Source organism: Microcoleus sp. PH2017_08_TRC_O_A, from assembly GCF_020738665.1.
Classification (GTDB): Bacteria; Cyanobacteriota; Cyanobacteriia; order Cyanobacteriales; family Microcoleaceae; genus Microcoleus.
Genome location: NZ_JAEQCE010000044.1, coordinates 1 through 48,401, shown reverse-complemented (window position 1 = coordinate 48,401; position 48,401 = coordinate 1). Strand labels below are relative to the sequence as shown.

Genomic DNA, 48,401 nt, shown 5'->3' with positions numbered 1-48,401 from the left:
GCAATTTCCGGGAAATGTGATGTTGTAAAATAGATTTTTGGAACGAACCGCGAACTCCGCAAACTTGGAGAACAAAAGCTCGATCAAAAAAACATCCTTAGTCGAGTTTATTGAGTCCGGAATTTGGTACAATGCCAACAATTTCTCTCAAAAACTTCTCTTTTCTTCCTCTGCGTTCTCTGCGCCCTCTGCGGTTAAAAAAAATCTCATTCACAAATCAAATAAAATTGGACTAAAACTCCCTATGCCTAACCCAGAAATTCGCACAGCTAACGTCACAATTCCCAATAGAGATTTGCAAATCGCGGCTTACCTAGCCCAACCCGCCGCCGCAGGGCAATTTCCCGCTGTGATCGTGATTCAAGAAATCTTTGGCGTCAACGCACACATCCGCGAAGTTACAGAAAGAATAGCAAAGGAAGGATATGTGGCGATCGCCCCAGCCATCTACCAGCGCCAAGCCCCCGGCTTTGAAACCGGCTACACGCCCGAAGATATCAAAATCGGCAGACAATACAAAGAACAAACTACCGCATCCCAACTGCTGAGCGACATCCAAGCCGCCATCGATTACCTCAAAACCTTACCATCCGTCAAACAGCAAGGTTTTGGCTGTATCGGTTTCTGCTTTGGCGGACACGTCGCCTACCTCGCGGCGACTTTGCCCGAAATCAAGGCTACAGCGTCGTTCTACGGCGCTGGTATCGCCACTCTCACCCCCGGGGGCGGATCTCCCACGATCGATCGCACAGCGGACATTAAAGGTACTCTCTACGCCTTTTACGGCACTCAAGACGCCAGCATTCCCAAAGAACAAGTTGACCAAATTGTCGCAGAATTGCAAAAACACAGAATTCCTTACCGAATTTTCAGCTACAATGCCGATCATGGCTTCTTCTGCGACCATCGCGGCAGTTTCAACGCTACCGCAGCAGCCGAATCGTGGGTGCAAGTGAAGCAGCTATTTCAACACGAACTTCAACCAGCTTAGAGAGTGGAAGATGAGAGAGAGGGGAGAGGGGGAGAGTGGGAGAGTGGGGGAACATCTTGCTTCTTGCTTCAACAACTGACAACTGTCAACTGACAACTGACAACTGTCAACTGACAACTAATTTACTGATAACTGACAACTAAACTGACATGAATTCCAAATCTACAGGTTCTCAAAGCGCAAAAGCATCTTTTTCAATGGATGATTTTGCTAAAGCCCTCGAACAGCACAATTATGAGTTCCAGAAGGGACAAGTAGTGCGCGGCAAAGTGTTCGAGTATGACTCAAATGGCGCGTATGTTGATATCGGCGGCAAGTCTTCGGCTTTTTTGCCGATCGAAGAGGCTGCTTTGAGAACGGTAACGGATTTGTCGGAAGTCGTTCCGCTAGACGAGGAACGGGAATTTTTAATTATCCGCGAACAAGATGCAGACGGCCAAGTTACTCTGTCTCTGAAACAGTTACAAATTCAGCAAGCTTGGGAAGATTTAGTTGCTTTGCAGGAAACTGGTAAAGTGCTTCAGGTGCGGGTTTCTGGGGCGAATAAGGGCGGCGTGACGGTGGATGTTGAGGGAATGCGCGGTTTTATTCCCCGATCGCACTTAGCCCAACGCGATAACATAGAATCGCTGATTGGTCAATCTTTGACCGTGAATTTCTTGGAAGTCGATCGCGAACGAGAAAAACTCGTACTTTCCCAGCGGATGGCCACTCAATCTTCTGCCTTAAATCAGTTGCAAATCGGTCAATTAGTGGAAGGAACAGTCAGCAGCATCAAGCCTTTTGGCGTGTTTGTGGATTTGGAAGGAGTTAGCGGTTTGCTGCACATCAAGCAAGTCAGCCAAAAATATATTGAGAACCTCGGACAAGTTTTCACCCCCGGCCAACCCCTGAAAGCCGTGGTAGTTGACCTCGATCAAAGTCGCGGTCGAATTTCGCTTTCTACTCGGGTACTCGAAAATTATCCAGGGGAAATGGTGGATAAAATGGCGGATGTCATGGATACCGCAGAAGAGCGATCGGAACGTGCTAGAAAAACTCTTTCTTAGGTTTTGACAATTGTACTCGTTTACTCGTTTTCACGCTAACCCTGAAAACGAGTAAACGAGGGAGGCGAAAATTATGAAAACTTGGGCGAAGGTATGTAGTTGCGCTTCAGCGCTCTTTATATATATATGTTGATCGAGAGCAAGGTATGTAGTTGCGCTTCAGCGCTCTTGATTATATATATTTATCAAGAGCAATGTGCGATCGGACAAGGTATGTAGTTGCGCTTTAGCGCTCTTTATATATTATAATCAAGAGCGCTCAAGCGCAACTACGTACCTTTCGGAGCGCTCAAGCGCAACTACGTACCTTTCGGAGCGCTCAAGCGCAACTACGTACCTATTAAGAGTGCTCAAGCGCAACTACGTACCTATTAAGAGTGCTCAACGACAACTTCCATTAAACAGTTTTAGCCGCAGTCGAACTTGTTTCAGTCTCAGCCTGTGCTTGCACCGTCCAAGCATTTTCCATATCTAGCGCTTGTTTCGCCTGATAAACTGGTAAGTCAAACCAGAAAGTCGTGCCCACATTAACTTCGCTAACTAAATTAATTTTAGTGTGGTGCTTGTCAATAATGTTTCTGACAATCGAAAGACCTAATCCCGTGCCTTCTAGAGTGTGGACTCGGTTTTCTACCCGGAAAAAGCGATCGAAAATTGCCTGCTGATCTTCGGGATCTATGCCAATCCCGGTATCAGAAATTTCGATCCGCACCACCGGAAAATGGCTGGTATTTGGTGGAAATTTGTGGGTTCCGGATGCGCCGTCTTCGCGTGGATGAGCATCCGACTCTAGGAAATAGGCTCGAATTGCCACCTTACCACCGGACTCGGTAAATTTTAAGGCATTTCCTACTAAATTTGCAAATACTTGCAGCAGCAAATCGTAATGACCTAAAGCTGGCGGCAAACAGGGGTCAACTTCTTGCTCTAATTCGATGCCTTTATCCCTGGCATTTAACTGATAAGTTCGCAGAGTTTGTTCGACAGCTTGGGGGAGGTCAACAGCGTCCAATTGATAAATTCGGCAGGATTCTAGGCGCGATAAGTCTAACACGTCGTTGACTAAACGAGTGAGGCGATCGGTTTCTCGATTGGCAATTTCTAGAAATTCCCGGCGTTCGCTTTCTAGAAGGTCTTCTCCGTACTCGTGGAGAGTTTCGATAAAAGATTTGATATTAAATAAAGGGGTTCTCAATTCGTGAGAAACATTGCTGATAAAATTGCTTTTAGCCTCATTTAGTTCGACTTCGCGAGTGATGTCCTGCACTGTCATGGCAATGCCTTTGAGACTGTCTCGGTACTGTCCGGAACCTTGATGCTTCGAGGTTTGCTCGTAGAATGTACACTCGATCGCGTTCGGGCGTTTTGACTCGGTACAGGTATTTTCCTCGTCGCGCACGCAGCTTTTGCACAGCGGTTCGGTGCCCGGGGCTTTGTGGAGAATTACGGTGGTTAGCAGAATCCGAATTGTGCGGTTGACTGGTTCGCTCAGAGTAATCCGAAATTCGCCGCCTTCGCGATCGCCCGCAGCGATTTCGTGCAGGGGTCTTGCTAACTCGCGCTGCACTTCCGCAGGTAAAATATTGACGACGTTAATGCCGATCGCATTTTTACCTTCCCATCCAAAAATCCGCCTCCCCGTCGGGTTGACTAAAATCACCTGCAAATTTGCATCCAGCAACAGCGCCCCATCAGCAATAGTTGAAACCAAAGTTTCTAGTTTCGCTTTTTCCGCTGTCAACTCTTCAATATTTTGTTCTTCATAACTCTCTAATTTCTCGGCCATCTCGTTAAAACTGCCGATCAACTCGCCCAATTCTCCCCCCAAAGGCAGGTCAACTCGCTGCTTAAAATTCCCGCCCGCGATATTTTTGACCCCAAATACTAATTGTTTGATCGGGTGAGTAATTGTCAGCGCATTAAATACAGCGCCCAAAATCACCATCACCCAAATCGTGACAAATACTGCTAAAGTAACATCCCTGGTTAGATTTGAAGAGATAACTGCTGCGGGATTGGGGTTAATGCCGATCGCCAAAACGCCTAAATACTTGTCCTCGTGAATTAGCGGCACAAATACGTCAGTAACTTCTCCGTCTGGCGTCAAGTGCTGCCGCACCAAAGGCAAAGAAGTTAAATTTCTCGCCTCAATGTCGGCGATAAAATTATCCGGGAGTTTAATTTGGCGGCGCAGTGTCAGGGAAGTTTGCACCTCAGATTCCGAGAAAGGTATCCCCAGAAAAATATCTCCTGCTTCGTCGCCGTACAGCATATAGCGGACGCTGGAGGTGCTGCTATAAAATTGGCGGGAAAAACGGGCTACTTCGGAGCGATCGTTTTTTGCAATCAACGGCGCCACATTTGCCGCCAAGAGCAGACCGAGGTCGCGGCCGTAGCGAGTATCGTTAAGTCTGGCGTCTAGTTGGATAGTATTCACGGCCCAAAAAGTCAGGCCGCTCATAATTAACGAAACTACGAGGGTAGCACCGGCCATCAGGCGAGTCTGGAGGGTAAAATCCGACCACCAGCGGGCAATAATTTCTCCGATTTTGTTTAGTATGGCCAGCATTTGAGCAGTTCACCAGTTGAATATTAAAAGGAAGATTAATTGAGTTTGTGGTCGATCGATTTTTCTGTCGCGACTTGTCCGCTACTGCCACCGCAGATGTGCCAAACTTTATTGTGGCACTTCTACCTTGAAATTGCTCTGCTTTTGGGCGGCCAAAACCTCTATCCTCCGGGGTTTTAATTCTATCTTCTGCTTGGGGGAGTTCTAGTATCCCCAGCGTGTCGAGCTTTCGGATAGCAGCGGCCACAGCAGGCCGCAATTCCTAATTTCGATCGACACTGGGCTCGACACTGGGCTCAACACTGGGCTCAACACTTGGCTCGACACTTGGCTCAACACTTGGCTCAACACTTGGCTCGACACTGGGCTCGACATTTTGAGGGGCCAGCGCTCGAAGGCCGATATCCCGGCGGCAGTAAACCCCTTCAAATTGGATGCAATCAACTGCTGCATAAGCTTTAGAGATAGCTTGTTCCAAAGTTTCTGCAACCGCCGTGACGCCCAAAACGCGGCCGCCCTCGGTCACTAACTGCTGCTGCTTCAACTGAGTGCCGGCGTGAAACACTTCTGCACCTTTGGCTTCAGCTTCCTCGATACCTGTAATAACTTTGCCTTTTTGATAATTTCCGGGATAGCCCCCAGAAGCTAAAACCACGCAAACAGAAGCCCCAGACTTCCAGCGAATGTTGGAATATTCACCCAGACGCTGCTGACAACAAGCAAACACCAAATCTTCCAGGGGAGTTTCCAAGAGGGACAAAACCGCTTGAGTTTCGGGATCTCCAAAACGACAGTTGAATTCTAAGACTTGAAGTTCTCTTTTCGGTGTAATCATTAAACCTGCGTAGAGGACGCCCCGGTAATCGATGTTGCGCTTTTGTAGCGCAGCGAGGGTAGGTTCAAGAATTTCTGCTTGAATCCTGTCCATTAGTTTGGGCGAGACAATTGGCGCTGGGGCGTAGGCTCCCATACCGCCGGTATTGGCTCCCTTGTCGCCTTCGCCAATGGCTTTGTGGTCTTGAGCTGCCAGCAGCGGTTCTACTGTGATACCGTCGGTGAGGGCGAGAATAGAGACTTCTTGACCGGTTACATATTCTTCGACGACGACTCGGAGGTTGTCGGTGCCGAATTCGCCTCTAAAAATGGTGTTGATGGCGCTGTGAGCCATTTTGACGGTGGTAGCAACGGTGACTCCTTTGCCTGAGGCGAGTCCGTCTGCTTTGATGACTATGGGTACTCCTTGTTCCACAACATATGCTTTGGCTGCTTCTGCGCCTGTAAATACGGCAGCTTTGGGTGTTGGGATTTGTGCTTCCAGCATCAATTCTTTGGCCCAGGATTTGCTGGATTCAATTTGGGCGCCGGCTTTGTTGGGGCCGAAAATCATCAGTTTTCGCTGTTGGAAGTAGTCAACGATGCCTAGCGATAGGGGCAATTCCGGGCCGACGATGACGAGTCCGATGTTGTTCACCATCACAAAGCGTTCTATGCCTTGGAAGTCGTCGATGTTGAGCGACAGATTTTGACAGCCTTTTGTGGTAGCTGTGCCGCCGTTGCCCGGAACGCAGAATACTTGTTTAATCCGCGTAGATTCTAGCAGTTTTTTTGCGATCGCGTGTTCGCGACCTCCGTTCCCCACAACCAAAACTTTCACAGTATCCTCACCTATAAATTTTGTTCCCTGAATGTCGCATTTTCAGTGTTTGCACCTGTCTATCTGCTTTTTGCAGTGCTGTCAATTATGCCATGCTTGGCGAATCGTGAATTGCTAGATGTGGCACTTTTCTGGAGGAGTGGGGAGCGATCGCTATTTGCCGGCATCCTGGGATCGTGCAATAATTCAAGACTTTCGCCGTCGATTTTTTCTAGGTTCTGCCTCGATTAAATCGTGCAATTAGCCCAAAAAAATTGCTTTTAAATATTCAATATTTCTCATACATTCGGCTACAAATAGCGATAAAATAAACAAGTTGATACCAGGAATTTTACTCACATGAAATCTAATCAAACCGCTGCGAGTTCGCCTGCCAAATTGAAGCGGGTGGGCGTTGTCGGCGGCGGTCAGCTAGCTTGGATGATGGGAGAAGCTGCTAGCGCGCTGGGTATTGAATTGGTAGTCCAAACTCCTAATGGTGATGACCCGGCAGTTTCTGCTGCTGTGGGTGCTGTTTTGGGGGCTGTTGATGATGTTTTGGCTACGGCTTATTTGGCGGATGGCTGCGATGTTATTACTTTTGAAAATGAGTTTGTGGATTTGGATGGTTTGCGAACGCTAGAACAGCAAGGTGTGTTATTTCAGCCGAGTTTGTCGTCGCTTTCTCCTTTGTTGGATAAGTACGTGCAGCGCTGTTATTTACAAAGGTTGGGTTTGCCAACTCCCAGGTTTTGGGCGCCAGATAGTATGGCGGATTTGGATTTAGATTTGTTGCAGGAACCCCAGGGAAGGCAGATTGGAGCAGGGGCTGTGGGGCATGAACCTATGTGCGGGGAAGTTGCGATCGACAATTTAGCAATTTCTGTTTCCGACAGCACACAGATAGAACAAAACTCGGAATCTGGGCCTAGAGATTTTCCCTTTGTCGTCAAAGTTCGCCGCCACGGTTACGACGGCCAAGGTACTTTTATTGTTAAGGATCGCGAGAGTTTTGAGTCAATTAGCGCTACACTTAAAGGTCAGTCTTTGCTGGTAGAAGAGTTTGTGCCGTTCGATCGCGAGTTGGCTGCGATCGCAGCTCGATCGGCAACTGGTGAAATAGCGATTTACCCGATCGTGGAAACTCAACAGCAAAATCAGGTTTGTCGTGTAGTGATTGCCCCCGCCGATATTAGTTTAGAGGTGCAAACCGAAGCTTGTGCGATCGCCCGTACTCTCCTCAATAGCTTAGAAGCCGTCGGCGTATTCGGCATTGAATTATTTTTAACCGCCGACAATAAGCTGTTAGTCAATGAAATTGCTCCCCGCACCCACAACTCGGGACACTTTACAATCGATGCTTGCAAAACTTCACAATTTGAACAGCATTTGCGCGCAGTTTGTCAACTGCCTTTAGGTAATTGCGATCTAAAATGTGCAGGTGCTGTGATGGTAAATTTGCTGGGCTACGAGTCTGCGGAGTCAGATTATTTAGAGAAACGAAAACAACTGGCACAAATTAGCGGCGCTTTTGTACATTGGTATGGTAAGAAAGTATCCCGCCCTGGCAGGAAACTGGGTCACGTTACTGTCCTCTTCGACGGGGACTTGGGGGAGAATGAAGGAAAGTCGGCTAGTGCGATCGCTCAAACCATTGAATCTATCTGGTATGGAAGTTAAATTGCTCGAAGAGTTGCCAAAATCGAGTTAGTTGCTGTATGTTAACTACCAGCCGGGAAGTCTAAGGGTATATTTAGAGGGGATTAATCTCAATTGCTGCGCGAAGTACCCCGTTGGGAATTACTCCTTGGGATGAAAGGCTCGTCGGGTGTAGATACCGAAACCGACAATTATTCTTTTATACCCCTTGATGATCTGGAAATACTCTGATACTATATTAACAAGTGGGGGTGGAACTACCTCACTATAAAAAGCCTTTGAAAAAAAGGAAAAAGAAGCCTGCGGTCTAACTGTACTCAGTTGACAGTCAGGTTTGTTCACATAAAGGTTCTACTGCGACGTTGGTGACTGCCAATAATGTTTTTTTGATCTATAACTCTTAACTCTCGGGAATCAAGATGTTTGGACAGCAGTAAACTGGGCTTGTACCCAGAAACTTTAAGTCCGAGCCAACGGTGCCCACCTGGTAAAATACCAGGTCAAAAGCTGAGGTAAGACGGCGTTGCGGTGAACCCTTAAAATATTGATTGAGATAGGCGCTAATATGGCTGGCCTATTTTTTTTATTGGGAATTGGGAATTGGGAATTGGGAATTGGGAATTGGGAATTGGGAATTGGGAATTGGGAATTGGGAATTGGGAATTGGGAATTGCATAAGTCCTATGATTATTAGTTTCGATCGCAAATAACACATAAATACTGACTACCGACTACTGACTACTGACTACTGACTACTGACTTCTTCTCAACCTTCCCGTACCATCCAGACAAGCATCGACAAAATTGTCTCGACAGGAGGAAACGGATAATCACTGACATCAATAGTCACAACTTGCCCTTCGAGTTTCATAAATCTCCAAGCAGTGCCGGTAGTTACTGAACCGTAAATAATCGGAATTGGGTTATTGTTAATTTCATTAAATCTTTGAGCCGCCACCATTTCAGCAATGCACTGTCCTAAACCGCTGTTAATGTTATCTCGCTTCGCTTCTACTAGCATAACAGCAGGTGCTTCTATCTCAAATTGCTCAGGAGAGCGACTGATTAAAAAATCGCAAACTCCGTTTAATCCCGCTGCGGTATCCACGGTGAAATCAGTGCCAGAAAATACGCTGATTTGGCGGTTCAGCAACCGTTTGACTTCCAAAAGTGCGGGAGCAATAATTAGTTCTGATTTAGCTTTTTCGGTTCCTACTGCGATCGCCCAAGGCACTGTATCTGCCAACAAACCTGCTAAAATAGCACTGGGTGCGATCGGCTCAACTTCCGGCAAAAAACGCCCGCCTTCAACTGCGGTCAATCCGAAGCTTTGCTTAACCTTTCGCAGTGTAAAATCGCTGTATGCCATGATTTTGATTTCAAATTTAATCAGATGCTATATTAACATCAATAAAAATGGTGCTTTCAATGCCCTACAGTGAATTCACACTCAGAAAAGCTAAACGCGATTTCGGCTTAACTACCGTAGAAGCAGGCAGATTTTTGCCACCAACCGAACCCATCGAGCCTAGTGTATATTTAACTGAATCCCTCATTGAAGGATTGCCGCTTGCTACAGCGACGGGTTCTGAAAAAGCGCGATCAGAACTGATTATTAGTCCTATTTTAGTCGAAGTCCGCAAGATTTTACAGCGGCAAGTGAGTCTATTTTCGGGAGAAGATTTTACTGTAGAGCCGGAGTTGGGATTGAGTAGTATCTGCGATTTTTTAATTAGTCGTTCTCCCGAACAAATATTAATCGAAGCACCAGCAATTGTGATTGTTGAAGCGAAAAAAGCCGATTTAAAAATGGGATTGGGACAGTGCGCGGCCGAGATGGTAGCAGCTCAAAAGTTTAATGAAATCAACAATATTGCGATCGGCACAATCTACGGAAGTGTCAGTAGTGGCACTGCTTGGAGATTTTTGAAGTTGGAGGCAAAAACTCTGACAATTGACCTCAATGACTATCCTGTGCCGCCTGTGGAACCTTTGCTGGGGATGTTGGTTTGGATGGTGCGGGATGGTTAGGGCTGCTTTAAGTTGAATTTTAAATTAATTGCGATCGCCCCTTGCCATTCACAGCTCGCTCTGCTATTCTCTAAAAAAGACCGATAAGTCGGTTAGCGCCATAAAAATGTCAAAAGCTCAAGAAACCAGAGAAAAAATTCTCAGGGAAGCCGCAGCACTGTTCAATCAGTACGGCTACTCAGGTTCTTCTATGTCTGACATCATGCGCGTTACAGGCTTGCAAAAAGGAGGAATTTACAACCATTTCAAGAGCAAAGATGAGTTAGCCCTGCAAGCTTTTGACTTTGCGGCTGAATGTATGCGCCGACAATATCTCGGGGCTTTGAAAGGAAAACGTCATGCGGTCGATCGGCTAAAAGCTGTTATATCTTTATTTAGCACGTTTGCCGAAAATCCTCCAATTCCAGGTGGCTGTCCCCTGTTAAATACAGCAGTTGAAAGCGATGATGCTCATCCAGCTTTGCGTCAGCGGGTGCAAATAGCAATGGATGGTTGGCGGGCTTTGATTTGCAAAATTATTAACAAAGGAATTGCTAAAGGCGAAGTTCGAGAAAATGTCGAAGCCGATGTAGTCGCAACTATTGTGATTTCAACCCTGGAAGGAGCCGTGATGATGAGTAAACTTTATGGGGATGCAATTCATGTCAAAAGAGCAATTGAGCATTTGCACGGATATCTCGACAGTCAACTTTAGAACCGAATAATTTTTTTGTTATCAAACAGACCTTTCGGTCTCAAGAGAGCAATTTCTCCTCGTTACTAGGCTCTGCCTCCAATTTTCCTCCCCAATCGAGGCAGTTTTTCAATTATTAAAAATAGACTGAGAGTACCCAAAATGCAAGCATCCAGCGAACAGAAAAGACCTTTGGAAATAGAATTAAGCTTTCCCGTACAAACTTACGATATCGACTTTGCGGGAATCGTTAGCAATATTGTTTATATCCGCTGGTTGGAAGACTTGCGAATCGCACTTGCTGATGCTTATTTTCCAGTACAGAAAATGCTAGAAAATGGTGTAGCTCCGATGTTGGTAAAAACAGCAATTGAATACAAGCAGCCGATTAATATTTTCGATAAACCAACTGGTAAAATTTGGATGAGCAAAATGAAATCGCTCAAATGGATGATGGATGCTGAAATAATTGTAGCTGGGAAAGTCGCTGCTATCGCCCAACAATCTGGTTGTTTTATTGAACTATCAACTCGCAAACCAGTGCCGATTCCATCTGAGTTTTCTCAAGCATATTTTGCTCAACAGTAAATCGATAAATTTTCACACAAAATACTTTTTGTAGTCAGGAGTTTAGTACTTAAATTTTACGCCGATCGTCCGAAATAATACCAATACCAAACTGCAAATATTTACAAATCTCAATTACTTTATGAATCATTCAACAATTGCCAATACCGAAGTTATCCGCCTCATCACCATCCCCATCAGTCACTACTGCGAAAAAGTGCGGTGGGCCCTTGACTTGCTAAAAATTCCCTACATTGAAGAAAGACACGTACCACCTTTTCACCGATCGGCCACCAGCAAAAACGGAGGTAGCAGCGTTCCTGTTTTAGTTACCAAATCTGGCAATTTTACAGATTCAACAGATATTTTGCATTACCTCGATACAATCAGTTCATCAGGTCAGTATTTGTATCCGACAAATGTAGAAATGCGCCAAGAAGTCGAAGCACTTGAAGAGTTATTTGATGCTAGACTGGGAGAATATACTCGCAATTGGGGATATTTTTATCGATCGGGCGATCGCAAAACAATGCGAAGAGCTTGGTGCAACAGTACCCCCGTACTTGAGCGAATAGGGTTTGAAATAGCCTTTCCGTTGATTAGCGCCAAAGTGCGGCAAGTCTACAACATAACAGCAGATTCCGCCGCCAGTTCGCTGCAAGGAATCAAAGAAATTTTTGAGATTGTCGATCGAAGATTAGCAGGTGGCAAAACCTATTTAGTAGGCGATACAATATCCGCAGCCGACATAACTTTTGCAGCGCTGGCGGCTCCGGTTTTGCTGCCGTCGGAACATCCGGTTTCGGTAGCGAAAATTGAAGAATTGCCGATCGAAATGGCAGCAGTAATTAAAGAATTGCAGTCAACTGCCGCCGGAGTTTACGCCCTCCGCTTGTATCGCGATCAGCGCCGAGTTCAGTCATCCCATCCCGATCGTCGCAAATCCAGCTTGCAGAAAGTAGCAGAAACGTGATACAGTTGAAGCTTGTGTCCAAATAACACCACTCCATGCCAAAACTCAAAACTCGCAAAGCAGCCGCAAAGCGCTTTAGAGCGACCGGCAGCGGAAAAATTGTGCGCCGCAAAGCTTACAAAAGCCACTTGCTTTCACACAAAAGTTCAGCTCGCAAAAGCCGTCTCTCTAAGCTGGTCGTCATCGATGAGACCAATGATGGTAACGTGCGGTTAATGCTTCCATACTTGTAAAGTTTAACGGAAATTCAAAGATGACACGGGTAAAACGCGGTAATGTCGCCAGAGCGCGCCGCAAAAAAATTCTCAAATTAGCCAAGGGTTTCCGCGGGGCACAGTCCAAACAGTTCCGCACAGCTAACCAACGGGTGATGCAAGCCCTGCGAAATGGTTATCGCGATCGCAAAAAACGCAAACGCGATTTCCGCCGCCTGTGGATTGCTCGGATCAATGCTGCATCGCGCCAACACGGCACGAGCTACAGCAGACTGATCGGCAACATGAAGAAAGCCAATATCGAAATCAACCGCAAAATGCTGGCACAAATGGCAATCATTGACCCCGCAACATTCGGTAAAGTCGTGGAAATGGCAAATCGAGCCGGATCGTGAAAGCTTGAATAGTTTTCAGACAGAAGAAAGCAGAAGTAGGAAAGATTTAGCTATCTGCCAGAGAAGGAAAACTCCTGATAAATCTAGGAGGTTGAGACTCATTTTCCTTCTTTGTTCTTACTTCTGGATTCTTGATTTTTCAGAAATCGCGATCGGGCTAGTCGATCGCCATTTTCGTGTTTTTATATAGTTGCCAAGGCAAATCTCACAGATTGCTAGCGGATTAAAATAAATAAAACCTTCCACAAACCAACTAACATAAAAAAACATGGATAGTAATTTGCTGATTGTTTACCTGTCAGTTTTGCTGGCTATACTCGGTAGCACTTCCTGGTTTGTTGTGCGCCAGATTTTCAAAACTCGGAAGCTGGAAATGTCCTTGGAACGCTTAGAAAATAAGCTGACCATAGAAAAAGGAACAGCACAGGAATACTACGAGTTAGGCAGTATCTATGTAGATAAGAAACTTTACTCCCAGGCGATCGTACTATTTCAAAAAGCTCTGAAAAGCCAAGAATTAGCAGGCGAAGAAGATCTAGCATTTCTTTACAACGCCCTAGGTTTTGCCCACTTCGGCCAAGAACAGTACGACATCGCGATCCGTCAGTACAAAGAAGCCCTGAAGTTGCAGCCCGACTACGTTACATCTCTCAACAATCTCGGTCACGCCTATGAGCGCAAGAAATTAACAGCTCAAGCCTTGGAAATGTACGAACAAGCTCTCACCTGCGATCCAGAAAATGCCACTGCTAAAAAGCGAGTAGAGTCCCTCAGGAAGCGTTTGGTAATCTATAATTGAGGGCCGGTGTTACGAGCAATACAGATCCCGCAAACCTGGTTTCATTCAGAAACCGGGTTTTTTCTTCCCATAATCAAAGAGACTAGACTATCGAACACCTTAATGCGTTAGTTTTTAAGAACAGGAATTCACCTAATGCGAGCGATCGCAGGCGATCCCAACAGTTTAAACTACTGTCAAGATCGAAGCAGTGCCTGCAACATCGGTCAGTCCTAAACAATTGAAGGAGGAGAACGTAGTGACATCAATTCTCGTTGTCGAAGATTCGTGGTTGACTCGCAGGGTGATCTGCAAAATCCTGCGAGCAGAAGGATACGAGACTTGGGAAGCATCGAGCGGCCCGGAAGCTCTGGAACTTCTGGCCGCTAAGACCCCAAACTGTATGCTCTTAGATTTGCTGATGCCAGAAATGGAAGGTCGCGAAGTCCTGCAAGCCATGCGCGATCGAGGATATAACATTCCAGTCATCGTCATTACCGCAGATATTCAAGCAACCACCAAATCCGAATGCATGGAACTCGGAGCCCTGGCAGTAATTCACAAAATGCCCAACTCAGACGAACTAATCGGGTGGATCAAAAAAGCTCTCAGTGCCAGCGAGGAGAGCGCCCCATGAAATTAAGCGCTCGACAGCTCGATGCTTTGCAGGAACTCGTCAACATCGGGATCGGTCAAGCAGCAGGGATTTTGAACGACATGATCGAATCTCCCATTCGCTTGCAAATTCCCTACCTCCAAATCCTGTCTCCAGCCGACGTGCAAACAGAATTAGAGCAGCACCTCAACGGCGAACAAATTTCCGCCGTCCAGCTCAAATTTACTGGTTCCTTTGGAGGCATTGCCCAGCTAGTCTTTCCCACCAACAGTGCGGCCACGCTCGTGACCATGCTGACTGGGGAAGAAGCTGGAACTCACGACCTGGATTCGGTCAAAATTGGTACGCTGAGTGAAGTAGGAAATATTGTAATCAACGGGGTCATGGGTGCAATCAGCAACGTACTTCAGCAGCGCCTGAACTACTCAATTCCCAATTACACGGAAGGGACGATCGCGACTTTGCTCACATCTGGCGGTTTGGCTGCTGATACAGTGGTTTTATTAGCCCAAACCCGTTTCATTATTGAAAGGCTTCACATTGAAGGAGATATCATCCTCATTTTCAATGTCAGTTCCTTTGACGCCTTGTTGGCTGCGATCAATCAACTTGCCGGGGGTCTATGATCGAGGAGAGCAAAACTATTGAGGAAAAGTTTGGAGTTCTCGACAGTGTACCAGTCGGCGCCTGCCTGCTGCGAGATGATTTTGTGGTGCTGTTTTGGAATGCCTGTCTGGAAGACTGGACGAAAATTGGGCGCGAGCAAATGTTGGGAACCAAGATCACAACTCATTTTCCTCACCTGAGCCAGCTCAAGTACGCAAATCGCTTCCAGCAAATCTTTGCAGGAGGCCCGCCAACAATTTTTTCTTCTCAAATTCACAAGCACCTGATTCCGGCAACTTGGCAAGAGGGCCAGCAGCGCATCCAGCAAACTACTGTGACGGCTGTCCCTGCACTTTCACCGGGCGTTGCAGAACTGAATATTCCCAACTTGATTCGATCGACTGTGGAGTTGGAACCAGATAGTATGGTGCGACAAGGAGATTCTGTTGGTGTCGCATTGCCGTCAAACTTTCGGGATTCAATTTCGCCTTACGGCTTTATCCCACCAAACTGCCAATCGTTTTACGCCCTGTTGGTAATACAAGACGTAACCGACCTCACCCACCGCATCCAAGCTTACCGCACGATGCGAGATCAAGCTTTGGAAGAAGTGGAAGTGCGCCAGCGGGTGGAAGCAGAATTGCGCGAGAGCCAGCATTTCATCCAGCAGATTGCCGATGTGGCGCCTTACTTACTCTACATTTACGACTTGACCGAACAGCGCAACGTCTATGTCAACGGTCAAGCTTCTAAGCTGCTAGGCTACACTCCCCAAGAAATTTTACAGATGCAAACAGCTTTGTATTCCAGTTTGGTGTACCCAGAAGATTTGCCGAGGCTATCCGCCCACCTGCAAAAATTTCCCTCAGTCGCAGACGGGCATATTTTGGAGTTGGACTATCGGCTCCAACACCGATCGGGCGAATGGCGCCACTTTCGCTGCCGCGATCAAGTGTTCGCCCGCACAGCAGAGGGGAAGCCCAAACAAATTTTCGGCACTGCTCAAGATATTACCGAGTACAAGCAGGCAGAAGAGGCGCTGCGACAACAAAACGAACGGGAACTGCTGATGGCGACGATTACTCAGCACATCCGCCAGTCTCTAGATTTGGGCGAAGTGCTCAGCACGACAGTGACAGAAGTGCGCCAGTTCCTTCAGGCCGATCGAGTGATGATCGTCCGCTTTAACCCCTGTACGGGCAGTCACTGCGCCACACCCCCGACGGGGGCGGTGACAGTGGAATCTGTAGCACTCAACTGTCGGCCGATGCTGGGAGAAACCCTGGAAAATTTCTGTTTTGACGAGTTCTATCTTGAAGCCTACCAACATCGGGCGATCCGACCGATCGCGGATGTCTCCGCCGCCGATTTGCCGCACGCTCAAATTGACTTGCTCGCACAATTTGAAGTCAGAGCTTATTTGGTAGTACCGCTAGTGCAAGGGGAGGAATTGTGGGGACTGCTGATGGCTCACCAGTGCAGTCCCCGACAGTGGATGCAGTTGGAAGTCGAGTTATTGTCTTCTCTGGCCACTCAGTTGGCGATCGCGATCAAACAAGCAGAACTCTACCAGCAGTTGCAAGCAGCCAACCTCAAGTTAGAGCGTTTAGCAACTTTAGACGAACTCACGCAGCTAGCAAACCGCCGTCGGTTCGATCAGTATTTAGACAGGGAGTGGCGCCGACAAGCGCGGGAACAAACACCTCTGTCCCTAATTTTGTGCGATATTGATTCTTTTAAAACTTATAACGATACCTACGGACATCCAAAGGGAGACGAGTGTTTGCGGCAAGTCGCCCAGGCGATCGGCAAAGCAATTAATCGCCCTGCCGATTTAGTAGCTCGCTACGGAGGCGAAGAATTTGCCGTTATTTTGCCGAATACGGCGAGTGAAGGGGCCGAGCTGGTAGCCGAACACATACAGCTCAAAATCGCAGCTTTACAGATTCCTCACGCTGGTTCTCAGGTGAGCAACTACGTCACTGTCAGTCTGGGGATAGCGACTATGGTTCCTATCTCTGAATCCGAAGCCTCTATTGCGATCGACGCAGCCGACGCAGCAGCGAGTACGGTTCCTGCATCTAAATCCCCAGCCTCGATATTGATTGACGCAGCCGACGCAGCGCTGTACCAAGCCAAAGATCTCGGGCGCGATCGCATCCAAGTTTACCAACCAGACCCTCCCACAGCCAAAACCAACGGCACAGCCCCTCCCGTGCGCCCGGTTGACTTTTCCCTACCCAATACTAATTTCCCCTCACCCACAAGCGCTTGACTTCTGCCAATATTTGTGAATTCGGAATAGACACTGACCCGAATCCGGCACTAATACCATTAATTTTAGATTAAATATTTTAAATTAAATATTTTAGAATGACTTATCACTATCAGGCTTTCGAGCTTGCCTACAGTTACATTCTTTTTTTTACCGCTATAACTTCAACACCGGAGACATTTTTATTCTAGCATTTTGGAACCAGCTTTGGCAAGAAAAAGTCTCAAATACAATCAGTTTTTTCTGACAATTTTACTGACTTTATCACTTGTTTGACCGAGAATGCTCCCAGTATAGATTAAAGTTTAATATCAAGTCCGCTGCCACCAAACTTGTATGGTAGGCTTCGATCGCAATTAGCAATAGAACAATGCCACCAATTAAAGAAAGTTAAACCAGGAATTAAGTCTTGACAGCGATGAAATAGTACCTTTTTGGCTACCAATCTTATAGCGTTCCAGCCAGATAGTATGGTACCAAGTGAGATCGATCGGGTCGGATTCCTAACCGTAGTTGCCTTCAACTTCTTCTACTGAAAGATGTGGTTCAACAACCAGACGCTTGACCATAATTGTACGATCGCACGCTCTTCACCACACCGCCATTATAGCCAGGACGGTGCGACCGGACTCGATATGAGTAAAATTCAAAAAAGTCAAAAGTAATAAAGCTTTCAGTAAAAACAAGATTTTTTACTTTTGACTTTTGACTTTTGACTTTTTAGCACATCGAGTATCAAACTCAAAACTCAAAACTCTTAAGGTGCTGCCGCCGCCCTGCGGTTGGCAACAATCAGATTTGCCTGGTACTCTGCCGCTTTTTGCTGAGCCTTTGAATGGTTGGGGCTAGTTGACGGCACGGCTCTCATAAGCTGAACCGCTTTCTGCCATTCGCTTGCTACCGCAATCCACTCTGCTTGAGATTGAGCCGTCTGTGCCAAAACTGCCGCCTTCTGAGCGTTGTTAACGCCTTCCCTCCAAGAGTCAGGCTTAGGCGCGGCGGCTTTTGGTGCAGGAGATGCTGCTTTTGGCGCAGGAGATGCTGCCTTGGGCGCAGGAGGTTTGGGAACAGGGCTCGCGGGCGTAGCAGCATTAGTGGGAGCGGCTTTTGGTGCAGGAGGAGATGCTGCCTGTGGGGCCTCGCCAGATGCGCTGGGAGATGGAGATGTGGCTTTAGACGCAGGAGATGTGGCTTTTTTGGGGGAGGGCGAAGCTGCTTCGGGGGCGCTCGGTTCAGGGTTCGAGCCGCCACCGAAGGGGAAATTTCCAGTCAAGTAAAGCGCTGCGATCGCCCCCAAAGGCACTAAGATACCCACAGGTATTGCCCATTTTGGGAATTGTTTTTTCGGAGGGGGGGCTACATCTTCGTCTTCGTCTTCCTCGTCGTCTTCCTCGTCGTCATCTGGATCGAATTGTCCCTCTTGATAATAGTCTTCGCCATCGGGTTCGACATCATCTAAACCTACAGAGTCGTCAGGCATTCCAGTATCCGAGGCATAAAGCATTGGATCTGCTGGCATCAGATCTATTTCATCTTCCCACGCAGGGGAGCCGTCACCTGTGCGACGCCCGTAAACTTTGACAGTGTGAATTGATTCGACTCCCAAATTCGTCATCCCGCTGCGGATGAAATCCACCAATGCCATTTGACTCGGTACTTTGCCTGACTCCAGAGTTATGTGGAGGCAGCCGTTGTCCCGCGTCACATCGGCGTTGATGCCTTTGGGTTTGAGTGTACGGTTGATGCTAGATGCGATCGCTTTTGGATCGCCCTGCTTCAGAAGTTCCCGCAGGTTCTGTTGTGTCATGGGTAGCGCTCTTTTTTTTGGGGGGGGTGGAGAGCCGGCAAATAATATTAATCGATCGGCGTTCGGCGGCGGACAATATTTATTTACCACATTAACTTCTACTGTGGCATTCTGAGATTATTTCTCGTAGCTATTGAGATTTTTGCGCGCGATCGGATATCCAGCATATATCCGATCGCGCAATTTGTTGTAAAAATTTACCAGAAAGAATTGGTTTAAAGCCCGCCCGCCCGATCGGGAGAAATTAAAAGAAGCCTATTCATTACTCCAATCCTTTTCCTTCCAGGTAGAGGTCGCCCTCAAACTGTCAACTGTCAACTGTCAACTGTCAACTGACTGAAAGTCACGGCCCGCTCCTGCTGGGCTGTCTCTCCTCACCGAAACAAGCTAGAAAGTTCTATTACTTTGGTTTGCAGGGTTGAGACTTCTTCCCGGCCCCGCTTTAAAGAAGCTTCTAACTCTAGCAGCAAAGGCAAACTTTTTTGTAGTTTTTCTAAGCTGGCGTTCTTGACTTCTTGGCGAAAATAGTATATTCGTTTCGGATTGCCGAGGTCTAGAGCTTGAGCAATTTTATCATCGCGATCGCCCGCTTGGATCATTGCCTTCACCCACAGCCAAATCCGAAACTTACCAGTCAAGCCCGCCACAATCCTCAAACCAGGTTCGCTCTGAGCCGTTAAGCCCGCCAATAACTCTAAAGCAGCGGAAGTCTTGCCCTCGCGAATCGCATCGGCTAGCTGGAAGGTATTCTGGGCGTTACAGTGCACCAGTGCGGCGACTTCCTCGGGGTTGAGAGGTTGACTGCGATTGCCGGCAAACAGCAGCAATTTTTCGAGTTCGCTGTATAGCCCGCGCGTATCGCTACCGATGGATTCGGCTAAAAGTTCGATCGCCGTGGCGGTCAATTTGACATTCATTTCGCCGGCGACTTGGCGCACCCGCTGGGCTAACTCTTTTTCATTCCAAGGCGGAATCGGTGAAAATTCTCGGAATTCGGCGGACTTGGCGATTAACTTGGTAGATTTGAGCCGGCTGTCGGGTTTTTTGACAGATGTCAGCAGCAATACGGTACTAGGGGAAATTACTGGCAGCGTCCGTTCCAATTGGGCTAAAAGTTCCGCAGAGCACTGCTGCGTTACAGTCGTATTTGCCAGCCAGACAAAACGGCTGCCGGTGCCGAAGGGTGGCGTTAAAGCTCGATCGAGTCCTTCAACCACAGCGTCGGGTCGATCGGCAACAATCTTGTCATAGTTAAAACTAGCCCAATTGGGGTCGAGGACAGAGGAGCGCAAACTTGTGACTGCTTGCGCGATCGCAAAGTCGTCTTCCCCCCAAAACAGGTAAATTGGCATATTTCAAGTTCAGCAGCCCAAAAAATCAGATTTGCACGATCCCGAAGTCCAACATATCCTGAATCAGACTGTTGATACAAAGTAAATGATTTTCTAGAAACTTCTTGAATAATTAGGTAAAAGCTGGTAGTGTAGATTGAGAAAAAAATGCTTTAGCGACTAAAACAGCTAAGACCATGGTCACTTTGAGCCATTATCATTTCCAGCAAATGTTGAAGCATCAAGCTGCTGTTAAATGGCAGTTTTGTAGTAGGCATAACGGAAGAATACACATCAAAAACCTGTTCAAAGTGTGGACATAAATTCAAATGGCGCTTTCAATATCCTGTTGAAAGCTTTGAGAGATACCTCCTTGACAGGAGAGCTTGCAGCTTTTTCTGTATTGCCATACACGGTAGTATCAGGCTTAGTCCTGGATTTGCCGGGTTAAATGTATCTGTTGAAAGCCCGCACCATAATATAAAATTTGGTGTGGCAGTATTTCACCGCGAGGAAATCAAGATTGGATGATACTTATCAAGCTTACGTAAATCGGGTGGCGCGAATGACGCTGCTGGACTCCTACAAGTCCCAGGTGGAACACATTCAGGAATCTCCAAAATTTAAGCCTGATGAAGCCGGTCACAGAACTCCTGTACCTTTTCCGGGTTATTCGGTGATTACGCCACCTGCGGGGGAAGATGCAGACAATACTGCACTTTATACTAATTTACACTCAGTCCAACAACGGCTATTGCAGGAAATCGCGGACGGTGCGATCGTAGCACTGCCTCCTGATAGCTTCCATTTAACCGTCGCCGATCTGATTTGGAGCAGCGCTTTTCGAGATGCCTCTGAGAAAAATCCAGAATTTGAGGGTCAACTGCGCGGGCGCATGAAAGATGGTTTTGCGGCCTGCAAACCCTTGGCGGGCGGCTCTCCCATACGCTGGACGGTGCTGGGGTTGATGGTGATGACTAGGGCTGTAGGTGTCTGTTTGGCACCGACGGACGAAAACTCTTACAAGCAAATTCTGGAGTTTCGTCGATCGATCTATCAAAATCCCGATTTAATTGCCTTGGGAATTGAACAGCAATATCATTTTACGGCACACATTACTCTGGCTTATTTTGGGGATACCGGGCCGAACCTAGACCGCGCTCATTTTTCTGCCCTGATGGCTGAGTTAAACGACCAATGGCTCGACACGCCCCAGGATCTGTGGGTGCACAAAGCCGAACTGCGGAAGTTTGACGATATGACTAGCTACGTGCGGCAACCGGATTGGCCTGTTTTTGAGTTTTGACCACGAAGGAAGAAGGAAGAAGGAAGAGGGAAGAGGGAAGAAGGAAGGAAGAGGGAAGAAGGAAGGAAGAGGGAAGAAGGAAGAAAGAGGTTCGAGCGAAGTTCGGCAACGAGCAAAGTACGGAATTTAACCGATACAAGCCAGAATTATGAGGAATCAAGGAAGATTTTCCCAATTCTTCCCCCTCTTCCCCTCTCCCCCTCTCCCAATTCTTCCCCCTCTCCCCCTCTCCTCCTCTCCCCCCTCTCCCCCTCTCCCCCCTCTCCTCTGTCCCAACCTTCAAAATACTGCTTATAAAATGCTTTAATTATTCTGACTTGACAACAAAATCAAGCAAAAAATTCATGAGAAACCAGGAAAAATCAGTAATTCTGGTTTTTTAATTTTTAATGCAAAAGTGACTGTACACGTTGTTGGTATTGGTTTAGATGGAGCTGCTGGGCTGAGCGAATCGGCGCGGCAGGTTGTAGAAATGGCCGCTCTGCTCATCGGGAGCGATCGGCATTTGAGCTATTTTCCCGAGCAATCCTGCGAGCGCTGGGCGTTGGAAGATTTAACCGAAGCAATTCTGGAAATTCGGCGTTGGTTTGCCGTAGATGCGAATTTAGAGCCAGATGCAGGGACTTTTTCGCCCCCCTCCACCCCCTCGCATCAACTGATTGTAATTTTAGTTGCCGGAGACCCGCTGTTCCACGGCTGGGGAAAGTTGCTCATTTCCCAACTGCCGCCGGATAAATTGACTTTTCACCCCCATGCAAGCTGCGTGCAGTTGGCCTTTAACCGCTTGCACATCCCTTGGCAGGATGCTCATTTTGTGGGTTCCCAGGGACGTTTTTTTGAGGAACTGACGGCAAAACTCAAGCTGGGTGTTGAGAAAATTGCGGTACTCGCAGACGAAACTCGCACTCCGGCGGCGATCGCAAGTTTGGTGAAAGCTCTGGATTTGCCCACACGCTACCAGTTTTGGGTTGGCGAAAATTTGGGTTCCGCCGAAGAACGCGTGGGTTACAAGTCTCTGGAAGCTTTGCTGGGAGAGGATTTTGCACTTCTGAGCGTGGTGGTGATGCTGCGGCACTCCCCGCCGATAGAAGCTTTGGATTTGGGAAAGTTGCCTTTGTTGGGTATTCCCGATGCAGCTTTTATCGGTTGTGGCGACAGGCCTGGTTTGACGGTTGAACGGGAAGTGCGGGTGTTGGTACTGGCACAATTGGCTTTGCAACCCGAACAAGTTGTCTGGGATGTGGGTGCTGGTAACGGTTCTGTGTCGATCGAGATTGCTCGTTTATTCCCGCAGTCTGAGGTATACGCGATCGAACAAACGGTTTCTGGCACTTCTGCGATCGAACTCAATTGTCGCCGTTTTGAGTTGCAAAATGTGTTTTCGATTCACGGAACCGCCCCGGAAATCTTGCACCGCTTGCGTCCGCCGCACCGGATTTTTATCGGTGGTAGCGGTGGAGGGTTGACTAAAATTTTGGGCGTTTGCGCTCTGCGGCTGCTCGCTGGAGGGTCGATCGTCCTAGCTTTGGATGTTTTTGAGGATATTGCTACTGTTTTAAGCTGGATTGGCGATCGGGTGCGCCGGGAACCGCACTGGAGTTACCGCATCGTGCAGGTGCAGTTATCGCGTTCTGTGTCTGCGGGCAGTTTGACTCGTTTTGATGCGTTGAATCCAATTTCGATTGTGACGATCGATCGACATTTGAATTAATTCTAGAATTTTAACCGCAGATGAACGCAGATGAACGCAGATGAATCGCTGCATAATATCCCGTCTTCTCGAAGGCTCGCACCTAATAATGGTGATTTTTCAGGACATGATATTATGATAGCTTAGATAATAGGTTTGCTCGCTGAGTAGACCAGGGTGCAAATTGATTAAATCAACTCAATGACCGCAGCAAATTAAATTAAATTAAGGTACTAGAATTGTGCAAATAAATCAGCTAGGGTTCCTATTTGTTGATGTTGTACTCTCGGCGATCGCCCTGATCGTTCTAATTCCGGTTGCAGTTCTATTCCTAGAATGCTGTGCAGCTTTCCTGTCCAGCTTTGGCGACACAGCGGAAACTCAAGAAGCCCGCCCCAAAGTAGCAGTTTTAATTCCCGCCTACAACGAAGCAGCAGGAATAGCCGCCACCATCTCCACTATATTGCCGCAGCTAACACCTCAAGACCGGCTGTTAGTGATTGCTGACAACTGCACCGACGCCACAGCAGAAATCGCCCGCAACAGCGGTGCAAGCGCGATCGAGCGCCACGACACAGAACGCAAGGGGAAGGGATACGCCCTAGATTTCGGCTTGCAGTCGATCGCCTCAGACCCCCCAGAAGTGATCATCATGGTTGACGCCGACTGCATTTGTCAGCCGGACGCGATCGACAAATTAGCCCGGGTGGCAATGGCAGAACAAAGGCCAGTCCAAGCAACATATTTAATGGAACAGCCGCCCAATCCTACCCCAAAAGATTCGATTTCTGCCTTAGCATTTCTAGTGAAAAACCTAGTCCGGCCGAGCGGATTAAAACAGTTAGGATTCCCGTCATTGCTAACAGGTACGGGCATGGCTTTTCCGTGGTTAATCATTCGAGATGTTCCCTTAGCCAGCAGCAATATCGTCGAAGATATGCAAATGAGCTTGGATTTGGCGATCGCCGGACATCCAACGGTATTCTGCCCCGAAGCCCGAGTCACCGGATGTTTGCCGCAGCAGGAACAAGTAGCTAAAACTCAAAGAACCAGATGGGAACACGGACACTTACAAACCTTGCTAACTCAAACTCCCAGGCTGGCGACAGCTTCGATCGAGCAACAGCGTTTTGACTTAATGGCGATCGCCCTCGACTTATCCGTCCCTCCCCTATCCCTTTTAGTTGCTATCTGGCTAGCCGCTTTTGCTGCCTCAATACTAGCAGCAATTATCGGAGCATCCGCGATTCCCGCCATATTATTAGGAGTACAAGGATTGCTAATTTTAGTTTCAATTGTCAGCGCTTGGGCAAAATTTGGGCGTGCCGACATTTCCGGCGCAACTCTATTATCTGTTCCTTTTTACATCCTGTGGAAAATCCCTTTGTATCTGGGTTTTATCCTGAAACGGCAAACTAAATGGGTACGCACGGAACGCGATGTTTAGTATTCGGTAATATTCCGTAGGGTGCGTCAGCCAAATAGTTGATGCAACTCGAAACTCTTGTTCCTGACGCACCTTAGGATGACGACTGTAAGTTATTTTTTGATCCGAGATTTGAAAGTATTAGATAAGCGTTGACGTAGCCGATCCGTTTGTTGCCCTATCAAAACACTCATCAAAACAATTCCCATCCCAATCAGTTGAATTGGCGTAAGTGTTTGGTGTAGTAAGACGAATCCCAGTAGTGTTGCTACTACAGGACTCATCAACCCTAGCGATGCCACAGCCGATGTTTTGAGTTTATCAATCCCCCGAAACCAAAGTGCATAAGCAACTCCAGTGCCGACTAAGCCCAGGTAAACGAAGCCCAATAGGTTAGTTGTTGAGATATGAGTTATTGGCCCTTCGATCGCTAGGGCGATCGGCAGCAGAACGATTCCACCAACTGTTAACTGCCATGCTGTAAAAACAAGTAGAGAAACTGGGCGTTTCCAACGTTTGACTAGCACCGTTCCCAGACCCATTGTTGCAGCTCCAGCGATCGCAGCAACAATGCCAATGCTATCAAGACGCGCATTAGGGCCCAGAACCAGCAACCCGACACCAATAAAGCCTGCGATCGCCACCACAATAGACAGCTTAGACGGTTTTTCATTCAATATTAACGAAGAAAATAATACGACTAATAAAGGTTGGATTGCGCCTGCCGTTGCAGCAACGCCACCCGGAAGGCGATAAGCAGCGACAAATAATAGTGCTTGAAAAATTCCGATATTGAGGCTACCCAAGAGCAGAATACGCCACCACCAAATACCTTTGGGCAGTTGTCTAAACCAGGCTGCTAGCAGAATACCGATGGGGAGCGATCGCAAAGCAGCCACTAATAGCGGATGGTTAGGGGGCAGGAGTTCAGTCGCTACAACATAAGTTGTTCCCCAGATCATCGGCGCCAGAGCAGTCAGCAGAATATCAGAGAGGCGAACAGTAGCTGTCTTCACAATTTTATCTTAACGTCAAGATACTTGATGCCAAGATTCTAGCATTTATCTTGATGTTAAGATGGTTGGCATCAAAATTTTTAGGTGAGTAGCATTTCAATGAATGCCGATCCAGTCGATGCGATTTTGGCTCAATGGCAAAGAGAGCGCCCTGACTTAGATGTGTCGCCAATGGGCATTATTGGTAGGATGGGGCGACTGACCAAATACTTAGAACGATCGCTTCAACAGACATTTTCCAACTTTGGCTTGAACGTTGGAGAATTTGATGTGTTGGCGACATTGCGCCGTTCTGGCCAACCGTACCAGCTTACGCCGACCGAGCTATTCAATACATTGATGGTTTCATCGGGTACGATGACGCATCGTATAGATCGCTTAGAACGGGCCGATCTTGTGAAGCGCATGGACGATCCGAGCGATCGCCGAGGGACGCTAATTCAGTTAACCGATAAAGGTTTCAACGCGATCGAGAAAGCTGTTGAGGCTCATGTTGCCAATGAGCATCGACTCCTTAGCGCTTTAGACGAAGCCGAACGTAAAGTTCTAGCTCAACTGCTGCGGAAGCTTTTAATTTCATTTGAGGAGTAGCGGTGACAGTAAAAAATCATTGCAGCGGATGCACAAAGTCTTTTTACTTCGTTGCAATCATACTTGTCACAATACAGAAATCGTTCAACTTAGCGAAATCCCAGATTTCTGTATCTGTTTTCTCTGCTAGCCCGTGAAATTCAACATGGCTAGCGTTAGGGAAAATATCAGCCAAGCGAGTAACTAATTTTCGGCTCAGATTTTGATCGAATAGTAGTTTCAAGCGACACTCACCGAAGCAACTAAACGACGATCGCGATCGGCGACAAACTCTAAACAGGCTCTAATATCTGTTTCTGTCAGTTCTGGGAAGTCGTCAATAATCTCAGTAATAGACATTCCAGAAGCCAGCCAGCCAAGAACATCGTAAACCGTAATTCGCATCCGACGAATGCAGGGCTTGCCACCACGCTTATCTGGCTCTATGGTGATGATATCGCGATAGCTCATAAAAAATATTTGGTAAGTGGGAAACGAGCGAGTCTTTAGACCTGAGAGGAAAACGACTCGGCGGTTTCAACCGCCTTGAATCCCCTTTCGGGGTTAGAGGGGTATGGTTGCCCCTCTGTGGAGATATGGTTGTCTCCGAATCCCTTTCGGGTAATGTTCGCTTGTCGGTCAATGTTATAAGGGCTTTTTCCGGCTAGCAGCACTGTTTCAGTGACCTTGAAACAGTTTAACTACTAGCGACAGGGCAGGGGACTAGCGTCGCATCCACAGGGTGTCGTGACCCAAATAACGTAGACCTGCGTGAGGTCTTAGGCTGGTCAGAATGGCTTACTTGATTTCTCTTGCAAGCCCAATCTCTTTAGAGTTGGGTTCCTGACGATACAGGTAAAGTGTTTGCATCTACATTATAGAAAAATATATCGGAAAATAAAAACAAAAAAATCTGAAGCTGGAAACTTCCAACTTCAGACTTTTACTAACTCCCCGGGTAGGATTTGAACCTACGACCAATCGGTTAACAGCCGATCGCTCTGCCACTGAGCTACCGAGGATTGCGTGGTTTTTGTCACCCACATTTACTAATAGTAGCTGAACTTAGAGGATTTGGCAAGGCCTTTGACAAACTTTTTTTCGATCGTACAGAAAGCGGGTTCCAGCAGCTAATGCAGCCCCATTCTCATTCTGGCGAGGCGCTGCTGCGATTCAGGATCGAGGGAATTCGACAGAAAGCGACTGGAGTTGTGTTTGCGGGATTTGTGCTGGCGCTCGCTGCGGCGGGCGGTGGATTCTACGTCAGCGGCTAGTTGTTCGGCGGACATCCATTCGGCACCGTAGCCGACTACGGTCAATTGCTGCGCTCGGTCTGAGGTGGCGACAATCATCCGCCCTTTGCCTTTGACCGATCGCAACTCGTAGCGCAAACTAGCACAAGACTTTTCAATATAAGTATCTGCCGTCTGACCGAAGTCAGTGTAGTGCACTGATAAATTTTTAGTAATAATTTCTTTAACGCTCGGAGTATCTCGATAGTGAGCGTCAAACACCAGTCTGGCCTCAAAATCTTGAACGGCGCTGTAGTTAACTAAAACCTCAATCAACTCGCGGCGGGCTGTTTCGAGTTCGTCGCGATCGCGCTTCTCTCGGAGTCGAGGCCAAAGTCCAATCATGTTATAGCCGTCTACAAGTAACACTGCTTGCGATATATAGGGTGACATGGTTCAAGGCTGAAGAGCTCCAGCAGATAGAGGACGTTATTTGCATTGTTCATCAAAGCTTTTGTTAAATCTTATTACAGATTGATGATTGATTGCTACCTCCGATCGCAATAATTAAACCCCCCAAATCCCGAAAAGCTTGGGATGTGGGGGGTGATACGATTTTCGATTTTCGATTTTCGTTTTTTGATTAAAGAATCGGGAATGACTTGTCACATAAGGGTTTGGAGTTTGCTTACAGTTGCATTCCTGTGGGAAATTGGTGTGGGATTTGTGCGATCGTCTTCTGCAAGCTTTGCTAGCGCGCGATCGATAAATTTTTCCGCTTACTCGACAGATTCCACGGATACGGGCGATGGCTTACGCCCCGCTTCGCTACGGACAACCGTCGGCAGAGATATTTTCTCCACCGCAGGAGTACAGCCCAGCCACTGCACCGACAAGTCCGCAAACTGCTGCGGGGCGCCACTCACGCAAAAACGAGTCGGCAGCGCAGCACCCGAATTTCGCAGCCCTAAAACCTCCAATTCTCGGGCAGCAGCAGCCACCACGCGCACCGCAGGATCGATTAAATTCACCCCAGCAGGCAAGAGCGATCGCAACACGGGAGCCAACAGCGGATAATGAGTGCAGCCATAGATCAGCGTATCGATGCGCTGCTGAATCAAAGGAGCCAAATATTCCCGAGCCACCTCAGAAGTATAAGGATCGTGAATCCGGTTTTGCTCCACCAGAGGCACAAAAGCCGGACAGCTAACCTGCCATACCCGACAAGAATCATCCATTTCCAAAATCGCATTTCGATAGGCATTGCTAGCAGCCGTAGCAGGAGTTGCGATCACCCCGATCCGCTTGCCTTGCTGCACCGCAGCCTGGGCCCCCGGCAGAATTACTCCCAGCACCGGAATATCAAACTCAGCCTGCACCATCTCCATCGCCAAAGCAGAACTGGTGTTGCAGGCCATAATGACCATTTTCACATCCTGTTCCACCAGCCAGGCCATAATTTCGCGGACAAAATGCACAATTTCCGACGCAGCCCGAGTGCCGTAAGGCAGCCTTGCCGTATCTCCAAAATAAAGTATTGATTCGTTGGGCAATTGTTTGTATAACTGCGTCAAAACAGTTAAACCGCCCACGCCACTGTCAAATATACCGATTCTTTGCTGTCTAGAGTCTGTTGTCATTTGTTAGCTGTCAATAGTCTGTTTTCAATGGTCATCAGTTATTAGTCATCAGTCAGTAGTCATCAGTCAGTAGTCATTAGTCAGTAGTCATTAGTCAGTAGTCATTAGTCAGTAGTCATTAGTCAGTAGTCATTAGGGAAAATTACCAATGGGAGCATCTCATTTTTGTAAAAAGCATTTTTTCTTTGAGTGCGAGCGTCCCCGCTCGCGTATTGTACGATACGCGAGCGGGGACGCTCGCACTGTAAATGCAAAACTTAGATGCTCCCTTACCAATTACCAATGCCCAATGCCCTGTTTGGCCAATGCCCAATGCCCAATTCCCAATTCCCAATTCCCAATTACCAATTACCAATTACCAATTACCAATGCCCGATTCCCAATGCCCAATGCCCAATGCCCAATGCCCATTATCTTTGTTGAAGATAATATAAAATGCCACGAGCGATCGAAGCCGCCATTTGACTCCGGTAAGCTGGATCGGAAAGTTTAGCAGCATCCTCAGCACCTGTGACAAAACCGACTTCCAGCAACACAGAAGGCATAGCACTCTTCCTCAAAACATAAAATCTCGCCTGCCGCACCCGACGGTCTTTCGCCCCCGTCCCATCCAAAATACTGGCGTGAATCACCCGGGCTAAATCTTCCCCGCTATCGAAATAATAAGTCTCAATCCCGCTAATATCCGGGCGACTCATATTAATCGCGTTGGCGTGAATGCTGACAAACAAAGTAGCATTCACCCGTGATGCTAAAGAAACTCTCGGTTCTAGGTCAATTTCGCTGTCGTCAGTCCGAGTCATTACGGCTTGCACGCCCTGCTGTTCTAGCAGCCTTGCCACCTGATATGAGATATCTAAAACAATTTCCTTCTCCTGAATGCCCCCAATCCCGACGGCACCCGGATCGCGGCCGCCGTGGCCAGGATCGATCGCCACTACGAAACGACGGTTAGAACCTTGGGGCAAATCACCCGCTCCTATACTCATTCTCGGCAACGGCTGCGGATTTGGATCGCGAGTCAAAGGTGACTGCGCGCTAGCACTCGATCGCAATTGCAAAGACAGCATCTGCGGGTTAGGTCTCGTCACCCTGCCTACCTGTACCCCCGATCGCGGCTGCACCCAAATCACCACAGTCTCCGCGTCTTCCTGGCTGGCGGTAAACGATACAGGACTGTTGCCATCGAGCTGAGGAATTTGCCCCGCCAGAGAACTAGAAGCAAGCCGAATCCAGTAAGCTTTCGATGATTGATCCCACCCGCTGGTATAGGAGACTTGGCGGTCAGTTCTCACCACGAATTGCGTGCCGTTACTCGCTAAATCAATGGACTGAACTCTCGCTAAACTTCCTTGAGCTGGTCTCCCAACAGTTAGGGGTTGGGAGCGCGTCAGGATTGGCGGACTCGTGCCTCCTGGCGATAGCACAACCGAGCCAGAATTGCCGACAGAAGCGCGCCACTGAGTATTAGAACTCTTCATCCGCAAAGTTACGCGGGTAACGGGCGGATCTGTTGGCAATTGCCGGACTTCAATCTTGTCAACTCCGTGCTTGCCGTTAGTTTGAGGCTGTTGGCCGCCCGCGCCCGGAGCTAAAGTAGCTCCTTCAATATCGAGGGTGGCGATGTCCCCGGCCCGACTTTGTTGAAAATTAATTTGGGGGTTGCCACCGGCAGTACGGATCAAAAAACCGTCCGCCGTCACCTGAACGTTCTGAACTACAGTCGCTTCAGCAGATTGGGTTTCCCTTGCTGAAGGTTCAACCGATAATCTTTCTCCCCCGGGTTCTGAGATCGAATTTTGAGTTCCTCCCCGTACCGGTGCGGGCAAATCTACTGTCCACTCGCTGGCAGAAATGCCCCGAAATTTTACTTGCTGGGGGTCTAGAGTAAACCCGTCTTTGAGTTCGACGACTATTCTGGTGGTATCGTCGTCAAACTGTCCTACTCGCACAGATTCGATCGCCCCTGACAGCGGTTTGTTGACCGAGGGACTGCCCAGACTCGTCCCCGGTAAGTCGATTACCAATCGCGTGGGGTTGAAAATCAGTTGAGCCTTGGGTTGGACTCCCCCCTCTGTTCTAATGTAGAGCCGGTTCTCTGAAGCATCAAACCGCCAAGATTGCAGTCTAGCTGCTTCGGCGGCTCCGGCGAGCAAAAATACACTTAAGAAACTTGGTAGTAGCCAGTGGAATTTCACGACAGTTTTTTCCTCGTTTGCGTTACTGCTAAAAGCTGGAAGGGTGCTGCTTGCCCGAGTGGCTTTCAGCAGTTCGCCGCCAGCAGACCGGGGGCCAGGGGCCGTCAGTTGTTGGCTAAATGACTTTTTTATGCGTTAACTGGCCGCCAAATCCCCAATTATGACATTTTGGAACTTTCCTGCATACTTGGGGGCGATCGGTTATAAGCTGACTGAGAAATTGTTGGCACAAGGGAAGGTATTTATAGCAAAAGGAAGAAGGAAGTTCGGCAACGAGCACGCGATCGGGATTTTTAAAATGCGATCGGTTAGAAAACTTTAATTATCTATCGTCGCCAGAGAACTCAGAAGCAATAAAGTCAATGGTTTCAGCAATTCATAATATCCGGACGATCTGGTGCTGCTACTATTTATAGGAGCAATTAACCCTTATTTCTTGAAGTTAGAAGTTGAAATTTTACCAGAAAGAATTGGTTGAAAGCCGGAACCCCGATCGGGAGAATTTAAAATCAGACTATTCATTACTCCAATCCTCATCCTTCTAGGTAGAGGTCGCTCTCCTTCGGTCAACTGTCAACTGTCAACTGTCAACTGTCAACTGTTGAACGCTCTTCAAGGAATCTGTACGACGGGTCTTTAATGGATAGAGATAGTTACAGTAAGGGTAATAATCCGTTTGACAGTTGCATTGTCTTCTAACTTTTCATAGGCTACCTTGATAACTTAACAACCTACTTTCAGCATGATCAGGATTTCCCAGATTGAAATGACTTTTGAATGCAGCTAAATATTAGTTCCAGACCAACTGGCATATCCTTTTATAAAATCATTGTCTCTCACAGCTTGACATTGACATACAACTACATAGCGCCTCTTCCGTCTTTTTTTATGGCATTGTTACAGTCGGACATTTTGGGTAGTAATGGAAACTTAGTTGTTAGTTAGGTTTCCGGCATCGCTAATCTTAAACGATGATAGCCAGTCAATGCTGTTAACTGTAAATGGAGAATATTTTGTCTCACTTTGTTTGGTGCCTAATGCTTTGTCACCAACAGTCTTTGAGCGTATACGATCGACAGCCAAAGGATTGGTTGCTTGACGGGGGAAAAGTTTTGACCGGAGATATTGTTATCGCAGTTGTCAAGTTTTTGCGACACCAGAAACAATCGATCGGCTTCTGGCAAAAACCTGTGATTTGGTTTGATGACCTGCCTTTCGACTAACTGCATAACTCCCACGTATACTACCAGTTAGAGAAGATACAGTATCTTGGCGATTCTGTCAATCTCTAAATTGCTGAAAAAAGCGACCATAAAATTAAATAAATCAACTCACCTTAGCTGCAAAATTTCGATCGATCCAGTTCAAAATTGCTTCATTTACTTGTTCCGGGCATTCATCCTGGGGACAGTGGCCGGCATTGTCTAATTCAACTAGCTCTACATACTGGGGATTGCATTCGACAAATTGGTGGGGCCGGGCGAACCGAGGGGGAATCATCCGGTCTTGTTTGCCCCAAATTAACAGCATCGGGATTGTGGAATTTCGCAGTACAGTCTTGACACCGGGGCTGAATTGTGAACTGCCTACAGCTTTAAATACAGCGCAGAAGGTACGGGCTGCTCCCCGATCGCCCGCAGGCCCTGATAGAATGTCCACTAATTCGTCGGTAACAGATTCCGGGTTGGCGTAGGCAAAGCCGACCCAGCGGCGGACAACTGAAGGTTTGCGGACGAAAGCAAACAGAGGCCTGAGGATGAGCGGAGAAACAAACCAGCTTTCCACAGCTTCGATCGCGGGTAACAGCCATCCTGGCACCGCCTCGGCTCGCACAGAGGGGTCTGGGAGGCTAATCATCACCGTGCCGGCCACCATCTCCGGGTGAGCGGCGGCGGCGGCCAGACAAATCAGGGAACCGATCGAATTTCCTGCCAATACTACCGGCTCTCTGATAAAAGTCAGCCAAAAATCATACACTTGATCGACCCACAAAGACACAGAGTAGTTAACGGGAGCTTTTTGGGAAGCGCCAAAACCCAACAAATCCAAGGCGTAAACTGTATGTTTTTCAGCGAGGGGGCCGAGATTTTGACGCCAATGACCGATCGAAGCTCCAAACCCGTGCAGTAAAATAATTGGGGTGCTTGATGTGGCGGAGGCTATTGGTTTGGTAGCAGCATCTGGAAGATCGATCGCGCCTTGATTGTTCCCCAAAGCCGGCCGCAAATAGCTGTAGCGAGTTTGCCAACCGCGCCACACCCAGTCTCGTTGAGTTCCTACCCGTTGGTGCCAGTGCAGATAATTTGTCAATTTTGCCTCAGCTCGCAACATAAATTTACATTTGCTTATACCCATTCTACAAGGCAAATCAGGGGACTTGGGGAACGGAGCGGACTGGCTAGATTAGCTAATAAAAGCCGTTTTAGCTGATTTTTAACGATTTACCGGGAATTTGCGACCTTTTTACCATCAATCTGGCACGGGGGCGGGCGATCGTGTGTGAAGTTAAAATAAAACTAAGCAGAAACTTAGCCAGACTGAGTAGAATAACAGGTATTGTAAGAATTCATTTACGATAGTCCAAATATTCCCTAAGGCTTTAGCTGAGGGGAGAGAGGGCGCGGTAGTACGTCCGGTAAGGGTAACACCTTACAAAATAGCTCGATCGGACAAAATGAAAGATTGGTCGATCGAACCTGTAATTATCAAGAAGCTTCAATATTAAACTACTGATTGTAAAACCATTCATGCCTGTGATTGAAAGAAGACAAAATCGCAACCTACCCCAGATTAACGAAAATATTCGATACCCCAAAATCCGGGTGATCGATACCGACGGCGCGCAACTAGGGATATTGACACCCGCAGAAGCGCTGCGTCTGGCAGAAGAAAAAGAACTCGACCTCGTACTTGTCAGCGACAAAGCTGACCCGCCTGTATGTCGCGTCATGGACTACGGGAAGTACAAATTCGAGCAGGAAAAGAAAGCGCGAGAAGCTAAACGGAAGCAACACACTGCTGACGTGAAGGAAGTGAAGATGCGCTATAAAATTGAAGAACACGACTACCAAGTGCGCCTCAAACTAGCAGACCGCTTTATCAAATCTGGGGACAAAGTAAAAGCCACGATCATGTTCAGAGGTCGGGAAATCCAACACAGTAACCTAGCAGAGGACTTGCTCAAGCGCATGGCCACAGATTTGCAGGAAATCGCAGAGGTGCAGCAAGCGCCGAAAAAAGAAGGCCGCAGTATGATGATGCTGCTGTCGCCGAAAAAATAGTTATGAGCAATTAGTCATCAGTCATCAGTCATCAGTCAATAGTAATAGACTGGTGACGGTAGACTAATTGCCACGCCCCAAAAAGGATATAGGTTTCCGACTCTAGTCGTCGAGGGTCAAAACAAAAATTTTAGACCAAAGTTCCAGCTCCTAGATTCCATCTGTGGAGCAAATCTAAAATCGTTCGATGCTCGCGCTAGCCGAAGTCTAAAATCTAAAATCTAAAATCTAAAATCGGGATATCTACGCACTCTTAAGCATGGAAAATTTTCAAATCAGCGCTTGGGCGGGAGCAGGAAAAGGAGTGCTGCGATCGCTCAACCTGCGATCGGAAGAAGTAGAGCGAACCATACTGATGTTCCTCGTCTACACTCTAACCTCCGTCGGGCTGATCTGGCTGGAACTCAGCACGGTAGGTCTGTTTTTAGACGAATTCGGTGCGGACAAAATGCCCTTTATCTATATAGCCAGCGCCTTTATTGGTTCTGGTTTGGGATTTGTCTACTCGTGGATGCAAAAAATCCTGCCGCTGAGACGCACCGTTGTAGCGGTTCTGGGAATGATGTCGGTACCGCTATTTTTGTTTAGATTCGGCATCGGCTACGAAAATACTAAGATAGCTGGCATCAGCATCGCTTTTATTACTATTTTTTTGATGTGGCTGTGGGTGGAAGCTTGCTATGTCCTCAACGACCTCAATACTTCCATTACTTCCAACCAACTGTTTAATATTAGAGAAATCAAGCGCACCTATCCGCTAGTCAGTAGTGGTTATCTAGTGGCTGGGGTAGTTAGCGGGTTTTCTCTGCCAGTTTTGCTCTATGTAGTCGGACTCAAAAACGTTACTCTAGTATCGGGGTTAATGGTGGCGACAGGCTCGCTGTTGCTGTACTACCTCACAGAAAAATACCGTCAAGCTTTCCCGGAAACGGCTCACTGGACAGATGACGAGGACGAAGACGACCAACAAGAATTTACCGCCCGAAAAATAACAGGCCCTCTCCAAAAATACGCCATACCTCTAGTTAGTTTTTTCGTCCTTGCAGAAGTCCTCTATGTGTTGGTAGATTTTCAATTCTACAGCCAGCTAGAATACCAAAACCCTTCGGACGGCGCTAGTGGAGCTAGCTGGATTGCTAGCTTTTTGGGCATTTACGAAGGCATACAAGGTTTGTTTCAAGTGGCGACTCAGTGGTTCGCCTCCAGCCGCTTGGTAGAACGAATCGGTGTATTCGTGACGGCGATGATTTTGCCGGCGGGAATCGCTATTCTGGGCGTGCTGACGATAGGAGCATCCCTGGGCCAGCTAGTATCTGTGTTCATCGGACTGATATTGCTGAGATTTCTGGACGAACTGCTGCACTACACGCTGTTGGAAACGGTGAGCCCGGTTTTGTTCCAACCGATTCCTGACAATATTCGATCGGGAATTCAAACTCTAGTCAACGGTGTGGGCGAACCTCTGTCCTGCGGTGTGACAGGAGTTGGCATCCTGATTATGCTGTGGGTGACAGACAAGGTACTTCCCCACCAAGACGAAAAAGACACACTATTTCATGACAACCAAAGCTTGGTATTCATAGGTGCGATCGTACTTTTGGCCCTGGTGTGGCTGTTTGTAGTCTGGCTGATCCGCTCTCAATACGTGGGTTTGTTGGTCAAAAGTGCTGAACGGGGGCGCTTGGGCGTCACCGATGTTGACCTGAAAGCTCTCAAACGCGCAGTGGTGGAAACTCTGGAAAAGCCGGGGGGCGAAGATGAAAAGCGCTCTTGTATAGAACTGCTGACGCAAATTGACCCGAAAAATGTCGGAGAAGTTTTGGCGCCGATCCTGGAAGTGTTACCTTCGGCTTTGCAGCGCCAGAGCTTGGAAACAATGCTGCAACACCCAAACCCGGAATATTTAGAAGCTGTACGGGCTCTATCGCAGCAATCCTTGCCGCCGGAGGTGCTGGCCTTGGCTTTGCGCTACATCTGGCTGACGGAGGCTGAACCGAATATCGACAGCTTGCGGCCTTATTTGCAGCCGAATGTCGATCCGGTAGTACGGGGTACGGCGGCTGCTTTAATTATGAGAAGGGGCGATCGCCAGCAAAAGGCAGAGGCTACTAATACGCTGCGCCAAATGCTTACCCACAAGATGGAACGAGAACGGGTGATGGGAACGCGGGCTCTGGGAGAGGCTGATTATTTGCAAGGACTGCGGCTTTATATTCCCAATCTGTTGCAAGATGAATCTCTGCGAGTGCGCTGCGCTCTGTTAGACGTGATTTCTTCTACTCATTCGGAAGAATATTATCCTTCGCTGCTGCGCGGACTCGGTTACAAATCGACTCGGGAAGCGGCTTTGCAGGCGATCGTCAAACTTCACAATGATGCGATTCCTTTGCTCGTCTATTTGGCTGAGGATATCCATAAGTCAGATTTGGTCAGATTGCAAGCTTGGACGGCTCTCGGTCAAATAGGGACTGTGGAGGCGATCGACATTTTGGTCAGCAATTTGATGACGGCTTGGGGAACTACCAGGCGCAACATCCTCCGCATCCTGTTGAAAATGCCATCGGAAGCGGGTATAGAAGGGATTCTAGACCGCATCGGCCGCAGCGGATTGGAAACTCTTATCGAACAGGAGTTGATGTTTATCGGTCAAATTTATGCAGCTATGGTGGATTTGTCTGGTGTAACAACCTATGGCAATTTTGCCGATCGAGATGCCAGCAGGGGTGCACCCGAGAACGATACGGCTCAATTGTTGCAGCGCGCTCTGGCGGGGTTGGAAGCTGATGCTAAGGAACGATGTTTTTTGCTGATGAAGTTTCTTTATCCGTTGGACACCGTACAAGCTGCTGCTTTCAACATTGCTTCTGGCCAACCTTCTTTGGTGGCTAGGGGATTGGAAATTCTCGACAATACTGTGGATATCGCTAAGAAGCGATCGCTGATCAATTTGTTGGATCAGCACTCGGAAAGAGAGAAATTGAGCAATCTCTCGGAATTAATGGTGTACAAACCTCTATCCCCGAGCGATCGTTTGCGCCGCTTACTGGAATTGCGCCATTTCCTTTCGGATTGGACTTTAGCTTGCTGTTTTCACTTGGCGAGGGAAGCGCGTTGGAGCCTTACCGCCCAACAAACTCTTGTCTGTCTGCAACACCCGACGGGTTTTGTCCGCGAAGCAGTGTTAGCCTATTTGAAAATAGCTTCACCGCGGGCTTTGCTCGAATTGTTGCCGAGGCTGCAAAATGACCCCGATAATTTGGTATCAGCTCAAGTTGAAGAGATGATGGCAGAGTTGGGTGCTGGGGGGAAAAGGTAAAGAAGGAAGAGGGAAGAAGGAAGAAGGAAGAAGGAAGAAGGAAGAAGGAAGAAGGAACAAAAAGAAACTATCTTCAATACCTAATTCCCAATACCTAATGCCCAATTCCCAATGCCCAATGCCCAATGCCCAATTCCCCTTCCTTTGTTAAAGTTTAAATTAATCACTGCATCGCATTATGTTAACTAGCGTCGAACGCCTATTGTTTGTCAGGGAAGTTCCGATTTTTAAGGAACTGCGGGATGATTTTCTTGTCCGTCTAGCATCGGTAATGGACGAACTTTCGTTTCCTTCTAAGCACAGGATTTTTACGGAAGGACAAGAAGGTCGATCGCTCTATATCTTGGTATCGGGTACGGTGCGGGTGCATATAGGCGATCGGGATTTGGCACAGTTGAAGGCGGGGGCTTGTTTCGGGGAAATGTCGCTATTTGATGCGGAACCTCGATCGGCTTCTATTTCGACTCTGGAACAATCGGAGTGTTTGATGCTGACTCAAATGCAGCTTTATGATGCGATCGATGAAACGCCGGGAATTGCTGTTAATATTATTCGCTTGCTGTCGCGCCGGATTCGCGAGTTGAATATCAAGTTGAATGCTAAGGAAGCGGTTATGCCGCCTCCTGATGCTGTGAGAGTTCCTGAAATGCGATGAATATTGGGAATCGGGAATTGGGAATTGGGAATTGGGAATTGGGAATTGGGAATTGCGGATAGTTTATTCCTTCTTCCTTCTTTCCTCTTCCTTCTTCCTTCTTCCTTCTTCCTTCTTCCTTCTGCTATCAAACAATTAAAAACCGGGCTAGAAGCCCATCCCACAAAAATCTTTTTTCTTGTGGGATGGGCTTCTAGCCCGTCCCAAAATTTGGTTAAAAGGATTTTTGCAAGAGGTCTATTGAAGAAATCGGGTTGTTTAAAATCGATAATGAAGCGCGATTTGCTGTCTAAACTATTCGGAAAATAAAAGGGTAGCGGTAAGCTTCGTTTGGAGTTTGCAACACGTGGATAATAGCCATGATTGTCAGTCCCCAATGTAGGAGATAACCTAGCGGCACTAGGATAAACCCGGCAAGCCCAAAAGTCACCACAGTTAACGCCACAATCACAGCGCTGTACACCCATACATTCAAGTGAAAATTGATGGCTTCGGTGGCGTTTTCTTTGACAACGGGGTCATCAGATACTAACAATACAGCGATCGGCGCTCCGATCGATAAAACTAACGTGCTGAAAAAAATCGCCCCGTGACACACCAGTGATAGCAGCTTCCGCTTGTCGGAGTCGTACATATTACTTTGATTCCTTGACTTTAGTGATAATTTTACCTTTAATAGCAACTCTAGCACAGGCTATAATGGCGATCGGGTGATGATTCCCCTACCTATTTTGTGATGACAACAGAACTCGAAACTGAACTGCTAACTGCTGTTGAGCGCCGGCGCAACTTTGCTATTATCTCCCACCCTGACGCGGGAAAAACTACTTTGACAGAAAAGCTGCTGCTTTACGGAGGTGCAATTCACGAAGCAGGTTCTGTGAAAGCACGGCGGGCTCAGCGACACGCTACTTCTGACTGGATGGCGATGGAACAGCAGCGGGGAATTTCGATTACTTCTACTGTTTTGCAGTTTGAATATCAAAATTATCACATTAATCTGCTCGATACTCCCGGACACCAAGATTTTAGTGAAGATACTTATCGTACTCTGGCGGCTGCTGATAATGCGGTGATGCTTGAGGATGCTGCTAAGGGTTTGGAACCGCAAACTCGCAAGTTATTTGAAGTTTGTAAGTTGCGACGTTTGCCTATTTTTACTTTCTTTAATAAGCTCGATCGCCCTAGCAGAGATCCTTTGGATTTGTTGGACGAAATTGAGAAGGAATTGGGGTTGCAGACTTATCCGGTGAATTGGCCGATCGGTACGGGCGATCGCTTTAAAGGTGTTTTCGATCGCAGAGGGCGCAAAATTCACTTGTTCGAGCGGACTAAACACGGTTCTCGCGCTGCTGTTGATACGGTGATCGAATTGGGCGATCCGCGCATTGAGGATTTGTTGGAACAAGACCTTTACTATCAGCTCAAAGAAGAGTTGGAACTGTTGGATGAGTTGGGAACTGAACTCGATTTAGACTCCGTTCGCGCTGGGAAAATGACTCCCGTTTTCTTTGGTAGTGCGATGAGCAATTTTGGGGTCGAGCTGTTTTTGGATGCGTTTTTAGATTACGCCATGAAGCCGATCGCCCGCAACAGCAGCGCCGGGGAACTTCCGCCAACTTACGAAGATTTTACCGGGTTTGTGTTTAAGTTGCAAGCGAATATGGATCCGAGACATCGCGATCGCGTGGCGTTTATTCGCGTTTGTACCGGCAAGTTTGAAAAGGACATGAACGTCACTCACGCTCGGACTGGTAAAACGGTGCGTTTGTCAAGACCTCAAAAGTTATTTGCTCAGGATCGGGAGTCGATCGAGGTTGCGTATCCGGGCGATGTTATCGGTTTGAACAATCCGGGGGTTTTTGCGATCGGCGATACTATTTTCACCGGTCAAAAAGTCGAATATGAAGGGATTCCCTGTTTTTCGCCGGAACTTTTTGCCTTTTTGAGAAATCCGAATCCTTCTAAGTTTAAGCAGTTCCGCAAAGGTGTTTCGGAGTTGCAGGAAGAGGGCGCTGTGCAAATTATGTATTCGGTTGATGAGTCGAAACGCGAACCAATTTTGGCGGCTGTGGGACAGTTGCAATTTGAAGTGGTGCAGTTCCGAATGCAGTCGGAATATAATGTCGAAACTACGATCGATATGTTGCCTTACAGTGTAGCTCGTTGGGTAGATGGCGGTTGGGATGCGCTGGCCAAGGTGGGACGGCTGTTTAATACTGTGACGGTGAAGGATTGTTGGGGAAGGCCGGTTTTGTTATTTAGGAATGACTGGAATTGCCGTCAGGTGGAAGGTGAGCATCCTGTTTTGAGGTTAAATGCGATCGCGCCTGTGGTTTCTGGTTTGGCCGTTACCGCGGAGTGAGATTACCACGATTACCTTGAATGAAAGACAACCCTAGATTCGATCGAAATCTTCCGAGTGGCGATCGTTGACATAAGCGCGATCGCCTCCATCAACCGCAAGCAGTGCGAAGTGCAAGCAGATTTCGACCTTCGGGGCGATCGATCAAACTCGATCGCCCCCGGCTACGGCAAACTGATCGGTTTGTACGAATCCCGCAAACCAGAAACCTGGAAGCATCCAGTCACAAATTATTCCCTCACCTACCGCCGCTTGTTTGAATTAGAAGCGTGTCTGCTGGAAAAAGAAGGGTCGGGAGAAAGCGGTTTATTCGGTCAATTAATTGTGCGCTGAGGTGATAAAATGGCATAAGCAAAAAAACTGGTATCTAGTTTGCATCGCATTATGGTTGCTTTACCCGATCGCCTATTGATGAGCGCAGAAGAATACCTGACTTGGGAACCCACCCAAGAAGAACGCTACGAGTATTGGGATGGCGAAGTCGTCGCTATGAGTGGCGGAACCCGCAATCACAATCGGATTACCTTCAACTTCTCCAAGGTTCTAGATGATGCCCTTGTCGATCGCCCTTGCGAGATGTACATGGCGGATGTAAAAGTCCAAGTGGAACCAGGGCGAAAGTATTTTTATCCTGATGTTGTCGTAACTTGCGACGATCGCGATAACGATCCGCAATTGGTACAATTTCCTTCCTTGATTGTCGAAGTTTTGTCACCTTCAACGGAAGCTTTGGATCGTGGCGCAAAATTTGCTAAATATCGCCAATTTTCAACGCTGCAAGAGTACGTCTTGGTGCAAGTCGAACAGCCCGGAGTAGAGCTGTTTCGGCGCAACGAACAAGGGCTGTGGGTGCTGTCGGAGTACGGTTTGGGCGATACTTTGCGACTGGAATCAGTGGATGTCGAAATTGCGATCGGCCAATTGTACCGCCAAATACAATTTTCTTAGTCTCGCGTTGCGCGGACATTGTTTGTGTAGCCACGAATTCCATTCGTCCTTTCTCTCTTTCTTTCTTTCTTTCTTTCTTAGTCCGCGGAGGCGGACATTGTTTGTGTAGCCGCGAATTCCATTCGCCGGGTATCCAACGGAAATTCACCCAATATTCACCCAATATTCACCCAATATTCACCAGATATTCCCCCTTTCTTCCTTACAAAACTTGCTTGGGGGCGATCGGAATTTCAATAATAAACTCAGTCCCCTCTCCAGGTGCAGAAACACAACTCAACTTTCCGCCATGAGAACTCACAACAATCGAGTGCGAAATCGATAATCCCAAACCAGTTCCCGAACCCACCGGCTTAGTTGTAAAAAACGGATCGAATATCTTGTGCAGCACCTCACTGCTCATCCCTGGCCCACTATCAGCCATTCTAATAATAGCAGAATTGCGATCGGTCACCTCCGTAGAAATTGTAATAGTAGGCTGTTTATGAGAGCTTTCCGGGCAATCTCTTGCCAACAGCAGCGCATCGATCGCATTTGTCAAAATATTCATAAATACCTGATTCAACTGCGACGCATAACAAGTAATTAACGGTAGCTTGCTGTAATTTTTAATCACCTCAATTCCCAAACGGCCACCTTCTTTTCTCAGGCGGGGTTGCAGCAACATCACTGTACTGTCTATGCCTTCATCGATATTAACCGACTTCATTTGCGCTTCATCCAGGCGCGAGAAATTCCGCAAACTCAACACAATATCCCGGATTCTTTCCGCTCCGACTTTCATAGAATCCAGCAGCTTTTGCAAATCTTCGCTCAAAAATTCCAGTTCAATTGTTTCTATTTCCTCGATGATTTCATCAGCAGGTTCGGGATAGTGCTGCTGGTAAAGCTCAATCAACTTCAGCAAGTCTTTCACGTAGTCGCTAGCTGGATTGAGATTGCCGTAGATAAAACTTACAGGGTTATTAATTTCGTGAGCAACACCAGCCACCATTTGCCCCAAACTCGACATTTTTTCAGTTTGAATTAATTGAGCTTGAGTTAGTTTCAGCTCCAGCAAAGTTTGTTCTAAACGCTCATTCTTGTCATTTAACTCATACGTCCGCTCTTGCACTTTCTGCTCCACAGAATTGTAAAGCAGAGCATTTTCCAAAGAAATAGCAACTTGCGAAGAAAGCAGCCTTAAAACTTCCAATCTATGCGCCGTAAAAGCCCCGAGTGTTAAATTGTTTTCTAAATAAAGAATCCCAATTAGTTTGCCTTGATTGACAATCGGCGTACACAAAAGAGATTTGAGCTGGTGTTTGGCGATGTAAGGATCGGCAGTAAATCGCCCCTCAGCCACAGCATTGCTCAACACCAAGTCCGAGCGAGTCCTTTCCACATAATTAATCACCGTAACAGGCAAATCCTGACATTCTTCCACAGGCGTAAATTGCAGCACTGCTACATCTTCAGCAATTACTGACGCTTTGGCAGAAATCAACAGTTTTTCATCTCTCACCAAAATTAAAAACCCGGATTGTGCGCCTGCGTTTTCGAGGGATATCCTCATCAAAGAAGCCAGCAATTTGTCTAGGACAATTTCGCTGGAAATTGCCAGAGATGCTTTCATTACAGTTGCTAAATCCAGCACTCTCGCATCGCTTCCAGTAGAAGTATGAATAGTTGTGGTAGTTTGATTGTTGTGAAAACTGCCGTTGAGCGGCGTCATTTCCCGCAACTGGGGATACTTCTGTTCTAAATCTTCAACTTTGCGGACTGCACCCCAGCGCAAGTAGCACGAGTGAGCTTCGCGCAAGTGGATTTTGGCATATTGATATTTGCCTTTACTCAACCAAAACTTGGCGGCTAGTTCGTTAGCGAGGGCTTCATTTTGGACAAACTCATTGTCTTGAGCTAAATTGATCGAGAAATCGTAAAGCTCTACAGCTTCTGAATCTTTCTTAGTAATTCTGGCTATTTCTGCTTGTACTAAAAGATACTTGTGCAGAAAGTTTTCACGACAGTTATCAGCCCAGATTTTCATCTGTTTTTGATTGGCTTCTAACTTTTCCAGATATTGTTTTTGCTTGCTTTTTGAAACATTGGGAAAAACGGCAGCTAAAACTAGAGAAAAGAAAAAATTCCACTCGGTAGCGGGTATCGCTCCGGTAATAAAAGATAGTTGCTTTTCTACTTCCAATGCTAGTTGTAGTGCTTCATTGAAGTTGCCATACCAGTACATTACCTGGCATTTGCGAATCTGGTAAAGGCAAAGCGAGTACAAATTTTGATGAGCTTGACAGTTTTGTACGTATTCAGCTTCGCTCATATCGTCGCTTTCAAAGACAAACTTGTCAACAGTGAGTTGGCTCAAGTTACGCAGTATCAGCTCCACTCCTAATAATGTATCGGTAACAAGCTGATTTTTGGTTTTTTGGCTGAACTGCAAATACCTGCTCGTGTCTGCCAGAATTTGCGATATTTCTTTGCCTTGAAAAAAGTAATTGGCTATGCGGTTGGATAGGATATAACCGGCATATTCTAAATCTCCTGATTCTAAAGCTGCTTGATATCCTTCATTACTGATTGCGTGTGCCTCTTTAATATGGTTGAACCAGTAATGAAAAATACTAACCAGCGAAGAACAAGCTCTGCACTTCAAGCCGATATTGCCAGATTTTTCACTCAAATTCAGCGATAGCATGGCAAATTGATACGCGGCTTTGTAATCTCCCGAAACAGCGTTTAAGAACATACCGTAGCCTGCGTAGCAGAGAGATGCTTCGGGTACTAAACCGTAGGTGAGAGAAAGATTGACTCCTTTTAAAACGCTGACTTTCCACAAGTCGGGATTGCTGAGGTAAGCTGATGTTAAGAAGTTGGTGATTAATTTGACTGCGACTTTTTTGTCGGGTACTGTCATTTCGGGAGCGTCAATCAGGGAAGCTATTTCTCTACCTGCTAAAAAGTTTGTGGCTGCTGCAAATTCTTCGGCTATGACTTTTTGCAGCCCGTCTAGCGGCAAGTCAATGCCCAGCAAGTTCAAGGCTTTGATTCCAGCTTTAACTGCTTCCTCGTATTTGGCTCGCAGGGTGTACTGCACGATCAGGAGGTTGTAAATTTCTACTTTTTCTAAAGGCGATCGCGCTTTTTGCAAAGTTATGTTGATAAATTCTTCTGAATGCTCGAAATAGCCGTTCAGATACTCAACGTTAGCGCGCTCCATGTGCAGAGCAAAGGCTAAATCGTAGTGGGAATCCCAGATATCGGCGGTTAAACCGTCCATACCTGCGGTTAAATACTGCAACGCAGCAACATAAGCAGTGGCATCTTTGGCTCTGCGGGCGGCGTCTAAATTCAGGGTTGCCAGTTCGATTAGTTCTCGCTCGTCTCGAATTAGCGATCGCGCTACATTCAAGTGATCGACTAACTCAAAGATTCTGTCAGCGCGATATTCAGCAGGAGTATTTTCGAGGATTTGCCTGCCGATTTTCAGGTGAACGTCTTTTTTTTGCGAATCATCAATTAAAGCATAAGCTGCTTGTTGTACGCGATCGTGCAAAAATTTATAATTGAGAATTAACAGCGGAAACAGCACGTAATCTAATGACTTGCTTTCCAATTCCGAAGTCGGCAGAATCAGCCCCGACTTAATCGCCGGCAACAGGTGAGAAAAAGTTTCCGACGCTTCTTTCTCATTAATTAAAGAAAGAGTATTTAAGTCAAATTCGTTGCCCAAACAAGCCACTAAACGCAAAACCTGCTGCGTTGAACTTGGCAGTTTTCTCAACTTCTGCACCATCAAATCTACTACATTGTCAGTGATAGCGCACTGCTCAATTTGAGTCATATCCCAATGCCAGCCGCCCTTGCTCCCCAACTGTGGCGGATGAAAAACTAGCAGATTTTCTTGATACAATGTTTGTAGGAATTGATTAACAAAAAAAGGATTGCCGTCTGTTTTACTGACAACCAGTTCAGCTAAGGGTTTGACCGATTTGCGATCGCTGTGCAAAGTCTCGGCAATCAAATGAGTGATGTTGTCCACCCCCAGCGGCGACAGAGCAATCTCATTAATGATGGCTTCCTGATTTCGCAGCGTCTCCACAGTCATCATTAAAGGATGAGTGGGACTGACTTCATTATCCCGATAAGCGCCAATTAAAAACAGATATTGTGTCGCTTCATCTGTCATCATCAATTCGATCAATTTGAGTGTAGCAGAATCAGCCCACTGCAAATCGTCGAGAAAAATTACCAGCGGATGTTCGGGCTGGCAAAATACGCGAATGAAATTTTGAAAGACTAAATTAAAGCGGTTGAGAGATTCCGTCGGCCCCAATTCAGCTACAGGAGACTGAGCTCCGACAATTAGTTCTACTTCGGGAATTACATCAATAATAATTTGCCCGTTTTGCCCGAAAGCAGTACGGAGTTTTTCGCGCCAAACTGCCAATTGAGCTTCGCTTTCAGTTAAGAGTTGTCGCACCAATTCCGAAAAGGCGCTAACAACTGCTGAGTAAGGAATAGTCCGCTTGTACTGGTCAAATTTTCCCCAAATAAAATAGCCGCGCCTGCGGGTAATAGGTTTGTCTAAAATCTTCACCATTGCAGATTTGCCAATGCCGGAATAACCAGCAATCAGCATCATCTCGCTGCGGGATTTATGCTGTCCTCTCGCGAGCACTGACAGGGAACTTTCTTTGCGCGATTTGCTCTCTTTCTTGATGACAGAAATTTGGGACTGTTCGATGCGGTAGGCTCGATTATTTGTTGCTGCTACCCGTTCAAATGCCGCTAAAAGAGTTTCAACTTCTCGCTGTCTGCCGTAAAGTTTTTGAGGAATTTGAAATTTGTCAGAAATATCTTGGCTGCCGAGAGCAAACTCGGAAATAACCCCAGATGTTTGCAACTGAAACAGACAGGATTCCAAATCCGCTTTCAGTCCCCAAGCACTTTGATAGCGATCCTCAGCCGCTTTTGCTAGCAATTTCATCACAATGTCTGAAATAGCTTGAGGAATTTCTGGTGAAAGTTCAGCGAGAGGTACTGGCTGTTTGGCGATGTGACAGTGAACTAACTCCATGGGATCGGTAGTGGTAAAAGGGAGCTGTCCTGCCAGGACTTCATAGAAGGTGACGCCAAGGGAATAAAAGTCCGTGCGGTAATCGATTACCCGGTTCATTCTGCCGGTTTGTTCCGGCGACATATAGGCTAAAGTCCCTTCTAAAAAGTTGGGATTTTTATTGGCAACGTTTTCCTGATTTGAGTCACTTGAGATGCTAAAATCTATGACTTTAACTTGTCCAGTCGCGGGATTAAAAACTATATTAGAGGGGTTTATATCTTTATGAATTACATTTTTTGCGTGAATCTCTCCCAAAGTTTCAGCAACTTTGATGGCTGTGGTCAAAAATCCCAAAGAGGTAAATTTTTGGGTAGCCATAAATATTTTTAAAGATTCGCCACCAAAATCTTCTAAAATCATTGCCAGACTATTTCTAACCTGCTGCAACCTGTGCATTTTAACAACTCCGTCGAGCTGGTTTAAGTTGGCAGTGATGTCATATTCCCGTTTGTATCTATTCAGTTCTTCGGGAGTCGGATAGTCTTCTTTGAGAATTTTGATAATAACAGGTTGGTTGTCTTGCTCGTTGCGGCCGCGGTAAACCAGGGAAGTGCTGCTTTCATAAATGAGAGCGAGAACTGCAACGCCGGGAATTGCCATCATAGTTGGTTCTCTCAAATTAGGTGTGCTTGTTGGTCAATATTACAGGACTTACGCGCGGCGGGCTAGAAACCCGGTTTCTTTGTTGGTAGTTGCTGACAATCTCAAGATTTTTTCCTATGAACCGGGTTTTTTCCGTAAATCCTATGTTATTCTTCATTATCACTCAAGAGCTATGTTTTGGGATGTGTGGGAAGACACGCCGTATCCAGCAAAGAGCTGTTGCTGACTTGCATGGGCCTGGGGCTTTTTCACCTCAGCAGTTAGGTAAACAAAAGCACAGATACAGGATTTGTGCAATGATTTGGTGTGGCGATCGATCGCACGGCTGACAAAAAAACAATCTCAGCTTTTAGGAGATTGCTTGAATTTAGCCTCGCATCTATGTTTTCGGTCAAATTACGCAAGTATTCACACTTCAATCAAACCGCTTCACTGTGCGACTGCTAACTACACGCCCGTCAGTCGATTTTCCATTTTTCGATTTGAGATTTAATTGCAGCGCTGTGAATCACCCGATTCCGAACTTAAGTGTAAAATTTTAATCTCTCCAGGATAGGAGTCGAGGGCTTGTATCCGTTTTAGAGCGAGTCATCTACGCACCGGCTGGAATAATAACCTTTAATCTCGGAGTTAAAAAATCGGCCTGTAGAATCAGCTTCTTGCAGAGATTCCCAAATTTCCGATTCTACGTCGCTGTATTGATAGACTGACCCGCTGCTAAATTCTATTTGCAAAACTTGATCCTCTTCATTGTATCCGATCGCGCTAGCCATTGCGGCTCTCCAGAACTTATGGTGATAATTTTATCTAATGCAAGAAACAAGCTAATACGCGATTTCTAAAATTATCAAAATTAGAAAAGCCATACCCTTGT

42 protein-coding genes, 1 tRNA gene and 1 other RNA gene are annotated in these 48,401 nt (G+C 47.1%); 27 read left to right on the top strand and 17 right to left on the bottom strand.

What is annotated here, in order from left to right; genetic code table 11:
• Window positions 1–244: 244 nt before the first annotated feature.
• Together JGK22_RS17250 and JGK22_RS17245 are read left to right on the top strand one after the other, a co-directional pair.
• A complete protein-coding gene (locus tag JGK22_RS17250) occupies window positions 245–991 on the top strand; it encodes a dienelactone hydrolase family protein (protein WP_293184726.1) in 747 nt (248 codons plus the stop codon).
• A gap of 149 nt (window positions 992–1,140) precedes the next feature.
• Window positions 1,141–2,040 (top strand): S1 RNA-binding domain-containing protein, encoded by a 900-nt coding sequence (locus JGK22_RS17245; protein ID WP_293184723.1) that lies wholly within the window; start codon window positions 1,141–1,143, stop codon window positions 2,038–2,040.
• Window positions 2,041–2,437: 397 nt separating this feature from the next.
• On the opposite strand, the gene JGK22_RS17240 is transcribed toward JGK22_RS17245, so the two are convergent.
• Window positions 2,438–4,609, bottom strand: a complete 2,172-nt coding sequence (locus JGK22_RS17240; protein WP_293184720.1) for a HAMP domain-containing sensor histidine kinase — start codon at window positions 4,607–4,609, stop codon at window positions 2,438–2,440.
• A 262-nt stretch (window positions 4,610–4,871) separates the two neighbouring features.
• A complete protein-coding gene (purD, locus tag JGK22_RS17235) occupies window positions 4,872–6,263 on the bottom strand; it encodes a phosphoribosylamine--glycine ligase (RefSeq protein WP_293184718.1) in 1,392 nt (463 codons plus the stop codon).
• Between the two features lie 339 nt (window positions 6,264–6,602).
• Between purD and JGK22_RS17230 the strand changes: the two genes are divergently transcribed.
• From JGK22_RS17230 to JGK22_RS17220, 3 genes are all read left to right on the top strand, one after another.
• On the top strand, window positions 6,603–7,922 hold the full coding sequence (locus tag JGK22_RS17230; protein WP_293184715.1) for a 5-(carboxyamino)imidazole ribonucleotide synthase: 1,320 nt from the start codon (window positions 6,603–6,605) through the stop codon (window positions 7,920–7,922).
• A gap of 327 nt (window positions 7,923–8,249) precedes the next feature.
• A non-coding RNA gene (ssrS, locus tag JGK22_RS17225) (6S RNA) lies at window positions 8,250–8,437 on the top strand.
• 29 nt (window positions 8,438–8,466) lie between these two features.
• A complete protein-coding gene (locus tag JGK22_RS17220; protein ID WP_293184713.1) occupies window positions 8,467–8,595 on the top strand; it encodes a hypothetical protein in 129 nt (42 codons plus the stop codon).
• Between the two features lie 72 nt (window positions 8,596–8,667).
• Here the strand turns inward: JGK22_RS17220 and JGK22_RS17215 are convergent, their stop codons facing one another.
• Entirely contained in the window at window positions 8,668–9,270 is a 603-nt protein-coding gene (locus JGK22_RS17215; protein ID WP_293313272.1) for a hypothetical protein, read from the bottom strand.
• Window positions 9,271–9,329: 59 nt separating this feature from the next.
• On the opposite strand from JGK22_RS17215, the gene JGK22_RS17210 reads away from it, so the two are divergent.
• The 10 genes from JGK22_RS17210 (at window position 9,330) to JGK22_RS17165 (ending at window position 17,030) form a co-directional block, all read left to right on the top strand.
• Entirely contained in the window at window positions 9,330–9,932 is a 603-nt protein-coding gene (locus JGK22_RS17210; protein WP_293313270.1) for a hypothetical protein, read from the top strand.
• Window positions 9,933–10,038: 106 nt separating this feature from the next.
• The gene (locus JGK22_RS17205; RefSeq protein ID WP_293184706.1) at window positions 10,039–10,626 is read left to right on the top strand and encodes a TetR/AcrR family transcriptional regulator; all 588 of its coding nucleotides are present in this window, start codon (window positions 10,039–10,041) and stop codon (window positions 10,624–10,626) included.
• A gap of 141 nt (window positions 10,627–10,767) precedes the next feature.
• Complete coding sequence (locus JGK22_RS17200; protein WP_293225601.1) at window positions 10,768–11,193, top strand: thioesterase family protein; 426 nt, start codon at window positions 10,768–10,770, stop codon at window positions 11,191–11,193.
• A gap of 121 nt (window positions 11,194–11,314) precedes the next feature.
• A complete protein-coding gene (locus JGK22_RS17195) occupies window positions 11,315–12,145 on the top strand; it encodes a glutathione S-transferase family protein (protein ID WP_293184700.1) in 831 nt (276 codons plus the stop codon).
• Window positions 12,146–12,180: 35 nt separating this feature from the next.
• On the top strand, window positions 12,181–12,378 hold the full coding sequence (gene rpmI / locus JGK22_RS17190) for a 50S ribosomal protein L35 (RefSeq protein WP_293126590.1): 198 nt from the start codon (window positions 12,181–12,183) through the stop codon (window positions 12,376–12,378).
• Window positions 12,379–12,398: 20 nt separating this feature from the next.
• On the top strand, window positions 12,399–12,755 hold the full coding sequence (gene rplT / locus JGK22_RS17185) for a 50S ribosomal protein L20 (protein ID WP_293148587.1): 357 nt from the start codon (window positions 12,399–12,401) through the stop codon (window positions 12,753–12,755).
• A 268-nt stretch (window positions 12,756–13,023) separates the two neighbouring features.
• A complete protein-coding gene (locus tag JGK22_RS17180; protein WP_293184697.1) occupies window positions 13,024–13,554 on the top strand; it encodes a tetratricopeptide repeat protein in 531 nt (176 codons plus the stop codon).
• A 238-nt stretch (window positions 13,555–13,792) separates the two neighbouring features.
• Window positions 13,793–14,170, top strand: a complete 378-nt coding sequence (locus JGK22_RS17175; RefSeq protein WP_293184695.1) for a response regulator — start codon at window positions 13,793–13,795, stop codon at window positions 14,168–14,170.
• Window positions 14,167–14,775 carry a chemotaxis protein CheC gene (locus tag JGK22_RS17170; RefSeq protein WP_293148579.1) on the top strand — a complete coding sequence of 203 codons (609 nt, stop codon included), beginning with the start codon at window positions 14,167–14,169 and terminating at the stop codon, window positions 14,773–14,775. The genes JGK22_RS17175 and JGK22_RS17170 overlap by 4 nt, the downstream gene beginning before the upstream one ends.
• Window positions 14,772–17,030, top strand: a complete 2,259-nt coding sequence (locus JGK22_RS17165; RefSeq protein ID WP_293190542.1) for a diguanylate cyclase — start codon at window positions 14,772–14,774, stop codon at window positions 17,028–17,030. The genes JGK22_RS17170 and JGK22_RS17165 overlap by 4 nt, the downstream gene beginning before the upstream one ends.
• Window positions 17,031–17,787: 757 nt before the next feature.
• On the opposite strand, the gene JGK22_RS17160 is transcribed toward JGK22_RS17165, so the two are convergent.
• Together JGK22_RS17160 and holA are read right to left on the bottom strand one after the other, a co-directional pair.
• Window positions 17,788–18,837, bottom strand: coding sequence for a hypothetical protein (locus tag JGK22_RS17160; RefSeq protein ID WP_293184689.1), 1,050 nt, complete (start codon window positions 18,835–18,837; stop codon window positions 17,788–17,790).
• Between the two features lie 374 nt (window positions 18,838–19,211).
• The gene (gene holA / locus JGK22_RS17155; protein ID WP_293207014.1) at window positions 19,212–20,189 is read right to left on the bottom strand and encodes a DNA polymerase III subunit delta; all 978 of its coding nucleotides are present in this window, start codon (window positions 20,187–20,189) and stop codon (window positions 19,212–19,214) included.
• A 544-nt stretch (window positions 20,190–20,733) separates the two neighbouring features.
• On the opposite strand from holA, the gene JGK22_RS17150 reads away from it, so the two are divergent.
• The 4 genes from JGK22_RS17150 to JGK22_RS17135 all read left to right on the top strand — a co-directional run bounded on the left by JGK22_RS17150 (window position 20,734) and on the right by JGK22_RS17135 (window position 24,611).
• The gene (locus JGK22_RS17150; protein WP_293184776.1) at window positions 20,734–21,474 is read left to right on the top strand and encodes a DUF1868 domain-containing protein; all 741 of its coding nucleotides are present in this window, start codon (window positions 20,734–20,736) and stop codon (window positions 21,472–21,474) included.
• Complete coding sequence (locus JGK22_RS17145; RefSeq protein ID WP_293184683.1) at window positions 21,471–21,626, top strand: hypothetical protein; 156 nt, start codon at window positions 21,471–21,473, stop codon at window positions 21,624–21,626. Before JGK22_RS17150 ends, JGK22_RS17145 begins: the two co-directional genes overlap by 4 nt.
• Before the next feature lie 245 nt (window positions 21,627–21,871).
• The gene (gene cbiE / locus JGK22_RS17140) at window positions 21,872–23,185 is read left to right on the top strand and encodes a precorrin-6y C5,15-methyltransferase (decarboxylating) subunit CbiE (protein WP_293313268.1); all 1,314 of its coding nucleotides are present in this window, start codon (window positions 21,872–21,874) and stop codon (window positions 23,183–23,185) included.
• A gap of 220 nt (window positions 23,186–23,405) precedes the next feature.
• Window positions 23,406–24,611, top strand: coding sequence for a glycosyltransferase family 2 protein (locus JGK22_RS17135; protein ID WP_293313266.1), 1,206 nt, complete (start codon window positions 23,406–23,408; stop codon window positions 24,609–24,611).
• A 92-nt stretch (window positions 24,612–24,703) separates the two neighbouring features.
• Here JGK22_RS17135 and JGK22_RS17130 read toward each other — a convergent pair whose 3' ends face one another.
• Window positions 24,704–25,606, bottom strand: coding sequence for an EamA family transporter (locus JGK22_RS17130; protein WP_293184674.1), 903 nt, complete (start codon window positions 25,604–25,606; stop codon window positions 24,704–24,706).
• An 84-nt stretch (window positions 25,607–25,690) separates the two neighbouring features.
• Between JGK22_RS17130 and JGK22_RS17125 the strand changes: the two genes are divergently transcribed.
• Entirely contained in the window at window positions 25,691–26,197 is a 507-nt protein-coding gene (locus tag JGK22_RS17125) for a MarR family transcriptional regulator (protein ID WP_293184672.1), read from the top strand.
• Between the two features lie 43 nt (window positions 26,198–26,240).
• Here JGK22_RS17125 and JGK22_RS17120 read toward each other — a convergent pair whose 3' ends face one another.
• From JGK22_RS17120 to JGK22_RS17095, 6 genes are all read right to left on the bottom strand, one after another.
• Window positions 26,241–26,420, bottom strand: a complete 180-nt coding sequence (locus JGK22_RS17120) for a DUF5615 family PIN-like protein (protein WP_293184669.1) — start codon at window positions 26,418–26,420, stop codon at window positions 26,241–26,243.
• Window positions 26,417–26,647: a DUF433 domain-containing protein gene (locus JGK22_RS17115; RefSeq protein ID WP_293156139.1), complete on the bottom strand. Its 231-nt coding sequence runs from the start codon at window positions 26,645–26,647 to the stop codon at window positions 26,417–26,419. The genes JGK22_RS17120 and JGK22_RS17115 overlap by 4 nt, the downstream gene beginning before the upstream one ends.
• Before the next feature lie 479 nt (window positions 26,648–27,126).
• Window positions 27,127–27,198 (bottom strand) — tRNA-Asn (locus JGK22_RS17110).
• Between the two features lie 108 nt (window positions 27,199–27,306).
• Window positions 27,307–27,861, bottom strand: a complete 555-nt coding sequence (locus tag JGK22_RS17105; protein ID WP_293184667.1) for an NYN domain-containing protein — start codon at window positions 27,859–27,861, stop codon at window positions 27,307–27,309.
• Between the two features lie 326 nt (window positions 27,862–28,187).
• Window positions 28,188–29,048 (bottom strand): glutamate racemase, encoded by an 861-nt coding sequence (gene murI / locus JGK22_RS17100; protein WP_293184665.1) that lies wholly within the window; start codon window positions 29,046–29,048, stop codon window positions 28,188–28,190.
• Window positions 29,049–29,458: 410 nt separating this feature from the next.
• Window positions 29,459–31,246, bottom strand: a complete 1,788-nt coding sequence (locus JGK22_RS17095) for an N-acetylmuramoyl-L-alanine amidase (RefSeq protein ID WP_293313264.1) — start codon at window positions 31,244–31,246, stop codon at window positions 29,459–29,461.
• A 160-nt stretch (window positions 31,247–31,406) separates the two neighbouring features.
• On the opposite strand from JGK22_RS17095, the gene JGK22_RS17090 reads away from it, so the two are divergent.
• Window positions 31,407–31,568 (top strand): hypothetical protein, encoded by a 162-nt coding sequence (locus JGK22_RS17090; protein ID WP_293184661.1) that lies wholly within the window; start codon window positions 31,407–31,409, stop codon window positions 31,566–31,568.
• A gap of 712 nt (window positions 31,569–32,280) precedes the next feature.
• Here JGK22_RS17090 and JGK22_RS17085 read toward each other — a convergent pair.
• Window positions 32,281–32,475 carry a hypothetical protein gene (locus tag JGK22_RS17085; RefSeq protein WP_293184659.1) on the bottom strand — a complete coding sequence of 65 codons (195 nt, stop codon included), beginning with the start codon at window positions 32,473–32,475 and terminating at the stop codon, window positions 32,281–32,283.
• Window positions 32,476–32,572: 97 nt separating this feature from the next.
• Complete coding sequence (locus tag JGK22_RS17080; protein ID WP_293184656.1) at window positions 32,573–33,577, bottom strand: alpha/beta fold hydrolase; 1,005 nt, start codon at window positions 33,575–33,577, stop codon at window positions 32,573–32,575.
• A 416-nt stretch (window positions 33,578–33,993) separates the two neighbouring features.
• On the opposite strand from JGK22_RS17080, the gene infC reads away from it, so the two are divergent.
• The 3 genes from infC to JGK22_RS17065 all read left to right on the top strand — a co-directional run bounded on the left by infC (window position 33,994) and on the right by JGK22_RS17065 (window position 38,498).
• Window positions 33,994–34,527, top strand: coding sequence for a translation initiation factor IF-3 (gene infC / locus JGK22_RS17075; protein WP_265239585.1), 534 nt, complete (start codon window positions 33,994–33,996; stop codon window positions 34,525–34,527).
• Between the two features lie 259 nt (window positions 34,528–34,786).
• Window positions 34,787–37,843: a HEAT repeat domain-containing protein gene (locus JGK22_RS17070; RefSeq protein WP_293313262.1), complete on the top strand. Its 3,057-nt coding sequence runs from the start codon at window positions 34,787–34,789 to the stop codon at window positions 37,841–37,843.
• A 178-nt stretch (window positions 37,844–38,021) separates the two neighbouring features.
• The gene (locus tag JGK22_RS17065; protein ID WP_293156112.1) at window positions 38,022–38,498 is read left to right on the top strand and encodes a cyclic nucleotide-binding domain-containing protein; all 477 of its coding nucleotides are present in this window, start codon (window positions 38,022–38,024) and stop codon (window positions 38,496–38,498) included.
• A gap of 289 nt (window positions 38,499–38,787) precedes the next feature.
• Here the strand turns inward: JGK22_RS17065 and JGK22_RS17060 are convergent, their stop codons facing one another.
• Entirely contained in the window at window positions 38,788–39,132 is a 345-nt protein-coding gene (locus tag JGK22_RS17060) for a DUF4870 domain-containing protein (RefSeq protein ID WP_293183305.1), read from the bottom strand.
• Between the two features lie 102 nt (window positions 39,133–39,234).
• Here JGK22_RS17060 and prfC point away from each other — a divergent pair, with 102 nt between their 5' ends.
• From prfC to JGK22_RS17045, 3 genes are read left to right on the top strand one after another with little or no spacing between them, the layout of a single operon-like run.
• On the top strand, window positions 39,235–40,863 hold the full coding sequence (gene prfC / locus JGK22_RS17055) for a peptide chain release factor 3 (RefSeq protein WP_293183303.1): 1,629 nt from the start codon (window positions 39,235–39,237) through the stop codon (window positions 40,861–40,863).
• 57 nt (window positions 40,864–40,920) lie between these two features.
• Window positions 40,921–41,196 (top strand): hypothetical protein, encoded by a 276-nt coding sequence (locus JGK22_RS17050; protein WP_293313260.1) that lies wholly within the window; start codon window positions 40,921–40,923, stop codon window positions 41,194–41,196.
• A gap of 51 nt (window positions 41,197–41,247) precedes the next feature.
• Entirely contained in the window at window positions 41,248–41,811 is a 564-nt protein-coding gene (locus JGK22_RS17045) for a Uma2 family endonuclease (RefSeq protein WP_293313258.1), read from the top strand.
• A 202-nt stretch (window positions 41,812–42,013) separates the two neighbouring features.
• On the opposite strand, the gene JGK22_RS17040 is transcribed toward JGK22_RS17045, so the two are convergent.
• Window positions 42,014–47,527, bottom strand: a complete 5,514-nt coding sequence (locus tag JGK22_RS17040) for an ATP-binding sensor histidine kinase (protein WP_293190540.1) — start codon at window positions 47,525–47,527, stop codon at window positions 42,014–42,016.
• 578 nt (window positions 47,528–48,105) lie between these two features.
• Window positions 48,106–48,300 (bottom strand): KTSC domain-containing protein, encoded by a 195-nt coding sequence (locus tag JGK22_RS17035; protein WP_293313256.1) that lies wholly within the window; start codon window positions 48,298–48,300, stop codon window positions 48,106–48,108.
• Window positions 48,301–48,401: the final 101 nt, after the last annotated feature.

What these genes read in the sequence shown, in the direction of transcription:
- JGK22_RS17180 (WP_293184697.1), top strand. Translation starts at nt 13,024, where the DNA reads ATGGATAGTAATTTGCTGATTGTTTACCTGTCAGTTTTGCTGGCTATA.
- JGK22_RS17080 (WP_293184656.1), bottom strand. Translation starts at nt 33,577, where the DNA reads ATGTTGCGAGCTGAGGCAAAATTGACAAATTATCTGCACTGGCACCAA.
- JGK22_RS17165 (WP_293190542.1), top strand. Translation starts at nt 14,772, where the DNA reads ATGATCGAGGAGAGCAAAACTATTGAGGAAAAGTTTGGAGTTCTCGAC.
- JGK22_RS17035 (WP_293313256.1), bottom strand. Translation starts at nt 48,300, where the DNA reads ATGGCTAGCGCGATCGGATACAATGAAGAGGATCAAGTTTTGCAAATA.
- JGK22_RS17115 (WP_293156139.1), bottom strand. Translation starts at nt 26,647, where the DNA reads ATGAGCTATCGCGATATCATCACCATAGAGCCAGATAAGCGTGGTGGC.
- JGK22_RS17240 (WP_293184720.1), bottom strand. Translation starts at nt 4,609, where the DNA reads ATGCTGGCCATACTAAACAAAATCGGAGAAATTATTGCCCGCTGGTGG.
- infC (WP_265239585.1), top strand. Translation starts at nt 33,994, where the DNA reads ATGCCTGTGATTGAAAGAAGACAAAATCGCAACCTACCCCAGATTAAC.
- JGK22_RS17200 (WP_293225601.1), top strand. Translation starts at nt 10,768, where the DNA reads ATGCAAGCATCCAGCGAACAGAAAAGACCTTTGGAAATAGAATTAAGC.
- JGK22_RS17105 (WP_293184667.1), bottom strand. Translation starts at nt 27,861, where the DNA reads ATGTCACCCTATATATCGCAAGCAGTGTTACTTGTAGACGGCTATAAC.
- prfC (WP_293183303.1), top strand. Translation starts at nt 39,235, where the DNA reads ATGACAACAGAACTCGAAACTGAACTGCTAACTGCTGTTGAGCGCCGG.
- JGK22_RS17230 (WP_293184715.1), top strand. Translation starts at nt 6,603, where the DNA reads ATGAAATCTAATCAAACCGCTGCGAGTTCGCCTGCCAAATTGAAGCGG.
- JGK22_RS17170 (WP_293148579.1), top strand. Translation starts at nt 14,167, where the DNA reads ATGAAATTAAGCGCTCGACAGCTCGATGCTTTGCAGGAACTCGTCAAC.
- JGK22_RS17150 (WP_293184776.1), top strand. Translation starts at nt 20,734, where the DNA reads ATGACGCTGCTGGACTCCTACAAGTCCCAGGTGGAACACATTCAGGAA.
- rpmI (WP_293126590.1), top strand. Translation starts at nt 12,181, where the DNA reads ATGCCAAAACTCAAAACTCGCAAAGCAGCCGCAAAGCGCTTTAGAGCG.
- JGK22_RS17250 (WP_293184726.1), top strand. Translation starts at nt 245, where the DNA reads ATGCCTAACCCAGAAATTCGCACAGCTAACGTCACAATTCCCAATAGA.
- JGK22_RS17195 (WP_293184700.1), top strand. Translation starts at nt 11,315, where the DNA reads ATGAATCATTCAACAATTGCCAATACCGAAGTTATCCGCCTCATCACC.
- JGK22_RS17060 (WP_293183305.1), bottom strand. Translation starts at nt 39,132, where the DNA reads ATGTACGACTCCGACAAGCGGAAGCTGCTATCACTGGTGTGTCACGGG.
- JGK22_RS17215 (WP_293313272.1), bottom strand. Translation starts at nt 9,270, where the DNA reads ATGGCATACAGCGATTTTACACTGCGAAAGGTTAAGCAAAGCTTCGGA.
- JGK22_RS17245 (WP_293184723.1), top strand. Translation starts at nt 1,141, where the DNA reads ATGAATTCCAAATCTACAGGTTCTCAAAGCGCAAAAGCATCTTTTTCA.
- JGK22_RS17040 (WP_293190540.1), bottom strand. Translation starts at nt 47,527, where the DNA reads ATGATGGCAATTCCCGGCGTTGCAGTTCTCGCTCTCATTTATGAAAGC.
- JGK22_RS17220 (WP_293184713.1), top strand. Translation starts at nt 8,467, where the DNA reads ATGGCTGGCCTATTTTTTTTATTGGGAATTGGGAATTGGGAATTGGGA.
- JGK22_RS17065 (WP_293156112.1), top strand. Translation starts at nt 38,022, where the DNA reads ATGTTAACTAGCGTCGAACGCCTATTGTTTGTCAGGGAAGTTCCGATT.
- JGK22_RS17160 (WP_293184689.1), bottom strand. Translation starts at nt 18,837, where the DNA reads ATGACACAACAGAACCTGCGGGAACTTCTGAAGCAGGGCGATCCAAAA.
- rplT (WP_293148587.1), top strand. Translation starts at nt 12,399, where the DNA reads ATGACACGGGTAAAACGCGGTAATGTCGCCAGAGCGCGCCGCAAAAAA.
- holA (WP_293207014.1), bottom strand. Translation starts at nt 20,189, where the DNA reads ATGCCAATTTACCTGTTTTGGGGGGAAGACGACTTTGCGATCGCGCAA.
- murI (WP_293184665.1), bottom strand. Translation starts at nt 29,048, where the DNA reads ATGACAACAGACTCTAGACAGCAAAGAATCGGTATATTTGACAGTGGC.
- JGK22_RS17205 (WP_293184706.1), top strand. Translation starts at nt 10,039, where the DNA reads ATGTCAAAAGCTCAAGAAACCAGAGAAAAAATTCTCAGGGAAGCCGCA.
- JGK22_RS17045 (WP_293313258.1), top strand. Translation starts at nt 41,248, where the DNA reads ATGGTTGCTTTACCCGATCGCCTATTGATGAGCGCAGAAGAATACCTG.
- JGK22_RS17085 (WP_293184659.1), bottom strand. Translation starts at nt 32,475, where the DNA reads ATGCAGTTAGTCGAAAGGCAGGTCATCAAACCAAATCACAGGTTTTTG.
- JGK22_RS17210 (WP_293313270.1), top strand. Translation starts at nt 9,330, where the DNA reads ATGCCCTACAGTGAATTCACACTCAGAAAAGCTAAACGCGATTTCGGC.
- JGK22_RS17070 (WP_293313262.1), top strand. Translation starts at nt 34,787, where the DNA reads ATGGAAAATTTTCAAATCAGCGCTTGGGCGGGAGCAGGAAAAGGAGTG.
- JGK22_RS17090 (WP_293184661.1), top strand. Translation starts at nt 31,407, where the DNA reads ATGACATTTTGGAACTTTCCTGCATACTTGGGGGCGATCGGTTATAAG.